The 45,551-nt window shown below is 34.0% G+C and carries 54 protein-coding genes, 3 riboswitches and 1 other annotated feature; of the genes, 22 read left to right on the top strand and 32 right to left on the bottom strand.

The annotated features are described in order from the left end of the window. Positions 1-527: 527 nt before the first annotated feature. Positions 528-809 carry a hypothetical protein gene (locus ACTJJ9_RS21100; RefSeq protein WP_440768858.1) on the bottom strand — a complete coding sequence of 94 codons (282 nt, stop codon included), beginning with the start codon at positions 807-809 and terminating at the stop codon, positions 528-530. Positions 810-1,392: 583 nt separating this feature from the next. Next, positions 1,393-1,489: riboswitch (cyclic di-GMP riboswitch) on the top strand. Between the two features lie 73 nt (positions 1,490-1,562). Here ACTJJ9_RS21100 and ACTJJ9_RS21095 point away from each other — a divergent pair. The 5 genes from ACTJJ9_RS21095 to arsC all read left to right on the top strand — a co-directional run bounded on the left by ACTJJ9_RS21095 (position 1,563) and on the right by arsC (position 6,809). Then, positions 1,563-2,339, top strand: coding sequence for a hypothetical protein (locus ACTJJ9_RS21095; RefSeq protein WP_145581137.1), 777 nt, complete (start codon positions 1,563-1,565; stop codon positions 2,337-2,339). Between the two features lie 699 nt (positions 2,340-3,038). Beyond that, the gene (locus ACTJJ9_RS21090; RefSeq protein WP_145581227.1) at positions 3,039-4,271 is read left to right on the top strand and encodes a cytochrome P450; all 1,233 of its coding nucleotides are present in this window, start codon (positions 3,039-3,041) and stop codon (positions 4,269-4,271) included. Between the two features lie 434 nt (positions 4,272-4,705). Then, complete coding sequence (locus ACTJJ9_RS21085) at positions 4,706-5,050, top strand: ArsR/SmtB family transcription factor (protein ID WP_145581138.1); 345 nt, start codon at positions 4,706-4,708, stop codon at positions 5,048-5,050. A 15-nt stretch (positions 5,051-5,065) separates the two neighbouring features. Further along, the gene (locus ACTJJ9_RS21080) at positions 5,066-6,364 is read left to right on the top strand and encodes an arsenic transporter (RefSeq protein WP_145581139.1); all 1,299 of its coding nucleotides are present in this window, start codon (positions 5,066-5,068) and stop codon (positions 6,362-6,364) included. 25 nt (positions 6,365-6,389) lie between these two features. Further along, entirely contained in the window at positions 6,390-6,809 is a 420-nt protein-coding gene (arsC, locus tag ACTJJ9_RS21075) for an arsenate reductase (thioredoxin) (protein ID WP_145581140.1), read from the top strand. A gap of 58 nt (positions 6,810-6,867) precedes the next feature. On the opposite strand, the gene ACTJJ9_RS21070 is transcribed toward arsC, so the two are convergent. From ACTJJ9_RS21070 to ACTJJ9_RS21055, 4 genes are all read right to left on the bottom strand, one after another. Beyond that, entirely contained in the window at positions 6,868-6,999 is a 132-nt protein-coding gene (locus ACTJJ9_RS21070; RefSeq protein ID WP_255451821.1) for a hypothetical protein, read from the bottom strand. Positions 7,000-7,018: 19 nt separating this feature from the next. Continuing rightward, positions 7,019-7,885 carry a permease gene (locus ACTJJ9_RS21065; RefSeq protein WP_145581141.1) on the bottom strand — a complete coding sequence of 289 codons (867 nt, stop codon included), beginning with the start codon at positions 7,883-7,885 and terminating at the stop codon, positions 7,019-7,021. Positions 7,886-7,902: 17 nt separating this feature from the next. Beyond that, complete coding sequence (locus ACTJJ9_RS21060; protein WP_186324138.1) at positions 7,903-8,079, bottom strand: hypothetical protein; 177 nt, start codon at positions 8,077-8,079, stop codon at positions 7,903-7,905. Between the two features lie 260 nt (positions 8,080-8,339). Continuing rightward, entirely contained in the window at positions 8,340-8,717 is a 378-nt protein-coding gene (locus ACTJJ9_RS21055) for an SLAP domain-containing protein (RefSeq protein WP_145581142.1), read from the bottom strand. 190 nt (positions 8,718-8,907) lie between these two features. On the opposite strand from ACTJJ9_RS21055, the gene ACTJJ9_RS21050 reads away from it, so the two are divergent. Then, positions 8,908-9,471: a YkoP family protein gene (locus ACTJJ9_RS21050; protein ID WP_145581143.1), complete on the top strand. Its 564-nt coding sequence runs from the start codon at positions 8,908-8,910 to the stop codon at positions 9,469-9,471. A 201-nt stretch (positions 9,472-9,672) separates the two neighbouring features. Here ACTJJ9_RS21050 and ACTJJ9_RS21045 read toward each other — a convergent pair whose 3' ends face one another. Next, positions 9,673-10,524 carry a metallophosphoesterase gene (locus tag ACTJJ9_RS21045; RefSeq protein ID WP_145581144.1) on the bottom strand — a complete coding sequence of 284 codons (852 nt, stop codon included), beginning with the start codon at positions 10,522-10,524 and terminating at the stop codon, positions 9,673-9,675. Between the two features lie 104 nt (positions 10,525-10,628). On the opposite strand from ACTJJ9_RS21045, the gene ACTJJ9_RS21040 reads away from it, so the two are divergent. Continuing rightward, the gene (locus ACTJJ9_RS21040; RefSeq protein ID WP_145581145.1) at positions 10,629-11,747 is read left to right on the top strand and encodes an MGDG synthase family glycosyltransferase; all 1,119 of its coding nucleotides are present in this window, start codon (positions 10,629-10,631) and stop codon (positions 11,745-11,747) included. Between the two features lie 80 nt (positions 11,748-11,827). Here the strand turns inward: ACTJJ9_RS21040 and ACTJJ9_RS21035 are convergent, their stop codons facing one another. Together ACTJJ9_RS21035 and ACTJJ9_RS21030 are read right to left on the bottom strand one after the other, a co-directional pair. Next, complete coding sequence (locus ACTJJ9_RS21035) at positions 11,828-12,274, bottom strand: CBO0543 family protein (RefSeq protein WP_440768859.1); 447 nt, start codon at positions 12,272-12,274, stop codon at positions 11,828-11,830. Between the two features lie 217 nt (positions 12,275-12,491). Beyond that, on the bottom strand, positions 12,492-12,737 hold the full coding sequence (locus ACTJJ9_RS21030; protein ID WP_145581147.1) for a hypothetical protein: 246 nt from the start codon (positions 12,735-12,737) through the stop codon (positions 12,492-12,494). Positions 12,738-13,011: 274 nt separating this feature from the next. Between ACTJJ9_RS21030 and ACTJJ9_RS21025 the strand changes: the two genes are divergently transcribed. Then, on the top strand, positions 13,012-13,926 hold the full coding sequence (locus tag ACTJJ9_RS21025) for a class I SAM-dependent methyltransferase (protein ID WP_145581148.1): 915 nt from the start codon (positions 13,012-13,014) through the stop codon (positions 13,924-13,926). Positions 13,927-14,108: 182 nt separating this feature from the next. Here ACTJJ9_RS21025 and ACTJJ9_RS21020 read toward each other — a convergent pair whose 3' ends face one another. After that, positions 14,109-14,648, bottom strand: a complete 540-nt coding sequence (locus ACTJJ9_RS21020) for a GNAT family N-acetyltransferase (protein ID WP_095299607.1) — start codon at positions 14,646-14,648, stop codon at positions 14,109-14,111. A gap of 350 nt (positions 14,649-14,998) precedes the next feature. On the opposite strand from ACTJJ9_RS21020, the gene ACTJJ9_RS21015 reads away from it, so the two are divergent. The 3 genes from ACTJJ9_RS21015 to ACTJJ9_RS21005 all read left to right on the top strand — a co-directional run bounded on the left by ACTJJ9_RS21015 (position 14,999) and on the right by ACTJJ9_RS21005 (position 17,498). Continuing rightward, the gene (locus ACTJJ9_RS21015) at positions 14,999-15,604 is read left to right on the top strand and encodes a TetR family transcriptional regulator (protein WP_145581149.1); all 606 of its coding nucleotides are present in this window, start codon (positions 14,999-15,001) and stop codon (positions 15,602-15,604) included. A gap of 34 nt (positions 15,605-15,638) precedes the next feature. Then, complete coding sequence (locus tag ACTJJ9_RS21010; protein WP_145581150.1) at positions 15,639-16,382, top strand: SDR family oxidoreductase; 744 nt, start codon at positions 15,639-15,641, stop codon at positions 16,380-16,382. Between the two features lie 366 nt (positions 16,383-16,748). Beyond that, positions 16,749-17,498 carry a glucose 1-dehydrogenase gene (locus tag ACTJJ9_RS21005; protein ID WP_145581151.1) on the top strand — a complete coding sequence of 250 codons (750 nt, stop codon included), beginning with the start codon at positions 16,749-16,751 and terminating at the stop codon, positions 17,496-17,498. A 96-nt stretch (positions 17,499-17,594) separates the two neighbouring features. Here the strand turns inward: ACTJJ9_RS21005 and ACTJJ9_RS21000 are convergent, their stop codons facing one another. Further along, positions 17,595-18,803 carry an MFS transporter gene (locus tag ACTJJ9_RS21000; RefSeq protein ID WP_145581152.1) on the bottom strand — a complete coding sequence of 403 codons (1,209 nt, stop codon included), beginning with the start codon at positions 18,801-18,803 and terminating at the stop codon, positions 17,595-17,597. Between the two features lie 37 nt (positions 18,804-18,840). Next, on the bottom strand, positions 18,841-19,818 hold the full coding sequence (locus tag ACTJJ9_RS20995; protein ID WP_145581153.1) for an arginine deiminase family protein: 978 nt from the start codon (positions 19,816-19,818) through the stop codon (positions 18,841-18,843). 108 nt (positions 19,819-19,926) lie between these two features. On the opposite strand from ACTJJ9_RS20995, the gene ACTJJ9_RS20990 reads away from it, so the two are divergent. Then, on the top strand, positions 19,927-20,754 hold the full coding sequence (locus ACTJJ9_RS20990; protein WP_145581154.1) for a MerR family transcriptional regulator: 828 nt from the start codon (positions 19,927-19,929) through the stop codon (positions 20,752-20,754). Between the two features lie 52 nt (positions 20,755-20,806). Here the strand turns inward: ACTJJ9_RS20990 and ACTJJ9_RS20985 are convergent, their stop codons facing one another. Beyond that, a complete protein-coding gene (locus ACTJJ9_RS20985; protein ID WP_145581155.1) occupies positions 20,807-21,379 on the bottom strand; it encodes a hypothetical protein in 573 nt (190 codons plus the stop codon). 101 nt (positions 21,380-21,480) lie between these two features. Beyond that, the gene (locus ACTJJ9_RS20980; protein WP_145581156.1) at positions 21,481-22,020 is read right to left on the bottom strand and encodes a cysteine hydrolase family protein; all 540 of its coding nucleotides are present in this window, start codon (positions 22,018-22,020) and stop codon (positions 21,481-21,483) included. A gap of 444 nt (positions 22,021-22,464) precedes the next feature. Between ACTJJ9_RS20980 and ACTJJ9_RS20975 the strand changes: the two genes are divergently transcribed. Further along, positions 22,465-23,379 (top strand): helix-turn-helix transcriptional regulator, encoded by a 915-nt coding sequence (locus ACTJJ9_RS20975; protein WP_174880483.1) that lies wholly within the window; start codon positions 22,465-22,467, stop codon positions 23,377-23,379. Between the two features lie 77 nt (positions 23,380-23,456). Beyond that, positions 23,457-23,957: a DinB family protein gene (locus ACTJJ9_RS20970; protein ID WP_145581158.1), complete on the top strand. Its 501-nt coding sequence runs from the start codon at positions 23,457-23,459 to the stop codon at positions 23,955-23,957. A gap of 104 nt (positions 23,958-24,061) precedes the next feature. Here ACTJJ9_RS20970 and ACTJJ9_RS20965 read toward each other — a convergent pair whose 3' ends face one another. Next, positions 24,062-24,667, bottom strand: coding sequence for a TetR/AcrR family transcriptional regulator (locus tag ACTJJ9_RS20965; protein ID WP_145581159.1), 606 nt, complete (start codon positions 24,665-24,667; stop codon positions 24,062-24,064). A gap of 33 nt (positions 24,668-24,700) precedes the next feature. Then, on the bottom strand, positions 24,701-25,321 hold the full coding sequence (locus tag ACTJJ9_RS20960; RefSeq protein WP_145581160.1) for a GNAT family N-acetyltransferase: 621 nt from the start codon (positions 25,319-25,321) through the stop codon (positions 24,701-24,703). 371 nt (positions 25,322-25,692) lie between these two features. On the opposite strand from ACTJJ9_RS20960, the gene ACTJJ9_RS20955 reads away from it, so the two are divergent. Further along, the gene (locus tag ACTJJ9_RS20955) at positions 25,693-26,871 is read left to right on the top strand and encodes a YeeE/YedE family protein (RefSeq protein ID WP_145581228.1); all 1,179 of its coding nucleotides are present in this window, start codon (positions 25,693-25,695) and stop codon (positions 26,869-26,871) included. A 790-nt stretch (positions 26,872-27,661) separates the two neighbouring features. Here ACTJJ9_RS20955 and ACTJJ9_RS20950 read toward each other — a convergent pair. After that, positions 27,662-27,898, bottom strand: a complete 237-nt coding sequence (locus ACTJJ9_RS20950) for a hypothetical protein (RefSeq protein WP_095299595.1) — start codon at positions 27,896-27,898, stop codon at positions 27,662-27,664. Between the two features lie 121 nt (positions 27,899-28,019). Then, positions 28,020-28,406 (bottom strand): hypothetical protein, encoded by a 387-nt coding sequence (locus ACTJJ9_RS20945; RefSeq protein WP_145581161.1) that lies wholly within the window; start codon positions 28,404-28,406, stop codon positions 28,020-28,022. A gap of 323 nt (positions 28,407-28,729) precedes the next feature. Next, positions 28,730-28,892, top strand: a riboswitch (M-box (ykoK) riboswitch). Between the two features lie 259 nt (positions 28,893-29,151). On the opposite strand from ACTJJ9_RS20945, the gene ACTJJ9_RS20940 reads away from it, so the two are divergent. The 3 genes from ACTJJ9_RS20940 to ACTJJ9_RS20930 all read left to right on the top strand — a co-directional run bounded on the left by ACTJJ9_RS20940 (position 29,152) and on the right by ACTJJ9_RS20930 (position 31,085). Then, positions 29,152-30,090, top strand: coding sequence for a magnesium transporter CorA family protein (locus ACTJJ9_RS20940; protein WP_095299593.1), 939 nt, complete (start codon positions 29,152-29,154; stop codon positions 30,088-30,090). 176 nt (positions 30,091-30,266) lie between these two features. After that, positions 30,267-30,364: riboswitch (guanidine-I (ykkC/yxkD leader) on the top strand. A gap of 65 nt (positions 30,365-30,429) precedes the next feature. Beyond that, the gene (locus ACTJJ9_RS20935; RefSeq protein WP_145581162.1) at positions 30,430-30,771 is read left to right on the top strand and encodes a DMT family transporter; all 342 of its coding nucleotides are present in this window, start codon (positions 30,430-30,432) and stop codon (positions 30,769-30,771) included. Continuing rightward, on the top strand, positions 30,771-31,085 hold the full coding sequence (locus tag ACTJJ9_RS20930) for a DMT family transporter (RefSeq protein ID WP_145581163.1): 315 nt from the start codon (positions 30,771-30,773) through the stop codon (positions 31,083-31,085). The genes ACTJJ9_RS20935 and ACTJJ9_RS20930 overlap by 1 nt, the downstream gene beginning before the upstream one ends. A 379-nt stretch (positions 31,086-31,464) precedes the next feature. Here ACTJJ9_RS20930 and ACTJJ9_RS20925 read toward each other — a convergent pair whose 3' ends face one another. Together ACTJJ9_RS20925 and ACTJJ9_RS20920 are read right to left on the bottom strand one after the other, a co-directional pair. Beyond that, positions 31,465-32,532, bottom strand: coding sequence for a serine hydrolase domain-containing protein (locus ACTJJ9_RS20925; RefSeq protein ID WP_145581164.1), 1,068 nt, complete (start codon positions 32,530-32,532; stop codon positions 31,465-31,467). Positions 32,533-32,748: 216 nt separating this feature from the next. Continuing rightward, a complete protein-coding gene (locus tag ACTJJ9_RS20920) occupies positions 32,749-33,996 on the bottom strand; it encodes an MFS transporter (protein ID WP_095299625.1) in 1,248 nt (415 codons plus the stop codon). Between the two features lie 104 nt (positions 33,997-34,100). Further along, positions 34,101-34,347: a binding site (T-box leader), on the bottom strand. 749 nt (positions 34,348-35,096) lie between these two features. Here ACTJJ9_RS20920 and ACTJJ9_RS20915 point away from each other — a divergent pair. Next, positions 35,097-36,038, top strand: a complete 942-nt coding sequence (locus ACTJJ9_RS20915) for a DMT family transporter (RefSeq protein WP_440768857.1) — start codon at positions 35,097-35,099, stop codon at positions 36,036-36,038. 202 nt (positions 36,039-36,240) lie between these two features. On the opposite strand, the gene ACTJJ9_RS20910 is transcribed toward ACTJJ9_RS20915, so the two are convergent. From ACTJJ9_RS20910 to ACTJJ9_RS20900, 3 genes are all read right to left on the bottom strand, one after another. After that, on the bottom strand, positions 36,241-36,783 hold the full coding sequence (locus tag ACTJJ9_RS20910; protein WP_145581166.1) for a GNAT family N-acetyltransferase: 543 nt from the start codon (positions 36,781-36,783) through the stop codon (positions 36,241-36,243). Between the two features lie 147 nt (positions 36,784-36,930). Further along, positions 36,931-37,662, bottom strand: a complete 732-nt coding sequence (locus tag ACTJJ9_RS20905; protein WP_145581167.1) for a class I SAM-dependent methyltransferase — start codon at positions 37,660-37,662, stop codon at positions 36,931-36,933. Between the two features lie 164 nt (positions 37,663-37,826). Then, positions 37,827-38,000: a hypothetical protein gene (locus ACTJJ9_RS20900; RefSeq protein ID WP_170944291.1), complete on the bottom strand. Its 174-nt coding sequence runs from the start codon at positions 37,998-38,000 to the stop codon at positions 37,827-37,829. A 292-nt stretch (positions 38,001-38,292) separates the two neighbouring features. Here ACTJJ9_RS20900 and ACTJJ9_RS20895 point away from each other — a divergent pair, with 292 nt between their 5' ends. Then, positions 38,293-38,763 carry a DinB family protein gene (locus tag ACTJJ9_RS20895; RefSeq protein ID WP_145581168.1) on the top strand — a complete coding sequence of 157 codons (471 nt, stop codon included), beginning with the start codon at positions 38,293-38,295 and terminating at the stop codon, positions 38,761-38,763. A 120-nt stretch (positions 38,764-38,883) separates the two neighbouring features. Here the strand turns inward: ACTJJ9_RS20895 and ACTJJ9_RS20890 are convergent, their stop codons facing one another. From ACTJJ9_RS20890 to ACTJJ9_RS20850, 9 genes are all read right to left on the bottom strand, one after another. Beyond that, on the bottom strand, positions 38,884-39,426 hold the full coding sequence (locus tag ACTJJ9_RS20890; RefSeq protein WP_145581169.1) for a hypothetical protein: 543 nt from the start codon (positions 39,424-39,426) through the stop codon (positions 38,884-38,886). Between the two features lie 108 nt (positions 39,427-39,534). Continuing rightward, on the bottom strand, positions 39,535-40,218 hold the full coding sequence (locus ACTJJ9_RS20885; RefSeq protein WP_145581170.1) for an MBL fold metallo-hydrolase: 684 nt from the start codon (positions 40,216-40,218) through the stop codon (positions 39,535-39,537). Between the two features lie 38 nt (positions 40,219-40,256). Then, on the bottom strand, positions 40,257-40,721 hold the full coding sequence (locus ACTJJ9_RS20880; protein WP_186324139.1) for a hypothetical protein: 465 nt from the start codon (positions 40,719-40,721) through the stop codon (positions 40,257-40,259). Then, the gene (locus ACTJJ9_RS20875; RefSeq protein WP_186324140.1) at positions 40,657-40,878 is read right to left on the bottom strand and encodes a hypothetical protein; all 222 of its coding nucleotides are present in this window, start codon (positions 40,876-40,878) and stop codon (positions 40,657-40,659) included. The genes ACTJJ9_RS20880 and ACTJJ9_RS20875 overlap by 65 nt, the downstream gene beginning before the upstream one ends. After that, on the bottom strand, positions 40,878-41,636 hold the full coding sequence (locus ACTJJ9_RS20870) for a GNAT family N-acetyltransferase (RefSeq protein ID WP_145581171.1): 759 nt from the start codon (positions 41,634-41,636) through the stop codon (positions 40,878-40,880). Before ACTJJ9_RS20870 ends, ACTJJ9_RS20875 begins: the two co-directional genes overlap by 1 nt. 21 nt (positions 41,637-41,657) lie before the next feature. After that, complete coding sequence (locus ACTJJ9_RS20865; RefSeq protein ID WP_145581172.1) at positions 41,658-42,059, bottom strand: YvaD family protein; 402 nt, start codon at positions 42,057-42,059, stop codon at positions 41,658-41,660. A gap of 220 nt (positions 42,060-42,279) precedes the next feature. After that, complete coding sequence (locus ACTJJ9_RS20860) at positions 42,280-42,834, bottom strand: histidine phosphatase family protein (protein WP_145581173.1); 555 nt, start codon at positions 42,832-42,834, stop codon at positions 42,280-42,282. Between the two features lie 349 nt (positions 42,835-43,183). After that, positions 43,184-43,627 carry a nucleotidyltransferase gene (locus ACTJJ9_RS20855; protein ID WP_440768856.1) on the bottom strand — a complete coding sequence of 148 codons (444 nt, stop codon included), beginning with the start codon at positions 43,625-43,627 and terminating at the stop codon, positions 43,184-43,186. Between the two features lie 344 nt (positions 43,628-43,971). After that, the gene (locus ACTJJ9_RS20850; RefSeq protein ID WP_145581230.1) at positions 43,972-44,355 is read right to left on the bottom strand and encodes a nuclear transport factor 2 family protein; all 384 of its coding nucleotides are present in this window, start codon (positions 44,353-44,355) and stop codon (positions 43,972-43,974) included. A gap of 421 nt (positions 44,356-44,776) precedes the next feature. Between ACTJJ9_RS20850 and ACTJJ9_RS20845 the strand changes: the two genes are divergently transcribed. Next, positions 44,777-45,073 carry a hypothetical protein gene (locus ACTJJ9_RS20845; RefSeq protein WP_095299567.1) on the top strand — a complete coding sequence of 99 codons (297 nt, stop codon included), beginning with the start codon at positions 44,777-44,779 and terminating at the stop codon, positions 45,071-45,073. Positions 45,074-45,098: 25 nt separating this feature from the next. Beyond that, positions 45,099-45,413: an MGMT family protein gene (locus ACTJJ9_RS20840; RefSeq protein WP_440768855.1), complete on the top strand. Its 315-nt coding sequence runs from the start codon at positions 45,099-45,101 to the stop codon at positions 45,411-45,413. 49 nt (positions 45,414-45,462) lie between these two features. On the opposite strand, the gene ACTJJ9_RS20835 is transcribed toward ACTJJ9_RS20840, so the two are convergent. Further along, a partial coding sequence (locus ACTJJ9_RS20835; protein WP_440768581.1) for an IS3 family transposase occupies positions 45,463-45,551 on the bottom strand: 89 nt, incomplete at its 5' end.

Raw genomic sequence — 45,551 nt, 5'->3', positions numbered from 1 at the left:
CCAAGATTTCCATTCAAATATTCGGTAACAATCTTTATTTTAAATTCCTCACTATATTTGGCCATAATAATACCCCCAGAAGTTAGATTTATTACTCTAACTTCTGGGGGTCGGTACCTCTTTACAAAAGAGAAAGGGCTTCTTATATTTATTCTGCCATATATACTATTACTTTTGATAAAATTCTTCAGATGAAAACCTTTCAATAAAGTGCTGATACGGATAGTATGTCTTTCCTTTCAGCTTTTGGGGCATCAGGATGCTTGCTTAACAAGTCCTTTACTTCCTCTTTGCTTAACCCTAAATAAATATACAAATCCTTTTCTTCTATTAATGTCGGATATCCAGATAGACTCCCTTTTGGATTTTTAAAATTCTTTAGTCCATCCCCTATAAAATAACCTAAAGCTGCTAACCCTAATCCTATCCAGAAAATCGATATCCATGTTGTACTCTCCTTTGAATCAAATCTATAACTTGAATATAAGTAACAAATAAGCCCATCAATCTCCTAAGCAATTCACATTCTATCCAGCATTACGTAACTTATTTTCTAAAACCCTATGTAATTTCATTTGACATTTCACATGATAAGAGCTGCTAGCAAGCTTATTAGGATTAAACTTTCCAATCAATTGCCGAACATCTTTATCATGAACAATTAGTTTTCGATATCGTTCATCTATTAAATATTCCCGGAACCATTCGTGCTTTTTTAATTGCTTTAACACACTCTCTATGTCTTCTTCATCAGCCTTTAAAAAAGGGAGATAAACAAGAATATTTAACATATCAACTAATATTGCCAATGCCTTTCCCTCCAAATTAAATCTCTTATTAAACTTTACGGTCATTCAGATAAAAGGTTTCATGTTTTTTCCATTCATTCACTTCATTAAGGTAATAAAAAAAGGGAGATATCGATTTGAAAGGACAGATGAAGGCATGTATCCAAACAATTATGGAGTACTTCCAAAATATACACACTTTTTGCAAGCATACCTTTGATTTATAAGCTAAATAACTACGGACTATGTTATCAGTAGCTTTTGCCTTTCTAAATAAAATCCTTTTTTAATAGTTCTAAAGTACAAGTAAACAGTTATAAATCTATCATATTTCTAATAAATAAAAAGCCTTATAGCTATTTACGAAAAACACGTTAACTCTTATGCTTCATTACAAACATCTTGATAAAAATCATTTGTTTTCACACTCAAAAAATGCATGATAAACTCACGATAATCAATGATTATATATTCCTATTTTTAGCGAAAATTGGCAAAATTTGTTGACGTTCAACTATTGTGTATACTACATTTGAATTATCATAGTTCTAAAATTCTTGATTCTGTGATAATAGTAGGAACGCTTTTTTCATAGTTTTTTAACGTACGATAATGGCAAACTCATTGAAAAATGGGGACGCAAAGCTAGAGGGGCTAAAGTGTAGATTTTTCATTATACACCATGCCAGCCAGTTACCGAATACGACGGAAACTCCGTCTTATTCAAGGTGGAGTTTTTTTGTTGCTTAAAAATTTTGAAGGGGGAATCGAAGCTTGACTATGCCAATGAAAGGTATCTCAGAAGATCAGACAAACACAAACATCGATATTGAAGGTGCAATAATAGCTAAAAAGCATTACGTGTATGAGGTTTTACCTGTATCAGACGAAGAGCTATTAATTGAAGTAGCTGAATGCTTAGCCAAAACATTCTCAGGTGTTAAATCTGGAAATGCCTTCATTGTAGAACCAGTCGTTTTATTATTGAAAATATCATATGAAACGATGAAAGAGTTTATTTTTGATTTCCTTAAACAAACAGTTAATCAAGGTTTAACCATCATCGCTAGAGAGAAATGTACTGGGAAAGTGATTGGAGCCGTTGCTGCCGAGTCCTTTCAGACAATAGAATTAGATCCTCCCCTACTAAAAGGTGATTTTGCTCCTTTTAATAAAATAAATCAGATTACCCGCTATTTAGTAAAAAAGTATGAGCAATATATTTACAATAAATTAGGAAGAAAAATCGTAAAGGAAAAACATATCCGTATTTTTCTAACCGGAGTGATGCTGGAAAAAAACAAAATGTACATAGCAGCCGAAATGAGGCATCTCTTAGAGGAAATTTGTAAAAATCGAGGTTATCAATATATTTTCTCAACAGCTCCAAATCACCGTTCACAGAAAATGAACGTACGATTAAATTACCACATGCCATTGGATTGTAAAGGGGTTCCGATTGCTTACTCATATGCAAAGGATCCGGTTTTAAAATACTTACCAAATGAATTAGGTGAAGATTGTAAGCTATTTTATAAACAGCTAACGTAGCCCTATATTTACTTTATAGAAAAAGAAGTCCTCAATCATTACTTTAGAGGAGGACTTCTCTCGGTATAGAAACATTTTTAAGAAACTGTACTTAGTTGGATAGGAGTTCAAGAAGAAACAACTAATCTAATTGAAGAAAATCTTCACGGTGAAAGAGAACGACGAGCAATACTGAAGCTTTCAGGTATTAAAGAAGGTATTGAAAAGTTAGCAAGAAAATTTTATGACTATGTCCTCTACTTTCAACAAGGATTCTATGATTTCGCATGATTCCATCGATGTTTTTATTATTTACTAAACTATTCATTTATCTAATATAATCCTCCATTCTCTTTCCCTTGTCTATCCCTCTCTATTATTAAACGATAGATTTCTTTTAGCATATATTATACAAGTGAAATTACACCTACAAAAGCTTAGAAATACTAGATTTTCAGGCTTCTTGTCCTATACATATTTAGAAATCCCCTTCATACTATGTACTCTTTAAGAATTTTCTTGATTAAAGTAAGGTGAAAATAGGTCACATCGAATTAAGTAGAGAATGTTTAGGATAAATCATACTATGTGACCATACTGTAACGAACGGAGGATGTAGATTCACTACAAATCAGTGTAAGATGATGCAAACTAAATTCTTGGTGCCTTCGCTACACTGATTGTCAAACTACTGTAACTTGAGGGAGGAATAAAAACATGATCACGAAAGAAGTTATTCCTGTAAATGAAATCACAAATTTCAAATCACGTGCAGAAGAGTTTTTTCCTATCAAATGGTATAAAGAGATGCTTCTCAATCACCCTGTGTATTTCCACGAAGGTACAAATACGTGGAATGTGTTTAAATATGAACACGTGAAACAGGTATTAAGCAATTATGAAGTTTTCTCAAGTGAAGGAACAAGAACAACTATTTTCGTAGGCTCAAATCACAAACAACAAAATCCTTCATCCATCACAAACCTTACAAATGTTGATCCACCCATGCATCGAAAAAGTCGTTCTTTGTTAGCAGCAGCCTTCACCCCTCGCAGTTTAAAAAACTGGGAACCTCGTATTCAACAAATTGCAAAAGAGCTTGTTGAAGAAATTCAAGAAAATTCAGTTGTAAATATTGTTGATGCCCTTGCTTCTCCATTACCTAGTCTAGTCATCGCTGACTTATTTGGCGTTCCGCTCGAAAACAGATATCAGTTTAAGAAATGGGTTGATATTCTTTTCCAGCCTTACGATAGAGAAAGACTGGAAGATATTGAATTAGAAAAGCAAAAGGCAGCGAAGGAATATTTTGAGTTTCTTTACCCAATTGTCGTACAAAAACGGGGAAATCTAACTGATGATATTATTTCTGATTTAATTCGAGCTGAAGTTGATGACGAAAGATTTACGGATGAAGAAATCGTTCAGGCAACAATGTTGCTTTTAGGTGCTGGTGTCGAAACGACAAGCCACGCGATAGCCAATACGTTCTATTCATTGCTATACGATGATCCATCGATTTATGAAGAGCTAAGAAACAAGATTGAACTTGTTCCAAATGCTGTTGAAGAAATGCTTCGTTTCCGATTCCACATGTCACGTAGAGATCGCACCGTTAAACAAGACAATAATCTATTAGGTGTTGATTTAAAAAAAGGTGATGTCGTCATTGCTTGGATGAGTGCATGTAATATGGATCCTGATATGTTTGAAGATCCATTCACGATGAATATTCATCGTGCAAACAATAAAAAGCACCTAACATTCGGTAATGGACCACACTTCTGTTTAGGCGCACCACTGGCACGATTAGAAATGAAGCTTGCACTAGAGGCATTTATTCAAAGGTTCTCTCGGATTGAAGCAGTTTCTGGGTTTGAATTAGAGAACAATTTGACAGTTTCAGCTACGGGTCAATCTCTAACAAATTTGCCAATGAAAGTTTATGAATAGAATCAATCAATAGCTAGTGCATAACTCATTTTTATTCCCCCAGTCCTCTGCGCTGCTGGGGGAGACTGTTTTTGTTATAAAAGGACATAGTCGTTTATTTATAAATATTCTTTTCCCTTTTCCAGTAATGATCGTTCACCTTTTCTCTCATTTGTTTCTTCTAATAAATTCATCAATTTTATTTGGTCCTCGATACCTTCCTGTATACTAGGCCATTTATCTACACCATTCATTTAATTTTGTAAAATTATCTTCACAAACTCCATTACTGGTAATTCTAGTAGTAGAAGTCTACACCAGCCATATTTCAACACTTCATCATCACACTTCACTTCGTTTGAACGAAGGAACAATAGGAAAAAATATATTAAGTCATTGAACATATAAGTAAATTATTATATATTAATATGCGGATGAATTCGGGAGGTGTAATAATGAAAGAAGCGACAATTGATATAGAAAAAACAGCATCAGTTTTAAAGCTTTTAGGTGACAAAACTAGATTAACAATGGTGAAAATGCTGGATTCAAATGATTGCTGTGTATGTGAATTTGTTGAGGTTTTTAAGGCAAGTCAGCCTGCCATTAGTCAACATCTTCGCAAATTAAAGGATGCTGGAATTGTCAAAGAAACGAGAAGAGGGCAATGGATTATCTATTCATTAAATAAAGATAGTGATCATTATTCTTTAGTCGAAAATATCCTTCAATACCTGCCGAATCAAGATTATCGTATCAAAGAACTAGAGGAACAAGGATTACGAATTTCATGTGAGTAATGGAGGATTAAATTCATGACATCAGTTATTTTAGCATCAGTGATTTTTATACTCACACTTACACTTGTCATATGGCAGCCAAAAGGGTTATCTATCGGTTGGTCTGCATGTGGCGGAGCGATTCTTGCTCTACTTGTAGGTGTTGTAGATTTTAAAGATGTCATTGATGTGACATCGATTGTATGGAATGCAACACTAGCTTTCGTTGCAATTATTATTATTTCACTAATCTTAGATGAGATTGGATTTTTTGAATGGTCAGCCTTACACATGGCAAGAGCCGCAAAAGGTAACGGGATTAGAATGTTTGTTTATGTTAGTATTCTCGGAGCTATTGTTGCTGCCTTTTTCGCAAACGATGGGGCTGCATTAATTCTTACACCCATTGTGTTAGCGATGGTAAGAAATTTAAACTTTAGTGAAAAAATGGTGTTCCCATTTATTATCGCAAGCGGCTTTATTGCTGATACTACTTCACTTCCATTAGTGGTAAGTAACCTTGTTAACATTGTATCAGCTGACTTTTTCAATATTGGTTTTGTTGAATTTGCATCAAGAATGATCATTCCGAACTTTTTCTCATTGGGTGCTAGTATCTTGGTTTTATATCTCTTTTTCCGTAAAAGCATCCCAAAAGAATATGACTTAACGCAATTAAAAAAACCAGTAGAAGCGATTCGCGATAAAAAGATGTTTAAATTGTCATGGATTGTTTTGGGAATCTTGCTTATTGGTTATTTTGTAAGTGAGTCATTCGGAATTCCAGTTTCTTTCATTGCTGGAATCGTTGCGATTTTCTTTCTAATGATGGCAAAAAGAAGTTCAGCCGTTAACACAAAAACCGTTATTAAAGGAGCACCTTGGGCAATCGTATTTTTTTCCATCGGAATGTACGTTGTTGTTTATAGCTTAAGAAATGTCGGTTTAACAGATGTTTTAGCTGACATGATTCAGGCTGTTGCAGACCAAGGATTATTTACAGCTACTGTTGGTATGGGTTTTATTGCAGCTATTTTATCTTCAATTATGAATAACATGCCAACCGTTATGATCGATGCGCTCGCTATTTCCGATACTAGCTCAACAGGTGTTATAAGAGAAGCGCTTATTTATGCAAATGTCATAGGTTCTGATTTAGGACCAAAGATTACACCGATAGGTTCACTGGCTACATTACTATGGCTTCATGTTTTATCATTAAAAAATGTAAAAATCTCTTGGGGAACATACTTTAAAACTGGAATTATTTTAACAATTCCAACCTTGTTCATTACCCTAGTTGGTTTATATATTTGGTTACTTATCATCCATTAAATTTACTTAAAAAGGAGCAAACAACATGGCGAAAAAAACAATTTACTTCTTATGTACTGGAAACTCTTGCAGAAGCCAAATGGCAGAAGGCTGGGCAAAAAAATATTTAGCTGAGGGGTGGAATGTATATAGTGCTGGAATTGAGGCTCATGGCTTAAATCCAAATGCTGTGAAAGCAATGAAAGAAGTGGGAATTGATATCTCAAATCAAACGTCTGATATCATTGATCCGGAAATATTAAATAATGCTGATTTAGTTGTTACTTTATGTGGAGATGCTGCAGATAAATGCCCAATGACACCACCACATGTAAAACGCGAGCATTGGGGATTTGATGACCCTGCTAAGGCTGAAGGAACAGATGAAGAAAAATGGGCTTTCTTCCAACGTGTTCGTGACGAAATTGGAGAAAGAATTGAGCGTTTTGCTAAAACTGGTGAATAACAACAAGCTAAGGTCTCCAAATCAAGGAGACCTTTCGCTTTGAATGTTCTAATGTTATCTACAATTTTTCTTTTTCCGTTTCAGCTGAACAGCAATTTTTGCTTTCTTCCTTGTTTTCTTCTACCTCTTTAATCACTACATTACAACAATTTGCATCTTTCATAGAATCCTTTTTGAATAAATTAAACATATATATTTCCCCCATTTCTTTAAATGAAATAAAAGATAAAACCTGATAATGTTGACATTGTTACCACCGATAATACAAAAGTGAAAACTAATTCCCGTTTAAAGATTGACTTTAATAAAATGACCTCAGGCAAGCTTGCACCCGCTGAGCTAATCATCATAGCCATAACAGGACCTAATGCCATCCCTTTCATAATAAGAATCTGTGAGATCGGGATCATACTTGATAATCGTATATATAATGGGATCCCTATAATTGCGGCAATTGGAATCAACCACCAATGATCATCACCAAAAGCTGTTGAAATCCATTCAGTTGGTACTAATCCATGAATGATTGCTCCTATTGCTGCACCGATAATGAGATATGGATAAACACTTTTCATTAGAGCTATTGTTTCTTCGAATGCTAATTTCATATTAAATTTTTTATTGCCTTCCTCATAACCAGACATCACAACATTTTTTACATACTTTTCAAATCCCAATGCTTCAAGAACAAAACCAATAACAATTGAGAAAATACTTGTCACTACCGTATAAACAATCGTTACCTTCCACCCAAGAACAACTCCCATGATCGTAATAATTGTTGGGTCTAGTACTGATGAAGCAAAAAGAAAAATCATGACGATTCCAAAAGGCATTTTCTTTTTCAACATATTTACTACTACTGGGATTGTAGAGCATGAGCAAAATGGTGTTATAAAAGCAAATGCGATCGCTACGAATGCAGCTAAAACTTTATTTTTACCCGACAATTTTTTCTCGATTTTTTTATAAGGGATATATCCTTGTAAAAGACTAATGAGAAAGGAAATGACGATAAATAAAACCGTTAATTCTAACGCAATAAATATAAAATTTTTAAAAGTCTCAATCCACATCCTTTATCCCCCTCTTGTTAACAGCAAGCTGTTTTACAACAAAAGATCGAATCTATAGGCTTTGTTTTTTCTTTAGCAGAAACAATTGTTTTAGAATTTAGATATGTAGCAATTGAACTACATATGGTCGAAAGCTTACCCATTTCTTCCCTTTTTAATTTTGATAATAAATGAACTTCATACTCATTAAACATCATGTCACCTCTTAAAACAAATTATTTTGATATATTAATCAAAAAAAATTGATATTTTACTCAAAAATTTTTTAATCTACAAATAGTGTTTCACAAACAATAACTGGTTCACATCATCAATTAATTCCACATACAAACTTTTCTTAAATCAATTTTTTTTGATATTTCAACTATATATCCAAAATTTTCTGATGTCAATCTATTTAATCAAAAAAATTTGATTAAATTATCATTCACACCTATAGAGCATTCAGCCTAAATTAAACAATTTCTAATCGCCCATTCTCAAAAGCAGTCTGTTGTTTATAACTTCCCTTTGGAAAAATAAATGTCCAGGGCATACTAACCTTTGCTGGGATTACAAGTGTAGGGATAGTGAAGTTCTTATCTGCCATGACCTCACTATGCACACGGTAAAGCAATCTTACGTTATGAAAGGTATGCGGATTATCAGTAAAATTGTGAACCAATACCGTTACGAGCAGCGCCTCTTTATGGTTAATCGCTTCTCGAATCGGAGTGCAAATAATATCGGAATCGGGAGCATGTTTTGTTTCATTAAAAATTGTTTCTATATGTTGTCGGTCCTGTTCAGCTATTGCTTTTTCCCAAGACGCTTCAAATTGTAATTGCTGCATGACGAAAACCACCTCTTGAAGATTAAGTTTATCATACTTCTACGGTTTTCCTTCAATAATAAAAATAACAGTTACATGCATTTCGTCATCATTCTGCCACACAGTTCAATATTACACAAATTACCATACATCAAATAATACGCTTATACAAAAAAATAGATAGTAGGAAAGGTAAAGGAGAAGGAGAAAGATGAGAGAGTATATCATCTCTATTTGGAATCTAATAGACCCTCTATATTATCAGTTTACACGGCTCACATACCTTCCATCTAAAGAAGGGAATATCTTTCGGGTTCGATTAACGAAATATAAAGGCAAGAATATCGTTCTAGCAGATGGCACAGAAATAAACAAAAATGATACGTTAGTTAAGATTCACCTTCATAACGTCAGATTATTAAAGGAATTTAAAACGACAAAAAGTGAGCTTAAGAAAGCCAAAACCATTTATCGATATGTTCAAAAGTCATTACCTGAAATTAACCTTTATATTCAAAATCATCCACAATCGAGTCAAATTAAAGGGATTATCGGAATTACTACATTAAACAAAGGCTGTAAACGGCTTGGCTTTGAAGTCTTTTCCATATCACATCCTGTCTACCAGTGGTTCAAACGGCTTGCATTTTTACCGATTGAGCTAATATCTAGTAACAATTCATTGTGGCATGTGTTAAAGAACCATAAACCAAGTTACTTAATTATGTCTATAGACAAATTATCAACGATGTACAGAATGAATAACAGCGAATAGTCAATAAGAAAAGCGCAAGCGCCTTGATCAGCCCCGACAAGCATAAGGCGATTTGGAATAGAAGGCGTTCTTTGCCTTCAATTCCAAATTGCCTAGACCCTAGAGGGGCTAGGCGCTGGAGCTAGACACTAAAACTAAGTTCAAAATGTTATACTTTCTTACCTTGTAAAAAAGGAAAAAGCGATCCATATCGCTTTTTCCCTAAATCGCTTTTACTGCTTCACTTGAAACTCTTCCTAATGATAGCTTATGAAGAGTGATTTCAGGTCTGCTTCCTACGCGGATGTTTACACCTGTCTGACCAAGTCCTTCATTGATATAAAACGGTTTTCCATCATGATTATGAAGTCCTTTTATCATATTCATACGGGCAAGTTTGCCCATTTTTGCTAGATGATATGCCTTTGGATAGCAAATTTGTCCACCGTGAAAATGGCCTGCAAGCAAATAATCAAAATGATAGTTTTTCATTTGCAACACGATATTAGGGTCATGAGTAATGACTAGATTGATACCTGATTGAATTCCTTTATAGGAAGCTTCAATATTGCTTCGTTTTGTACTAAAGTCATCAATCCCAATAATATTGACGAAAGTACCTTTAGCAGAAATGATATCATGTTGATTTTTTAATACTTTGCAATTATATTTCACAAGGGTATCAATTAACGTTTGCAGGTCTGGTTGCTTTAAAACATAATCATGGTTACCCAATACGGCATAGATACCATAGGTTGACTTTAATTGATTGAGTTTCTCTAAATATGGGATAAGCTTCGGAATCGTACGTTTCCGATCTAAAAAATCTCCCGTAAGGACGATTAAATCAAGTTGTTCATCTTTTAGCATCTCGTAAATCCCATCAGGAGAAATCGATATATTTTCTAAATGTAAATCCGAAAGCTGCAAAATCGATAATGTTGAATCATCTTCGTTCGATCCTTCGTTACTGATTTCGATTCGATTAACGACAACATCTTTCGTATTATTATTCGCTTTTTTAATTAGGGCATAAAGAAAAATTACTACAACAGTAATGAAAAATATACTCAAGATAATGCCTCCTTCCTATTCATTATATAGGAAAAAGACTACTAATTTTACAAGAAATAGATGGTAAATACTTTATCCCTTCTCTACTAGGCTTATGGAGGTGTATGATGAAAAAAGTTTTATTTCTCCCTTTTTTACAAATTCCATCTGGTCACCATCAGGCGGCAAATTCTTTAATTGACGGGATTAGACAAATCGATCCAGCTATTCAGTGTGATAAAGTTGATATACTCAGCTATAGCTACGGTAAGATGGAAAAAATCATTTCGAGCATATACTTAAAATGGATCCATTCATTTCCCCAAATATACAATTCCATCTATAAGACGGCTGTCTACAAAAATATTGAGGTCAATAAACGATATCGTTTGTATGAACTGCTTTTTCTCACGTTTATGAAAAAGCTTTTGGCAGAAAAGCAGCCAGATTTGATCATATGTACACATGCATTACCATCCTATATGCTCAATTATTTAAAACAAAGACATGACTTACAAATTCCTATCATTAATGTGTACACAGATTATTTTATCCACAGCTTTTGGGGAATCGAGCAAATCGACTTCCATTTCGTTCCAACTCAGCAAATGAAAGAATATTTAATACAACGAAAGATCAATGAAGACAATATTTTCATTACCGGAATACCGACACATCCAAAAATAAAAAAACAGCTAGAGCCACCTGAATATAAAAGGAATTCGCTATCAACGGTGCTCATTTCAGGTGGGAATCTTGGAGTTGGCGGTTTAGAAAACTTGTTACATCATCTACAGGAGATTCATTCTAAGCCACGAATCCAATTTTTTGTGTTATGTGGGAAAAATAGAGCGTTATATGAAAAAATAAAAGGGCTGGGAACTAATTATATCATCCCATATCCATATATTAGCTGCAGGGAGAAAATGAATGAGCTTTATAATCAAATCGATGCCATTTTAACAAAACCCGGAGGCATGACAATAAGTGAAAGCCTATTTAAAAGAAGACCAATCTTTATTTACGATGCTCTACCAGGACAGGAGCAAATCAATCTCTCTCAACTAAAAGAGGATGGTCTAGTCTTTCATCTAGACAAGGAAAATATATATGAGCAAATCCTTTCAATCCTTCAGAATGAGGAGAGCTTGCATCAGTATCAAAATCGGATAGACAATTTTCATACACATATCCACGAAAAAGAGCCTTCGGAGATTATTGCAGAGATTTTACAGCGACATTAACGTGAAATCGAGATTAATTTATAGTGTGGTGGTCACCGTGAAAGGTGATCATCATACTTTTTTCAATCCGAAATCCCTTTCTAGAGTATAATTCTTTTTAAATAGACATGGTAAAGATAAATCAAAACATATGGTACTAAATAGGAAAAGAACGTATAAAAGGAATTCCATCCGTTCCCATAATTCACCATCCCATAGTAAACATAAATCGATTCGAGCAAAGTTGTAACTATAGTCATAAAAAAAATAAATAAATAAGGATGCTTATACTTTTTAATAAAATAAATCAAGTAACTTGCTAAAACTGGATAAACCCCAAAATTAAAAAGTAATGCTGATAAGGTTTTTTGTTCAGGAAAAGGGAAAACCTCCCAAAAACCGAAATAAAACCCGAATTCGTTTATCGTAAAAGCAAGAATACTGAAGGCCGGACCAATTAAAGGGATTACCTGTTTATCCTTTTTATAAAGATGATAAATACCAACAATCCATGGGAGTAAAAACACTAGAACGAAATGTAAAAAGATCATTTATCCATTCCTTTGTATCATAAGCTTCATAACATTATGCCAAACAGCAGTCCAGTAAGTTGCAAATATGTATTTCCTTACCAATGTAATATCTTCATTATTATTGTATAAAGTCGCTTTAATTATCCTTTTATCATGTCAGCCAGTTAACAAAAAAATACCAGCATCTCATTTGATGCTGGAAAGGTTAAGAAATAAAAAAAACGGATCAAAACTACGTCACATTACTTGGTACAAATTTGGTTTGAGGCTTTTGTTCACCTTCGATAATCGTATTTTTGTGTTTTTCAATATCTTCACTTTTTAATAATTGTACTTGCTGATATTGTCTACTTTGTTCATTTACTGAATGAATCCATCTAAAGAAATTTGTTCTTCTTATGAAACGAGCATGTGGATCAAAAAAAGTTCCGGAACAACCATAAGGTACTATAATCGGTAATAACAATGTAACAAACATAACAATCTCCTCTCTTTTTTCTATAATAATGTATGTTTATCGGATGAGAATTGATTTATCAAAAGATTAGAAAAAATTGATTTGTTTTTCGAAATAACTTTACTTCAATGGTATTTAAAAAACTTTGGATTCGTTTTATCTTTACAAAGCAAATAAAGAGCAAAATAATTGACAAAAAAATCTATTTATGCTATAATTTACAATTAATATTTTAATGTTTATAATAAGATTCTCCTGGCCAGGGGAATCTTATTTTTTTATTGGAGGAAATGGAATGAAGCAAAATGAATCCAGTTTAACTTCCTTAGTATCGGCATTCGGGCGAGCATATCACAGTAAATGTGACACACCGAAAATTTTTGATGATTACATCGCAAAGGATTTAATTTCTCAAGAAGAGTTTTCAGCTATTAGTAATAACATGATTGAAGGAATTCAGTTTTTTAACAGTGAGATCGGGCAAAGGTTTAAAGATAATCGAGAAGAAATCTTAAAATGGGTAACACAAGTCCAGCTATCCCCAACACCGTTAGCACGTGCAGCATTTTGCGAAAATGTATTATTTAATGAAGTGAACTTAGGATTAAAGCAGTATGTCATACTTGGAGCTGGATTAGATACATTTGCTTTTCGACATCCAGAATTGGAAAACAGCCTAGAAATATTTGAAATTGACTATCCAGCAACACAACAAGTTAAAAAGAAAAGGCTGGATAATGCTCAATTTAATATCCCAAAAAATCTCCATTTTGTTTCAATGGATTTTACTGCTGCATTTTCTCATCAAGAGTTAATCAAACAAGGGTTTGCTAACAAAAAAACGTTCTTTAGTCTTTTAGGTGTTTCCTATTATTTAACGAAAGAGGAAAATGAGCGTTTGCTGAATGATTTATTTGCTCTCGTCCCATCAGGCAGCTCAATCGTATTTGATTATGCAGACGAAAAGCTCTTCGAAGAAAAAGGCCTGTCAAATAGAGTTGCAAACATGGTGAAAATGGCTGCAGCAGGTGGTGAACCAATGAAGTCGAGCTTCACTTATAATGAAATTGAGAGAATACTAGAAAAATCTGGTCTATTAATTTATGAGCATTTGTCACCAGCTTCAATAAATGATCGTTACTTTCAAAATAGGACTGATTATTTAACTGCATTCGAGACGATTCATTATATCCATGCTGTAAAGAAATAAATTTTCCTTTTAAAAAGCCTCTCAATAATGAAGTTGAGAGGCTTTGTTTAATACTATTAGACTACCGTTCACGTTTGCTTTATTCATAATTAAAATCAAGTCGCCTATGCTATTTAAATTAACAGTATATTCCCTTCTACTATTTTTCCTTCATTCATTTGCTTATTGTTAGGCAATTATTTTCAATGTTTCAATGAATGATAAATGGAATAGTCCACTTCACCCGAGATGTTTGCCAGCCCATTTTCACATAACTCCAATGCCATTAAATTTTCAGCAGTAGGTGGTAAGTTTTTCTTTGAGGCAAATATGCCAAACTCAGTTGATGTTTTAAACCCAAACCGTCGATAATAGTTAAAATCCCCTTCAACTATTATTCCTTTAAAACCCATATTAGAAGCTAATTTAATTCCTTCCTGTAGCATAAACTTCCCAACACCTTGTCGTTGTTTATGAATAGCGACAGAAACTGGAGATAACATCAACATTTCATTTTCATCCTCATTACTTAGCGGAAATTTTGAAAGCATAAAATGTCCGATAATCTCTCCCCTCTCCTCAGCAACTAAGTCTAACTGAGGGATATAATATTGTTTTTCTCGAATTTCTCTTACAAGAGATTTTTCAACAGCACCATCTGAATAATTGGTATTTTTGAAGATTTCATAAACAAAGTCCTCAATAAGCCGATATTCTTCCTTTTTCACAGCTCTTATAATCATTATTGAACCTCCATTCCCTAATATGGGATTTATAAAATTAATTCCTTTATTCAATTTTTCTACTCCCTTTATTTAATCAATACAGATAGCAGAATATTCTCCTCCGTTTTTAGGTTCGAGAAACGAGTTACTATTTCCTTTTAAAGCAAGATGTCAAGGAGAGAAACCGTAAAAGAATACGTTTAAATGTTTCCTTAATAACAAATGACAAAAAATAATATTTGTCATTTGTTACGCGTTGTGTCATTCTCAAAACAACTAGAAAACCACTGTTATTACAATTTAATGCTTATAGTTTCAATGAATATTCAACGTGCAAACAAACTACGAGAGAGGGTAATTAAGAAATTATGGATAAGAAAAGCGGCATATTGAGTAGGAAAGACATCTTAGACGCAGCCGAGAAAACTCTTCGTCGTTACGGCCCAAAAAAAACATCGGTAACAGATGTAGCAAAAGAACTAAATATGAGCCATGGCTCGATTTACAGGCATTTTCCGAATAAGTCAGCTTTAAAAGAAGCAGTTACAGAAAGATGGCTTGAAGAGGAAATTATGATACCTTTGCGCAAGCTTTTAAAATCTGAAGAAACATCCCCGAATCATTTGCTAAAGGATTTTTTTCTCAAGCTTATTTCTCTAAAGCAAAACCATGCAAAAAATGATGAAGAGATGTTTGAAATGTATGCGGAAGTGACAGGTGAAGCAACCGAACTTATCACGAACCATGTTAACTGCATCATTGAAATGTTAAATCAAATCATTGAGAAGGGGATAAATTTAAACGTCTTCAAACCTGTAGCAGATAAAGAGGTTATATCCCGTTCTATTTTTTATGCGACAGCAAGATTTCATCACCCTTCCCATGCCTATGAATGGAAAAATAGTAAAAGGATCCGAGAGGAATTTGAACAGGTTTGGGATCTGATACAAGATGGCTTCACTATCTCAAACTAGTTACATTGAAATATTAAATGAAAGAGGGTAAAACATGTCAACTAATTTAAGCGGAAAAACGGCAATTGTAACTGGTGCTTCTCGTGGAATTGGAAATGCTGTAGCTAAACACTTGGCAGATTTAGGTGCTAAGGTTGTTATTAATTATTCAAGTAGTTCCGAAAAAGCTAACGAAACAGTAAAGCAGATTAAAGAAAAAGGCGGTGAAGCAATTGCATTGCGAGCCGATGTCAGCAAAACAAGCGAGCTTGAAAAGTTATTCACAGAAACAATCCATGCCTTCGGGAAACTAGACATTCTTGTTAATAACGCCGGATTAATGGTAACGAAGCCCCTGCTGGAAATAACCGAGGAGGATTTTGATCGGCATTTTGCACTTAATGCAAAGGGAACCTTTTTTGCTTGTCAATTGGCGATGAAGCATATGGAAATGGGTGGACGTATCGTGAATCTATCTACTTCTGTGAACGGACAAATGTTTCCAGGCTACAGCCTTTATGCAGGAACAAAAGGAGCAGTCGAACAATTCACACGACAATTGGCTAAGGAATTCGGCCCTAAACAAATTACAATCAATGCCGTGGCACCTGGACCGGTGAACACCGAGCTCTTTACAGTCGGAAAAACAGAACAGCAAATCGATGCTTTAAAACAGATGAATGCATTTAACAGACATGGAGAACCAGAGGATATTGCTCGTGCCATCGAATTATTAGTAAACCCAGAGTCGCAATGGATTACTGGACAGACAATTCGCGTAAACGGCGGATTTATTTAAAGAGTATATTTAGCTGCCAGGGTATCGGCAGCTTTTTACTTTTTACAAACTGTTTTTGCTTCCTTTCACGGTATTTTTACGTTCCTTCTTAGTCTTCATACTATACTTGCATGAACAAATCCCCCTGTAGTATCTAATAGGTTACCAAAACAAACGGTAACCAAATGATGAAAGCACCTTTAAAAATCCTTACTTGATTCCTCAAATGAAATAAGCGTAAGGCGTGAAATGACCACATCTTTTATTTTTGTGATATAGTTAAATTGTACTAAAGGAGAACGTTACGGGAGAAATCATATTAAGTAATAAGTAGGTTATTATAATGATAACTAACCATTTAAGGGGCAATTTCAGGAGGTTTTATTTATGAGTAAAGTCGCGATTATTACAGGTGCTGGTAGTGGACTAGGACAAGCTACAGCAGTTCGCTTAGCTGAAGAAGGCGTGAACATTGTTGCTGTAGATGTGAGCGAAAAGGGCGGAAATGAAACAGTTGAATTAGTGAAAAAGCTTGGTGTAGAGTCGATCTTTATTAAAGCAGATGTCTCTAAAGCAGCGGAAGTAAAAAAATATGTTGATGAAACAGTTGAACGTTTCGGAAAAATCGATTACTTCTTCAATAATGCTGGTATCTCTGGTAGTGGTAAATTCTATTTAGATACAACGATCGATGAAATCGAGCAAATTGTTGGGATAAACTTAATGGGAGCTCTTTACGGAGTACGTTATGTTGCAGAAGTTATGCTAAAAAACGGCGGAGGGTCAATTGTTAACACTGCATCAAGTGCTGGTGTTATCGGTCAAGACTCAGTTGTAACTTATTCTGCTACTAAACACGCAATTGTTGGGATTACAAAAAGTATGGTTGCTGAATATGCGAAAGATGGACTTCGCGTTAATGCGATTGCCCCAGGACCAACTGAAACACCAATGGTTAAAGCGTTCTATGAAGCAAATCCAGAAATGAAGGCTAACGCAACAGGCGGTATTCCACAAAAACGTTTAGGTACTCCAGAAGAAGTTGCTGAGCTGGTTACGTTCTTATTAACATCAAAAGCTCAATACATTAACGGTGAAGTTATTCGTATTGACGGTGGATTCACCAACACAAAATAATATTAGACGAAAAAAACTCGCCACTAAAAAAATGGCGAGTTTTTTGTATTATGGCTTTTATGTCTTGATTTAATCCATTATTTATTGATATTTAGCCTATGAACTTGCATTTGAAAATTCACTTAAAGACTTCTCTTTCCATGCAATCGTAAGACCTAATCCAATCATCAGAACGATTCCTGCAAAGATGTAAGGATAATGAATGTTAACATCAAATAAAATGCCACCTAGAGCTGGTCCAAAAATATTCCCTAAGCTAGTATAAGTGGAGTTCATCCCCGTAACAAAACCTTGTTGATTCCCCGCCGCTTTAGATAAAAACGTAGTTAAGGCTGGACGTAACAAATCAAATGCAAGGAAGATTATACAAGTTACAATTAAAACAGCTAAAAATCCAGATATAACTGTAGAAACGAACGATAAGAGACCACCTATAATTAAACAAAACTGAATCAGCCTTTTTTCTCCAATTTTGTTGACTAATTTTCCAAATAATAAGATTTGAATGATTACGGCAACAATGGAACTAAACGTTATAATCGTTGCAATATTTTTAGGTGTAAATCCAAATTTATGATCTGAAAATAAGCTAAAAACAGTTTCGTAGGCAGATAGCCCAAATGCTAATACAAAGACGATTATAAATGCAACTATATATGTGGGATTCATTGACTTTTTAAAGTCTTTAAAGAAAGTTGACTCCTGACCATTTGAAGTATTCATCCCACGCTCTTCTTTTGACAAAGGTTCTTTTAAAATAAAAATCGAGGTTATTGCAGCTAAACATGCAATAGCAGCAGCAAAGAAAAATGGCATCCGTATGCCAAAGTCAGCAATAAATCCTCCAACTCCAGGTCCAATAATAAAGCCAGTGCTGATCGCTGCAGATACATAGCCCATCGCTTTTGATCGTTCCTGGATTGTCGTAATATCCGCTACATATGCTGTAACTGCAGGCATAATAAACGCTGCACTAATTCCACCTAAAATCCGTGATAAATAAAATATCGATACATGAGTTCCTAATCCGAAAATCAGCTCTGACAGACTAAAAATAAATAATCCCGAGACGATCATTATTTTTCTTCCAACTCTATCTACCCATCTTCCCGCAAAAGGAGAAATAATCAGCTGTGATACTGCAAATACAGCAACAAGATACCCCATTGAACTACCGGATAAATTCATAACACTCAAAAATGAAGGCATTATTGGGATGATTAGACCCATCCCAAGAAATGCAATGAAAACATTACTTAACAATATAACTAAAATCATTTTTTGTTCTTTAATTGGCTTTTTCATATTATATTTCCCTCATTCATTTCTTTCTCTTATATACTTAGTCATTACTTCTGAAAAGAGGTTGTGTACTACATCTAAAAGCTCCTCCGAAACTTCTAGATATTTTATAATCTACATATTCGACAGTCATCCCTCTTTTTTCTAATTCCTCACCTATAAATTTAAATTCTCGGTCTGTTATATATACATTTTCATTTATCGGAAGACCGTTTGTAGCTAGCTTTGATGCATCTTCTAGTGTTACATTTATTTTATCCCAATCTTTAAGCTGCTTCGGTATACCTTCTAATAATGCGTCTTCACAAACGATCATTAACCCTTCTCTAACTAAACTTAATGCACAGTCAAGATGAAGGATTGTCGGATGAAGAGGAACCTCAACTACTTCATATCCATAATGGCCAACTAAACGTTCAAGCCATTTAATCCCATTCTCATTTGATGCAAGCCCTGACCTACCTACAAAAATCGTTTTGTTTAAGACGAGAATATCTCCACCTTCTAGAAATGGACCGTCCTCTGATTTTGGACCTTTAGATATATCTGGTTTTGGAATCGATAAATATAAACACTCATTTTTATTGGATTCGGTCACTAAAATATCTCTAACAGGTAAGACCTCATTTCTTCGATGCGGAAACCTTAAAGAACCTTCTATTAAAAAATGGCCAATTGTAAAAAACGGATCTCGTACAAAGAAGTTACTGTAGCCATCTTCTTTCCCTAATTCTTTTTCATAATCTGTTAACAGTCTAGGAACCGTTACTTCTACATGATATTTCTCTAAAACTTTTTTAAAATTTTCCCTTTCCTCTTCCCACATTTTTTGTTTGTCAGGAAATACATCTTTATAGTTTTTTCCTGATATATCTTTCCCGCTATATAGATCACTTTCCTCTTCAGCCAAGAATTTTACTTCTTCAGGATCTATTTTTACAGGAAACGCTACTTCCGACTGAGCCATTACAACTCTTTTCAAAGGAGCAAACTCACTTTCAACAAAAATGTTATTCATAAATAAACCCCCACAATTTGTCAACGATTGGTAGTTGATCCTAGTATTTATTATCCTTACCTTTTTAATACTAAGGTGTAGTGTTACACTATAGTCAAGGAGGAGCTTATGAATAATTTAACTAGTAAAGGATATTTTTCAACAGCTGAGTTCGCAAAGCTAATTGGCGTAACAAAGCATACGTTATTTCATTACGATAAAATGGGAGTCTTTTCTCCAGAAGTTAAATTGGATAATGATTATAGACTCTATTCCTATACTCAAATAGATGCCTTTTTAGTCATCTCCACTTTAAAAGAGTTGGGCATGAGTCTTAAAGAAATAAAAAATTATTTGGATAAGAGAAATCCCGAGGATTTTATCTTGCTCCTAGAAGAAAAAGAAAAAGAAATGGAAGAAAAAATCAAGAAATTAATGCAAATGAAGAAACATATTTCTAATAAGGCTAGTCTAACGAGGGAGTCTCTCTCAATTCGCGAAAATCATATTTTTATAACAACAGAAGAAGAGGAATGGATGCTTGTAACGAATATACTTGAAGCAGAAGATACGAGGGATATGGGGATTCTCATAAGCAATCATATTTCAAATTGTAAAAATCAAGGATTATTTACCCCAAGTTCAATTGGCCATATCATTCATATTCATGATGTGAAAGCAAAGGATTATCTTAAATACTCATACTTATTCACTAAGATTAGCCATAATAAGGACGAAAAGAAAATTCATCTTAAAAGTGCGGGAAGATATTTAAATATATTCCATAAAAACGGATTTTTCTCTACTAGTAAGGCATATGAAAACTTACTTGAGTATGCTCAAAAAAATAATCTAACACTGGACAGCTATTTTTATGAAGATATAATATTAGACGAATTATCTGTGAATAGCTATGATGACTATACATTAAAAATTTGTATAAGAATTTTATCCTAAACATGCAATTTAGAAATACGATACCTCATATTGATGTATCGTACCCGATTGCTCATGAGGGATTTTTGATTTCCTGAAGCAATAATTCCAAATCATCTTTCAGATTACTTCTTGCCTGTAAATCAAATTCTCCCTGCACTTCTTGTATAGGATATTTTTGTTTATGGATTATATAATGTTTTAGTTTTAAAAAAGTCGTTAAAGGAAAATCAGCATTATACCATGCTTCTCTATAACCGATAATTCCGTGTCTTTTTATTAATGCATCTAGTTCTTTGAGTACACTCAGTAAAAAGTCATCATAGGGGTATTCCGTTTTTATTAATGTTTTAGTGTTATCTTTGCATAATTCATCTTCATAATAATCGGCTTTTATCATCAGTTTATTATGTTCTTTTAATTCAAAAGTCCAAACAATTCCCTCTGGCTCTCCCTCCCATTCACACTCAGTTTTTTTTCTTACTTCATCTTTTGGAACACAAAAAGTGTTTAAATCCATCAGTGCTCTAAGAAAATCACTTAAACAATCCGTTAAATAACTTGCTGTAAATACTAATTTCTGCCCATTAATTTCAACGATACAAGTAGCCCATCCAATTCCACTAAGATAATATTTGAACTCCACTTCTCTCACCTATTTCGATATTTATAACTAGCTTTTAACCTTATTCTTAAAGAAAATCGTCTTAATGCTAAAGACTTGTTCAATAAATTAATATAGAAGCATTATTTTAATAATAAGGATGAGCTTACTATAGTTGCTCCTAACCTCTCAATTTTACGAAGAGCATTATTCTTTTTTTTATCATTCGCACCTGCTATGCCATCTTCAATTAGAGTAACTGTCAAATCATTTTGTAGAGCACCTTTCACAGTCGCTAAAACACACCCTTCAGCAAATAAACCGACAACGTATACATCCTTTATATGATTATCCGCGATGTATCGAACTAAACTAGAATTGCTAAAAGCGTTCCCTTGTTTTTTTGAGAAATATAGATTACCTACAATTTTAAGCTGTTCATTTAGCTTTGCCCCTTCACTACCTTTTAAAGAAGCATTTTTGCGAAACCAGTTTGATATATATTGATTTTTTTCAAACTCATTTCCTATATAGATAATATGTATCTTTTCTTTCAAAGCCTTTTCGATAACATTATTAATACACGTTATCATCGGCATTACTTGATTTTTTGCTACTGGCATCCGGGCATTGTCATTAGTAAAATCGTTTTGAACATCTAACACCAATAATGCTGCTTCCATATACTCACCCTTTACCTATATCTATGTGTTATTTAAAAGCTTAAAAAATCTAAAAATCCTTTCTTCCATAACCAAAAGCAGATCCCTCAACATCTAAATACTAAACAACAAAATGATTGAAGCTGTTACCAGCAAACCATAAAAAGCTTTTAAATCTAGTATAATAGTAAAGAATAACCAAGTGAAAAAAGGAAAAGAAATAAATTCCTTAAAAAAATTCAAGACTTTTTCATCTGTGTTTTCTATTATCCAGATTAATTTTACAATCGTTTTTAATTACGTTCATTTAACGAAAAAGTTTCATATGCCCATTCAATCCTTCTCTTCTGCCAATATTGTTTAAGTACAAAGTGTACAACCTGACTATTATCCAATTAAAACGTCTTGTTCCGTAAGAAACAAAGGCAAGAGAATCGTTTAATGAATGAAGAAAGGAAATGAAAATTGAAATTAGAACGTTTAATATCCATCATATTCAAGCTCTTAAACAATGAAATCTTGTCGGCTTCTAGTTTAGCTGATGAGTTTCAAGTATCAACACGGACTATTTATAGAGACATTGAAGCTATTTGTGCGGCCGGAATACCTGTCGTTTCTTACCATGGAACGAACGGCGGGTTCGGTATTATAGAAGGTTATAAATTTGATAAAAGCTTAATTGGTTCTTATGACATAGTGAATCTAATTACAGTATTAAGTAGTTTATCGAGTATTTTTGAAGATAAGGAAGTTGAGCATACGATAGAAAGATTAAAATTGCTTGATACAAGTGGAAACAATAAAACTTTATCTGTTGACTTAGAAAGCTATAGAACAGAATCGAATTCGTTAATGGAATTGCGAAAGGCAATTCATGAAAAAAGGGTAATCCGCTTTGATTATGTTAGTTATAAAAACGAATTTACATCACGTGAATTAGAACCTATTCATCTTCATTATAAGTTTAATAACTGGTATTTATATGGTTATTGCAGGGAACGTCAGAATTATAGAGAATTTAGAGTGTCGCGTATGATGAGGATTACCCTGACAGAAGAAAGGTTTCTACAGAATCACGAAATGAAAGGTGATTCATCTTATTCAAACGGCAATCTTCAAGGATTTGAGGATGTAGTCATCTGGGTGAATCCTAACTCCTTAGCTAATGTATTAGACCAATTCCAAAATTCTTCAAAAGTCATGAATAGTGATGGAAGTATGATATTTACTATTTCTGTTTATCAACCACTGAATGCTGGTTGGCTTATATCGATTCTTTTAAGCTTCGGTAGTGGAATTAAAATTATACAACCAGTGGAACTGCAATCCATTTTAATAGATGAAGCAAGAAAAATAATAAAAGTTTATGAAGATATATGACAGGCTGCTGTCATATATCTTTTTTTATAATACAAACATCAAGTTTAAAACAAATAAGGTTAAGGAGTAGATGTTAAATGAACCATGCAAAACATATGTATGAATACCATGTTTGGGCCAATAAGGTGTTACTAGAAAGAATAAAAGAATTACCAAGCAATGTTCTATATGAAGAGGTTAGTAGTTCATATCCAAATATTGCTCAGACGTTTAGTCACATTTATGTAGTAGATGTTATGTGGTTACAAGCACTTAAAGGAATTGAGATGCAAGAAGCATTGGAAGGTTCTATGGCTTTATTAGAAAGGACTAACTCATATTCTGTAGATGAATTTATTAAGTCTTTTGAAGAAGTAGCTTCACAGTACGAAGAATGGATGAATAGCCAAAAAGATTTAGAACAAAAAATGAATTTGAATAATCCTTGGTCAGGTGCTAGAGATACTGCTTACTCAGAAATTTTATTTCATGTTGCTAATCATGGTACTTATCATCGAGGGAATGTCACAACGATGTTAAGACAACAAGGGTATGCTTCGACAATGACTGACTTCGCTTTATATTGGTATCAGAGTTAAGTCAAATAAAGCATGTTTTGAAGTTATTTCAAAACATGCTTTTAAAAATAGAACGCAGGCTAACCTTTAGTGAAAGTATCTTTATAGCCTTACCTTTTTCAAGCTTAATAGTCTTCCTTCAATAAAGCAGATGTTACTATATTTAAACTTGGTGTAATAAATTGTTCACCTAACAATAGTTTCATCATTGATAACCCTTGTATTGAGGCGAAAAAGTAATATGCCATTTCTGTAGCATCTCCATTTTTAAACTGACCAAGCTTCTGTCCCTTTTTGATAAGAATGACAGTTTGTTTCATCATGGCTTCACTTTGCTTTTTTAGTTGTTGAACTTGATGAGATGGATTATCTGCTGAAATAGCCTGGTTCATAATCATAAGAAAATTTGCGAATTCATCATCTTTTTTAAAGTCATTTAATATCTCTAATGAAAATTCTTTGAAAACTTCATTTGGCGGCAAGTCATCTTCAAACCGTTTAACAATATGCTCTAAACCTAAAGTTGCATAGGATATTAGCTCATTAAATAAATCATCTTTCGTTTTGTAATGACGATACAGTAGTCCAGTGCTGATGCCAGCACTTTCTGCAATATCTTGTACTCCAGTTGCCGCGAATCCTTTCTTAGCAAATAGTTTAATCGCAGAGGAATGTATTTTGTTTTTAGTTGCCAATCTCATTGCCTCAAATTGTTCTTTTGTTCTAGGCAAAAGCTCTCCCTCCTTTAACAGGAAAACATATCTTTATTTTTCCTCGTATCTTAATGACAATAAATTATTAATCCCATTTTTCTTTGCTATCTTTTCCGGTATAGGTTTTCGTTTATATTCTTTAAACCCTAATTTCTCATACAAACGCATTGCCGGAATATTCGTGTCGGCAACCTCTTCAATTAGATAATGATGATAAGGGGTATTTTGAATAATATGCTGAATCATTTGTGAGGCAACACCCTTCCCTCTGAATTCAGAAGCTGTTCCAACAAACTCAATTGATCCTGTTTTGGTTGGAAAATCTTTATAAGGAGCTTCAAATTCCTTTTTAAGAAAGATACCGGCCATACTCCCCTTGATAAAACCTAGATACTTTCTTAATTCATTTTTATTTAATCGTACAGATAAGGTGTTACCATCTGTACATGCTGTCATTCCTGCGACCTTATTATCTACCATAGCTACATAGAATTGGTCTAAAACAAACATGTGTGCAAAAGCCTTTGCTAGTATGTTTTTGTCCTTTGAAAAATAAACAAGCCATTGAGCAAAGCCTTCAGCAAAAATTTCAGCCATTTGATTTCTTACATCAATATCTTTATCAATTCTATCCGCTTTAATAATTTTTACCTTATCATCATCTTTTTTCATAAGGATTCTCCTTTTTTAATGAATGAATATATTTTCATTATAAAATCCTACTATAACAGCGTCAAATACTAATGTAGCTCACTGGAGTTGAAAGAAATCGCATTTTTAAAAGGAAGGAAAAACTAATAAAAAAAGCGATGCTTCTTAAATAAAGTTTTGCATCACGTTATTAGAGTCATTTTTAATAAAAACTGGAAAACCTTTATTTCTTTACATTTGATTTATATTGTATTAGTATAGGAAAGTATTTTAAATCATACTTATCCTATAGGTTATTGAGGTGAATGAAATTGTCACAAACAGCAGTAAATACTACTAAACAGTTGAATGTTAAATCCGCTTCAACGACTTATGTAACAAACCTTAGCCCAATGCAAAAGGGATTCGTTGCAGTCGGGGTTATTATATCTCTTATTCTATTATTTGCGATTGTTCATGCAACTAATTGGATACAAGGCAGCCTATTCATTATAGGTTTAGTATTAGGAGCAACATTGCTTTATGCCCGCTTCGGATTCACTTCAGCTTTTCGAAGACTTGTTTCAGTAGGAAATGTTCAAGGACTTCAGGCACATATGTTAATGTTTGCCGTCTCAACTACATTATTTGCTATTATTCTAAGTACTGGCTTTAGCTTTACAGGTATTACACCACAGGGGTATGTCTCTCCTGTTGGGGTTAGCGTTATTTTTGGGGCTTTTCTTTTTGGAATAGGCATGCAGCTCGGAAATGGATGTGCCTCAGGAACGTTATATAATTTAGGTGGAGGCTCATCTTCAATGATCCTCACTTTAATCGCCTTTATTTCAGGTTCAACTCTTGGAGCTTATCATCTGCCATTTTGGAATAGCACACCTGCCCTACCGCCGATTTCTTTAGCAGAAACTACTAGTCTTGGATATTTTGGCGCTTGGCTTATTCAAATGGTCGCATTTATTGTGATCTACTTGATTACTATTCAGATTGCGAAAAAGAAAAACCCTCCAATGATGAAGCCACTTCCGACAACAACTGGTTGGAAAAAGGTTTTACGTGGGTCATGGCCATTATTTACGGCAGCGATTGTTTTAGCAGTACTAAATGCATTAGTCCTTACAATTCGCGGAAATCCATGGGGAATCACTTCTGCCTTTGCTTTATGGGGTGGAAAATTCCTTGATATAGTGGGAATGGATGTTTCCAGCTGGGGTTATTTTGCCGGTGCAAACGGAGAAGCACTTAAAAACACAGTCCTAGCGGATTCAACGAGTGTGATGAACTTTGGAATCATTTTGGGTGCGTTTATTTCCGCTTCCTTCCAAGGTACCTTTAAGCCTAAAAAAATAAAATTAGGTGTAGCTGGAGCTGCTATTCTTGGAGGCTTATTAATGGGATATGGTTCCCGTCTTGCATTCGGATGTAACATTGGTGCCTATTTTGGCGGTATCTCTTCCTTTAGCATTCACGGATGGGTTTGGGCCGTCATGGCGATGCTCGGAACATTCGTTGCATTATTTATCCGTCCATTATTTGGGCTACGGGTTCCATCATCAAAAGACACATTTTGTTAGTCAGCTTTTAAGCTTGCAGAGTTAATTTTCTGCAGGCTTTTTTATATATTTTTATGAATTTGTTCAAATATTTCTCCTCGAAACAGTTTCTTTCCAATTCATTATGCTTGCTGAAATCACATTGGGATGAAGAGGTCTTTTACTACTCAATCTAGTTAGTAAATTGTCATACTTAAACGAGCTACACAATCAATATAAGCTACTGTGTTTTTCCATAAATAGCTAAGCTGATAAATACAATCCTGCTTATTATTATCGTAGAAAAACTACGTTAATAGATATATTATATCTATTAACGGAAAAAACCTTATAGAACAAGAGCTTTATTTAATAAAACCAGCGTATAACTGGAGGTGTACCTGCTTCTGGTAAAAGATATACAAAAACAAAATAGAAAGAAATTAAGAATCCCAATATTAGTACAAAGATGGAAAGTACTATATTCTCCTTTTTTATAAGTCCAAGTAGTCCGCAAACTAAACTTGCCACTCCAAGAAATAATTCAAAAAAAGCAATTGGATATACCGAAAAATGTTCGATAATATACACTCTTGCGGAATTAAAGACGGAAATAAATAGAAAAAATATGATTTGCAATATCAGACCTATAAAAGAAAAATTCAATTATAAAACTCCTTACTCATAAAGTGAACTTGGTTGTTTAATTATACATAGGTATTCTATGTATGTAAATGAAAATTGTTAACTAATTGAAACTCCGACTTCACGATGCTCCATCTTTATTTGAAGAAAAAAAGCGATGCTCCTTAATTGAAGTATCGCTATATTACTATTCGTTAAGTTTTTTCACTTTCAGCTTAGACTTTAAATTTAAAATAAACTCGTACCCAAAGGCTGCTAACAATCCCGACCAAAAAATCACATTAGTAGGAATAGGCTCAGTTCCACTTAGTGAAGAGTAAGTATAGTTTATAAATAATAGAAACATATAGGTGTAAAACCCAAAGATTGCACCTTTTCTCCAATGAATTTGCTCGATTTTAGACATATTTCTAAAGAATTTCACTTTAAACCTCCATACCAAAATCTTACTCTTACAAATCCTTTAAACCACCTAGTCAACTAACTATATCCATATATAGAACAACCATTTCACAACTTTTCTTTTTAATAATGACAAAATTGCTTTACCCTTCAACAATGGCTAGGTATTTTAATACTGAATCTCCTGATTCAACAATTAAAATGTCCCCTCTTTCCTTCGCTGAAAAAATCTTTGTACCAACTGGAAGTTTATTCGACATCCCATCATAAAAATCTGTATTCGTATCATTTTTCGTTTTAATTTCACCGATTTGAACATCCTTTGATAAAGACAATTTATCTACCCAATCAACATTAGATTTGTAGATGACTCCATCATACTGAAAAATATCGGCATTAGAGTCTAATCTTAACACCTCATCGGCATCAATAGTGTCAATTGATACTTTCGTTGTGTCCCCTTCATTAGAGCATCCAGTAAACGTAAATAAAGTTAATGCAACCACGGTATAGAATAACTTCTGAAACAATCGGTTTCCCTCCTTTTACATAATAGACGAAAATTACCATATAAAGTTACTTATTCACATTAGTCGAGTAGAAAGGAACCTCTCTATCTCAAGTGGGATTATTCATCATTAACATCAAACTATTTCATACTGATTGAGGAAGGAGTTTAATAATCAGATAATTGATAAGGCTTTACAGACCTTTCATATCAGCCGTCCATTTAGTATGAAACTACACTGCTAAATGTTTTAATAAGACCAGACACAAAATTCACCTATATCGGGATATCATAATATTTTGTTGACACAATCGTAAAAATTAAGTAAGGTGATTTATAGTTAAATAAGTCTTCTGTTAGGTGAGGCTCCTGTATAGAGATACGCTGCTGCCCAAAAATGTCGAAAGACGCCAATGGGTCAACAGGAAAAATCGGATTAAGGTTTTTCTTAACGTAGCTGGTATTAACCTATGCTATACAGTGCTAAAACTCAACGTGGGGGGACCATTCTAAATGTACGATTCATTTTACTTTTTGAACCCCTTTCTATATAAGAAAGGGGATTTTTTTTGGAGGTGAGGATGAAATGGACGCTGAGGATCCCTGTAGTATATGGTTTAAAAGGTTATATTTGAGGTGTTTAATTTCTCCTCATATTTCCAAAGAGAATGTAACAACAACTTACTAATATTTATGTAGAACTCAATACGACTTAATTTGTCGGTATCATAACATTTCCTTTTATAGAGTAAAAAGAGGTGGAAAAAATGCTTAATATATACAAAACATCGCATGAAGGTAAAATCGTTGAAATAAACAATATTGAAGAAAACTGCTGGATAAATATTTCTAATCCAACATTCGAAGAACTCAATCTCGTTTCTAGACAATGCAAAATTCCCTTTGAATTTTTGGAAAGTCCGTTAGATTTAGAAGAAAGTGCTCGAGTTGAATATGATAAAGAAACGAATTGCACGTTAATAATCAATGATTTTCCGATCATTGATAGCAGCAATCAGCATTTTCATTCTTATATTACAATCCCTATTGGAATAACGTTAAGTTCTAATTACTTTATCACTGTTTGTAATCAGCCAAGCAGCTTAATCGAAAATTTAATCAAGAAAAATGTCAACACAACGATGAAGAGCCGGTTCGCATTAGAGATTTTATTGGCGATTTCAACACTATATATAGAGAACTTAAAACAGCTTAACAAACAACGCCTTAAAATTGAGAAGACTTTGCGCGATTCTTTAACAAACAAGCAACTTTATGACCTTATGGAGATTGAAAAAAGTCTTGTTTATTTCCTCACTTCTTTAAAGGCTAATGGCGACGTTCTAAGAAAAATGTTTTTGACTACGTCTGTAAAATTATATGATGCAGATAAAGAGCTTTTAGAGGAAGTAAGAATTGAAAATACACAAGGAATTGAAACGACAGAATTATATACAAGAATTTTGAGCAGTATAACCGGCTCTTATTCATCGCTAATATCCAATGAATTAAATAATACAATGAAAACTCTAACGTTATTTACAGTATTTTTAACTCTTCCTACGCTTGTATTTAGCTTTTTTGGGATGAATGTCAATTTACCAATTGTTGCGGAAAATCCTTTTTCTTGGGTCATTACGTTGATAATAGCCCTGCTCTTAATTATGTGGATAGGTTTAGTACTATGGAGAAGAAGGATAGTTTAAATTTAAGTGCTTTTCTAAAAAAAATATACTGAACTGACAGTCGTTATGACATTGTAAATAGCTTCTTTATTATTTCATTCCGATTCAAGTAGGGACAGAAAACGGATTTTATTATTTGTCATAATTTCCCATTGAATTCGTATAATATTTGTGTAAAATATAAATCAATTGCATAGTTAAAGGTTTTCTAGGGTTCCGCAATTTACGATTGGTCTGGTCCGAGAGAAAACTCACAGCACCTGCTGTGTCACGGAAGGATAAAAGCCTGGGAGATAACTGTTTATCAGTTTCTCTCAGGCTTTTTTGTTTTTTGTCAATAAAATTGGAGGTGTCATGTAAATGAACACAAACTGGATGAAAGTAATTGTTGCTGCTTTTTTTGAAGTGTTTTGGGTTATTGGATTGAAACACGCTGATGACTTTTGGACTTGGGCTGGAACCGTTATATCAATCATTATCAGTTTCTATGTAATGATTATGGCGGGACGAAAGCTTCCCGTAGGGACTGTATATGCAGTTTTTGTAGGATTAGGTACAGCAGGAACCGTTATTGCTGATATCCTTATCTTTGGAGAACCATTCAAAATAAGTAAAATACTAATGATTTTACTGTTATTAGCGGGTGTAATTGGATTGAAATTAGTTACTACCGATAAAGGTAAGGAAGGGGCTGATTCTTAATGGCTTGGATTTCTTTAATTTTAGCTGGTTTATGTGAAATGTTTGGGGTTGTGATGATAAATAAACTTCATAAGGACCGTAATTGGAAATCCCTTGTTCTATTAGTTGTTGGATTTGGAGCAAGTTTCCTATTTCTTTCTTATGCTATGGAAACACTCCCTATGGGTACAGCTTATGCAATTTGGACAGGGATCGGCGCTTCTGGTGGAGCAATCCTTGGAATGCTGCTATACGGGGAATCAAAAGATTGGAAAAGGTTAGTCTTCATCTTTATGGTTTTAGGTGCAGCAATAGGGCTAAAGCTTGTTTCATAATTTAATTGAGGTTGTATAGAAGAAGCCTACTATGCTATCAATTTTAGGCTTTTTCTTCTTAAACTCCCTCAGTTTGATACGTATATCTCTCGAATGCTCACTTATTCGCAGAATTTCATAAGTTTCTAGTACTTTATATGAACAGTAAGGCTCCTTTCGTCAAGGTGTGCATCGAGTTTCTTTATTCGTTGTTTGTCTTGACTTGGATATTAAAGTTCTCCTTTAAACTTGAGATAATTTGAACTCTATATACGTATCTTCCTGAGGATCTTTATTTTTTTCATCAGTTCAGATGTTAAGTTTCAAAATAGTGCAATAAAAAATACGATTCTTCTTTATTGACGGATCACTACCCTTTATTTGAGAAAACACATATCTTTTATATAATTTTATTTAATTTATTTATTACCTTCATTAACATAAATTTGACCCCTTTTCTTTCATAGGAAAAATCATTAAACGTCCCAATTAAATAGGTATCCATCTTTGGGTGATAAAACATATAGGACCCTGTAGCACCTGCATGTCCCCAGACATTAAATATTTTCGGCATTAGAAGTGGAACTGTTTTGAACTGCATAATCCCATATCCATAATCAATTCCTACACCATATTTCGCTTTATCGTTCATCATCATCTCAAGTGTTTCCTTTTTTACCAACTGATAGGATACTAACGCTTTCATAAATTTCAACAGATCTTCTCCAGTAGATACTACTCCACCACCAGCATAGTCGAGGCCTGCATATCCTTTGTGATTAGTTAATTTGTTTTTGTTAATATAAAAGTCTGATAAATGTTGGGTATTTTTGTCTAGTGGATCGGAATAGTGTAGCATAGATGAGTTCATCATACCGAGGGGTTGATAAATAAATTGCTTCAAAGCTTCATGAAAAGGTATACCAGTTAGGTTTTCGATTATTAATCCTAATAGATGATAGTTTGTATCGGTATATTTAAAGCCATTACCTGGAGGAAAATGAGGTTTTTGATGTGTTTTTGCCCAAATGATTGCCTCTTGTGGACTTATCGTAAAGTTTGGATCATCAAGAACCTTATTTAGTAATGGACGGAAATTATCATACAAACCAGATGTTTGATTTAGAAGATGTTTAATTTTAATGTCATTTGTATAATCTTTCCCTTCATAAACATTAAGGTGTTTAACTATTTCTGGATTTAAATAGTTGGTCATCCTATCTTCGAATGATATTTTCCCATTTTCATATAACATACTAATCAATACCGACGTGAATATTTTCCCAACACTTGCCATATAAGCTGGCTGTTTTGGATTCATTGCTCCTTCTGCAATATGTAAATGGATACTATTTCTTTCTGAATGAACTAGTAAAAATGCACTCTCTAAATTTTTGTCCTTTTGTACTTGTTTGATAAATGACTTTTCTATTGAATTGATTACTTTTTCCCTTTGATTTGTTTGCACAAATATCCCCCCAATTACTTGATACCTAAGTTTCTCCCATTAATTCCACATGAATTTAATTTATCCTTCCTCCACCTAACTGACGATTTACATTAATTACAAGATTTCATAATCCTTTAATTAAGCAAAATTCAAGTATTCTAAAAAGAAGGCTCTGTCTTATTTAATTCTGTTCCATCGTTCGAGAGCTGGTGATACTAATTCTGACAAACTATGTTACACCCCCTTAGTTTCAACAGATGCTGACTGGTATAATAGCCTTTTTGATGGTAAAAAACAGAGGGTACATAATGTTATCGATAAAATCATCATCAATAAAACTCCTATTATAACAACAGTTTGAATAGAACCATTTTGAGCTATAATCCCCATAATGCTTGTTACGATAATCACTAAAATTGCTTGTATTAGACTATATACACTCCCGATCCGTCCCATCACATCAACAGAGATATTGTTCTGATAGAATGTAAGAAAGCCAGTATTCGCATAAGCGATAAAAAAGGCAAGGAGAAAGAAACCAATTGCCGCAACGAAAAACGAGCTTGAAAAGGCATAAATGAGATACCCAGCTGAGACTAGAACAGAACCTAGACCAATCAATAATGAGGTTTCAATCTTTTTCACGAGAAAGGCGTTAATAAACGCTCCAACCGCAATACCTGCTCCAGCTATCGTGACGAGAAAGCCATATTCACTGTCAGATAATAAAAGGACCTCTTTCGCAAAAGTAGCTTCGAGTGAATCAACAGCACTCGCCATAATAACCATTACGCCATTAAACAAAAAGTAAATCATCATGACATAACGATTTCGGGAACTGTATTGGGCAACAACAGACCAATCCTTTTTTATTATCTCCAATGATAATCTGTTACTCGCCGAAGGAACAAAAGCTCCCTTCTCCACATCAGGCATTCCTAACGTAATCATTCCTGATATAAATAAAGCAACTGCATTTATATAGATTGCAAATATTGGAGTACCCATTAAAAACAATAATCCTGCGACTGCTGGACCTAATAAAAATGCACCTGATGTAACTAGACTATGAAGAGAATTAAATTGCTTTCTTTGTTCTTGCGGAATTAGCTTTGTTATATAAGTCATTGATGTTGGCCCAAATATTGAACTGGCCATATTGATAATCAATACAATCATATAAATTAGCGCAATAGATGAAAAGAAAGGTAATATCGCTATAAACGTAGCTCTGAATAAATCAAGAAAAACCATTAATTTTCGTTTGTTTAAGCGGTCAATCATACTACCTGCCCAAAAGTTAGAAAATAAAGTAGCCAAAGACTTTATAATATAAAGGCCTGATACCGCAAGTGGTGAACCAGTCATATCCAAAACGATTAAATTAAGAGATAAGAAATAAATCCAATCACCGATATTTGAGATTCCAATTCCCAGCAACAAAATTGCCGGATATTTCCAGGTCACTAGTTTTTTCTTTATGTTCATCAATAAATCCCCCTAGTACAATAAAAAAACTAAAATGCTTAAATTATTTATTAGAATACGCAAAAAAATCCCGTTCCCAAGACTATATAAGCTAAAGTCTTGGGGACGAGATTTTTTAAATCGTGGTGCCACCCCAGTTTATTAATATGTCACCATATTAATCTTTTCAGGTACAATCATCCTATACCTTAGCTCTATAACGGGAGCTCCCGTCATACCATCCCCCAAAAGGTTCCGATATCATACTCAGAGGCTTGTTTCAATAAATCATCCTTACTCCTTTTCACCATACGGAGCTCTCTGGAAAGAAATGATTTTATCTACTTTTCTCTTCAACGCATTTAAATATTATTTCTATAATACTGAAGTTAACATTTTATGTAAATATAAATTTATCAATAACAATAAAGTTAGAAAATATAAGAAAACTATCTATAAGTTATACACTTCTTACAAGATTTTGATTGTGCTCTATATCCTTCGTAAAACCAGCTCTTTCGCTGTAGGATCACTATCTTTATAAACTATTTAACTAGTATTCAGCGTATGCTGAAGTAGTTTGCTCCATTAAATATATCAAAAATGTGTGAGAGTTCGAAAGATTAATACCGCAGCTAAGAATAGCAGGAATTAGCATATCTAACGGAACTACATTACAATAATTAAACCTCGATTTACATAGGTATCTAATTGTCCTTTTTCTTATCATCAAGTTTTCTTGAACAGTAGAAGCATAATAAACCGATAACGAAAGAAATAAGAAGGGAATTGCTCCAAGCACAGGCATAATAATTGCCCAATAAAGTAGATACACACTTATAGCAAAAATAAACCAACTGATTATTAGTAAAAAGCTTAATACGAACTCTTTTGATGCGTTCAAGAACATCCCTCCCAATTATTTCTGTTTTTTTCATATAAAAATATTTCTAGATGTCTTTAGACATATGTATTTCCTTTTCCACCATCCTTTGGAAAAGCCATTCTACTTGAATAATAGGATTAGGCAAAAATTCGATACAAATAAGTTTAAAGTCTACTTATTTTTGTGACATAATAAGATTCGTGGGTTTTTATAGAAATGAGGTGGAAGAATGTTCGCGGCTCTTTTAGGCATCGGAATTGGATTCAGCTTGGCTATACAAACAGCCATTAATTCTCAATTGAGGAAATTTGTTATTTCTCCTTTTTTAGCTTCAATGGTCTCATTTTTAATTGGTACAGTTTTTTTAGCTATTATTACCATAATAAGTGGATCACCATTAGGAATTCCTTTAAGTCTGATCTCAAGCCAACCAATTTGGATTTGGTTTGGAGGTTTTTGTGGTGTGATTGCACTAACGACAAATATTCTTCTCTTCCCTAAACTTGGGAGTGTGGAGACATCTGTTATGCCTATTATAGGCATGATTATGATGGGAATGTTAATTGATAATTTCGGATGGTTTAACTCAATAGAACAGTCCTTTGGGATAAGCCGAATACTCGGTGTTTTCTTACTCTTATTAGGTGTAGTTTTAGCTGTAGTTGTACCAGAAGTTAAAGCAAACCGTCATGCCTCCGAAAAAACAAAGCAAAATCAGGTAAACCGCTGGACATGGCGTATGATTGGAATCGGGGCAGGAATGTTTATGTCTATTCAGGCAGCTATCAATGGAAAGCTAGGAGTCGTTCTCGATTCTCCGTTCCATGCTGCATTTGTTTCCTTCTTTATTGGTTCCGTAACGTTAATGATTCTTGTAGGCATAAAAGAGCGGAGTTTCACTAATATCAAGGAGCCTATCAAACAATCTGCCCCTTGGTGGGTTTGGCTTGGTGGTATTATAGGTGGAATTTATGTACTAATTAACGTTTATCTTGTTGGGCAAATTGGTACGGGACAAACCGTAATTCTTGTCTTATTTGGTCAGATTACTGGTAGCCTTCTAGTCGAACAATTCGGACTATTAAAATCTGTTAAGAATCGAATAGTCCCAATTCAAATATTAGGTCTAGTTATCATGCTCAGTGGTGTATTTTTAATAAAAATGATTTAACTGCTATGCAAAATTGACCGAGTTGATAAAACTAGATATGAATCAACTGCTGACGCTGAGCAATTAGTTGGGAGCCAGTCACATCTAGCAGGGCATAATTAGCTTATTATATTTATTAAATAAGAAATTTATCGGATGATCTTCCAACCGAGGAAGATCTTTTTTTGCGAATTTTTGTACGTAAACTCCTTCTGTTTGTTAACTATGGCTTGCAACGTTTATACTCGTTTTGCAGAAGACCATACACATCAACATCCTCGTACGTATTTTGCAAACGTTTATTTTGCCTTAATGTTCCTTCCTTTTTTAAGCCTGCCTTCTCTAGTACTTTTTTCGATGCGATGTTTCTTGTTATCGCTGATGCGCAAATTTTGTTTAAGCTCAAGTTAAATCCAAATTCGATTATCTTCTTTACCGCTTCCGTCGCAAACCCTTTTCCCCAATAATCTTTCCCAATCCAATACCCGAGCTCACCTTTATTATGATGTTTATCAACCCTTAACGTAATCGTGCCGATTATTTCATTTAATTGCTTGCAAACGATTTTTAAAGGGTATTCATCCCCTTCGTTCATTTGCTTTGGTTGAATTGATATCCATTCCTTAGCATGTTTTAATTCGTAAGGATGTGGAAGACCGATGATATCCGCCAATACTTTGTCGTTTGCTAAATCTCGAATTCTAATTGCATCTTCTTCCTTAAAAGGCTGTAAAATTAAACGTTCAGTTTCTAATATCAAATCCATCCTTCATCCCCATTCTTATTAATTGTTTTATATCTTTATCCTCAGCAAGTCTTATATTTATCTATTTCTCTCATTAGTAAGAAAAGGCAACGGATTCTCCGCTGCCATTATCGTTCTTTTCTAAGAAAAACAATCTAGCTTAGCATTTTACTTTTTTGCCGAAATAATTAAAAACATAGGTCTACGAAGTTCATCTTTCATGTCAGGTATCGTGTTTAGCATTTCCACAGAAGGGATCGGTTCTTCAACAGCACTAATTGTAAAACCTGCCTTCATTACGTCATTTAAATAAGTTGAAATCGTCCGGTGATATTTTATGACGTTATTCGTTAGAAATGTTGTTTCACGAATTCCTTCTGATTGATAATGGTCAACCGCCCAATGCAATCTGTTCCCTTTGTCATCATAATACCAATCTTGCTCATCTCGTGACGTGAAAATTGGATGCTCTACTGAAAAAACAAAAGAACCTTCAGGCTTTAAACTATCATATACCTTTTTGCAGACTTCCCTAAAAGACTGAATGTAATGGAAAGCTAACGAACTGAGCACGACATCAAATTGACCATTTGAAAAATCTATTTCCTCTATCGGCATTTGAATATATGAAATCGCTGGATCATCCGTTTTCTCACGTGCCTTTTGTAGCATCTTTTCAGAAATATCAACTCCGATAACAGAGCTTGCTTGTTGCTCCCTTGCGTACCTACAATGCCAGCCGAAGCCACAGCCTAAATCAAGTACGCTTTTATTTTTCAGCTCAGGCAGCAGCGTTTTTAGAACGTGCCATTCACCAGCAGCCTCAAGTCCCTTAACTGAACGGGGCATTTTTTCATATTCTGAAAAAAACTGAATATCATCATATTTATTTTGCTTCATCTTCATCCATCTCCTATAAGTAAAATAGCCTCCTAAAAACAATCCGATATTCTATTTAGGAGGCTATCTATCTTCTTCTAACCACTACCTACACCCCAATCAAATTATTTATGCACTTTTTCCGTTCTCAACATGTCACTAGTCGTGGATTAAATAAGCTAAAATCATTTATCAGATTTTCCCGTTGGCAAATACTTTGTAAAATACGCAGCAGCAAGGATACAAATGACCGATAATGACCAAATAATGATTCCTTCCCATGGAAAATCAATAGCTAAGCCAACCGTTTGGATGACAACGCTTAGTAAAAGAAAAAGCATCGTTAATCTTTTTTTCAACGTTTTTTCTCCTTTTTTACTATATTAATTCAACGATTTTTCTGTACATTCCTGCTTTAAATGGAACATTACGGAAAGATGTAAGCAGATTATTAGCTTTTTCAATGGCTTTTGTTGATTGAAGACCGCTGCTTAGAGAAGTGTGTCAACGGGAGCCCCACAGACGTTCACGAAATCAACACCCAAATTTAATAGAGCGCTCTCAAAAAAGTATGAAAATTTCTTCAACAGCACATTGAAACGAACATATATTCGTGTATAATATTCATAAGCGAGTAAAGGAGGGAGTTCTTTGAATTCCATTGATTTAATTATTTTAAATTTTAATGAAGTTAGAAGAAGAAGCATAAAGGTTTGGACATCTATCCATGAGGATAAGCTCCATTGGAAGCCTGATGCTGAAGCCATGAGCTGTATTGAAATGATTCGACATGTACTTGAAAGTGAACATTATTACCATCTTGCCCTTTTAAATAGAGGAAGTTTATCTGCCTTCAATTCCCCTTTTGAAAACAGACCATTTACTACAGTTCATGCTGAATTGGAGTTTGCAGAGCCTTATCGAGCTAAGTTCATCGACACAGTTCAGTCATACTCTGAAGAAGATTTACAAACGATAAAAATTGACCGCTCTGACTCAGGATACATAAGAGATTTAGGTGACATGCTCCTACGTATTGCCTATCATGAATCAGTCCATACAGGTCAGTTACTCGATTACTTAAGAACAGCAGGAGTTCCAAGAATTCGCATCTGGGACTAATTCTATTTATAGGTACTTTCACAATGGTATACACCTTTTTCTAATCGAATGCCAAGGTTATAAGTCAAGCAATCGTAAAAGGGTGAAGTTATTTATCTTCACCCCTCAATTAAATATTATCTAATTGTTTATTTCAACAAATTGTTGAAGGTTATTTGCAATATACTTATTTATATTGCAAATAGTCATCGGGGCAATTTTTATGAACTCGTCATATAACGAATTGATTGATTCCTGGAGCTCTTTATTAAAATTCAGATGCTCACGGGTAATCGCAAAGTCTTCTAATGTAGCTGGGTGATCATGTCGTTTTAGTACTAATTCAATTTTATCAAGCAATGAAACGAACGAATCATCATCAAAATACTTTATACTAGTATTAAGTGCTGACCAACTTTTCGGCTGAGCCATAAAATATGCGCTCCACCAATAAAACTCAGGAATTGATTTACTGACATGATGATAATACACATAAAACATAAATAATGCTTGCTGCCCTTCGGTTAGTTGCTTGTAAAACTGTTCTTTCATTTCGGAAATAGGAATACTGGTTTCCTCTTTCATTCTAGCTTTATACACATTAATAAGAGGTTCAAAGCATCCTTTGCTAAGGTCAATACGTGTTAATAATTCATAATCTTGACGATTCATCTTTACTAGCATATAATCACTCCCTATGCGAATTATACAGCATTTGGAAATGAACGTATATTTTATTACGACAAAGTATGATTAAACTTCTTTCCACTTTTTCATCTTGCTCTTATTTTATTAAGGAAATTTCCCACCATGATAACAATAGTAGGTATCTGCTTTAAGATTTTTAATTTTATCCAAAGACTTTTCTGCAGTCTCAATATCTAAACAAAAATGTGGGTTAGCAATGATTAATTTTTGATTTTCATTCACAGCGGCATCACCTGTTATAACACTATGTAAGCTTGGGAAATATAATGAAATATGCCCAGATGTATGCCCTGGGGTAGCGATTACTTTACATTTGTTATCTAAAATCATATCACCGTCACGTACTTTTACATCGATCGGAACATGCTTCAAGTTTTTTAACTGTTGGATAAAAAACTTGCCGAACTCGATTTCTTCATCAGGCATTTTTTCAAGCATTTCTTCAGCTTGAACGAGTCTCTCTGACTTTATTTCTCCACTAATGTATTTGGCTTCCACCTCACTAGCTATAATGGTTATCCAAGGATATTTCTCTTTAAAATCATACAAAGAACCTATATGATCATCATCATAGTGTGTAATAATGATATTTTTTAAATCCTTCATTTCATAACGATTTTTTCTGATTTCATTTTCTATTAGCGATAGAAAATTTGAATATCCTGTATCTACAAGGGTTAATTCATTTTTGTCGATAATTAGACTAGGATAAAGATAATTTTTTTGGCTATTAAACTCAAATTTAATAGGTAGCTCTATTATTTTCATTTCCCTCGCTCCTCACTCACGAGATTTGTTTAATCTCCCTACTTAACCTCTATAACAAATGCATACACAGCACTTCCATTTGATACGTTTTCCTGCTTTTCATCCATCCACCAAGTCCCATATGAATAATAATATATACCTTTTTCCATAGGTGCAGAAAAACGGTTATTTTCAACCGGAACCTCAGATTCTTTATTATTGTATATTTCGGAAACATGGATTTCATTTGGCTTTGGCTCATAATCCATTTCAAACGTGATCTGTTCCCCTGCTTTTACTTCAATCGGCTTTTTCCCTTCTAATAATTCGACTGGTCCAGCTGTATCGGCACATATTCCTTCCCCTTTTGAATGCCAACAATAGGATCCAAGTGTTGTAGGATAGCTTTTATTCGCAATTTGTATCGTTGCTTTCGGCGGTTTCTCCCCTGATAAGCCATTATTTGAACATCCCATTATCAACGTTCCAAGCAAAACGAAGATACTTAATAAATTCCATTTCATCCATATTCCTCCTTTTCAATATAGACGAATTACTTTCACTTGCGTTACCTATTTTTCTCATTTTTTTTGCTTCATCATATTGAAGTAGTGAACCGCTATTTTTCACATAAAAAAACGTACCCGCTTTACATTGAGATACGTTTAAATGAAGTTCCATTAGACTAGCTCCTTTAATCGTTTCATTGCAGAGTGAACGGTCAGTCTATGAAAGGAAATTAACTTATTCTTGTAAATAACTCCGTAAACACCATATGGAGTAGGGGAAAGGTGCAGTAATTCTTCTCTCGTTTTAAAATCAATGATTTCTAAAAATATTCCTAAATGATTTGCTGCTTTCACAATATTGTCTGTGGAAATATCGATAAATGGGCATTGCGGTGTACGCACGATTGTTAAATCGTTAAATGATTCAAGTCGCTCATCCCAATTATTCGGGAAATATGGCGAAACTGCATGTTTTAGCTTATAAACTAGTAATTCAAATCCATATGGTGCCTCATCAACCTTAATAAAGTTATTTTTCATAAAAATTTCCTTACTAGGTGTCCACGAGGTGTCAGGATTCGTAACGACGATTACACCAGCTTTATTTTGTTCCTTTGCCTCTTGTATACTTTGTTCAATCAGCTTTGTAGCATAGCCTTTTCCCGTAATATTTACCCATAAGCAGTGAATAACGAGATAATTTTCCCCATAGACTGCACGTGAACAATTTTCAATTGGCGCATATTCAATAAACCCTGCTGGCTTGTTATTCTCCATGATTTTTACATACTTTAAGCCTTCGTTAAATCGCTCAACAAGCCATTTGTTCTTATTTATGTAACCTGTTGAATTTGGCTTACTCCGCAGACAATAGCATCCTGACTCAGCCATATTCTCTTCAACAATTTGGACCATTTCAATTGTTCTCACTTTTTTCTCTCCTCCATCTATTCAGGAACCTAATGAACGATCGTCAAGCTTAAAAAATTTCGGAATAAAAAACAATGGATAGATTAGCAAATAAAGATTTGGTATCCACCATGAAGGATCAAAATCACTTCTTATTGCCCAAAACGATATCGCCTGTAACCCGGAGCAGGAAGTCAGAATCAAGGAAATCAGTGCCATCTTACTCCAATTTGGATTTCCTTTTTTATAGAAATAGAGACTAGTAAGTCCAGTTATTGAAATGAGGATATCTAATGGCAGGAATGACCAATTCCAAGCACTTAATATCGGATTGTTATAATCTTTGAATAGATAGGAGTCAGGAATAATATGTAATAAAGTAATGAACCAATATAGGATAAAACCTACATCTGTTATCCAGAAAAATACCTTTAATGTTTTCAAAAAATCCACCTCTTCTAAATAAATGTCATTACTAGATTACGTTAATAAAAGGAAAAAGTTTCAAATTAATAGATTTAGAGGAGCTGACATTTGAAAAAAATTACTATACCTGTATTTACCTGTTACTATAATCTAGCAACACTTCTTTGTTTCGTTCGATAATTTCATCTATTGTTAAACCAAACATGATTCAATCTAAATATTTTCCTTTAATATATACTTAAGCCTCCCATATCCTCTCAACATGAACTGAATGCCCTAAAACTGTTAATTTATATACATCGGGATTTGTCAGCTGACGCCACTCATTAAATCCAAATCGTTGATCAAAGGAGTGTAAGATTAACGACATTAAATTGCCATGAGTAACAATCGCTATATGTTCTGCATCCTTTTGTAAATACTCCTTAATAACATGACTACCTCGATTCATCGCATCCTTACTTGATTCTCCACCTTCATACGTAAGCTCCAAATCCGCAAATGTTGCCTTTAGCATTTCCAACCAGTTTTCATTTGGTGCCTTACATAGAATCCTTTCAGATAGCCGGTCGTCTACTTGAATCGTACGTCCTAGCTGTTCTGCTAATGGTTTTATCGAGTTTAATGCTCTTGTATATGGACTTGATATGATACAATTGATCGGTTTATCTAAGAAAAATTGTGCAAGCTCCTTCGCTTGCATTAAACCATTATTTGTTAAAGCCGCATCAGGCTCTTGCCCCTTAGCCTCACAATGACGGATCAAATATATGACTTTTTCTTGTCTATTCATTTTTCCACTCCAATACGCAATAATTATTTGTTCTCGTTATCCTATCTATCAACATAGCTACCCAAGAAAATTTACAAAAAAAGCAACTCTATTTTTGCTAGATTTAATCGAAAGAAAAGCTATATACAAAAAAGGGACTAATCAAAGCGATTAGTCCTCATCTTGATGCTTTATAGGCGTCATATTTTTCCCGAAAAAAATGACTAACTGAAAGTGCCAATGTCGATAAGAAGTCACTTATAACAGATAAAACACCGACAATAAGTTCCATAATTACCAGCTCCTTCAAGTTGATTATCTCATTTTCAACTTGAATATTCCATACATTTCTATTTCAAACATATCACTTTTACTCCAAATTGCTTTTCCCTAAAGAAAAACCATCAAATAACCGTCCGCCATAGGGCTGTAAAATATGATCTACTAATTGAATTACTGCCGTTTTGCTGCCAGTTCGGTAAAAACGATCAAAGGCCTCGATCAATTGTTTTGTGAATTCTTCATCATATTTTCTTAATGAGCGAACCGTCCATTTCGATGCACCCATCCATTTACGATTTGTTCTAAGCACGAATTCACTTGCTAGCTCTGCAAGTGTATTGGCAATAAATATTTCCTCTCCACGATTAGAACAACCGATAAAATCTTCAAGTGCATCAGTTATAAAATATCGCTTTGTATTGATCGTTTCAAGAGACCATTCTTCTGGACCTTTGACTAAAAGCTTTTTCGCTTCCTTTTTAATGCATTCAACTACACCATCATCCTTTAGAATTATTCCTTCTGATACCATAGTTGGTAAGGATGATCTTCGAAAAATTGTTGGTATGAGGTAAGATTATGCACAAAGACTTCAATAGCCCAGCCGAAATCTAGTAACGACTCTCGATAAGATGAACGAACGCTTTGATCGAAAATAACAAGGTCAAGATCAGATGTTTCTGTTCCTTCACCACGAATAACACTCCCGGCTAATAAAGCTCCTTGACATTTTGGAAAATACTTATCGATAAATTGATGTGCTGCTTCAAGAGGACTTATTTTATGTAACTCCCCAATTCATTCACCTCTATCTCCTAATGATTGTAACCAAATAAAAATGCTTTTTTTCTATCATAACGAACATTTTTCAACAGTTCAGCTAAAATCTTCAATCAATAAGAGCTTCCCATCATGAAAACGAAAGATTGATGTTCCTTTTAATTGTAGCTTATCACCACGGTTTAATCCGTTTGGCAAATCCATTGCAAGGGTTGCCTCATACTCAATTTGTATCTTTACTCTGTCATCGATTTCCTGATAATCGCTCATTGTCTGATGCCGATTAGAAAAAACCTTCGCAGCCTTTTCAGCTAACGTTCTAAATTCATCTATACCTTTTGTTTCTGCAGTCAATTCACCATTGGAATAATTTCTAAATACAATCTCTTTATCTAGAAGCTTTATCATTTGCTCGATATGAAACGAATTGTAAGACTCAAGATACTTTTCAATGATTTTTTTACGCTGTTCACTATCCATAAAATCATCACCCCAAAATAGATTATGAAATATATATTCCACAGAACAGATAAATCCCCTTTATATGTAAGAACTGATAATACGATCAAATAATTTAAGAACAATACCCCAGTAAAAAAATAAGACTGTTATATTAAACGTATTTCCTCCAACTATGCAACTAGGTAATTTAAACTATTTATGACCAATCGAAAAACACCATTATTTTCCACTCAGGCGTTCTAGCTTTTTCTATGCTATAATAGAATAGAATGTTGTAAGAAAAACACCACATTTTAAAGATCTTCTCTATTTTATAGGATGAAAGTAATAAGGCTCTTCATTTCCACATCTTCATGAATAATCCCCATAGTATTTAGAAAAACCGAATGAAAGCAACTAATTTCATTCGATTAAATAGGAAAAGGAAAGGGTGTTAAGGATGAATTTAGATGCTGATACGATTTACTGTTTGGAAAACCCTGAAGCAGGGATAAAAAGAATCGCTACTGGTAAAGAGTTAAAATATGAGGATGTCGTTAAAGAGGTTTTTGGTGTTGCGGATATTAATGATCTTATGATGATGATTGAATATAACAAACAGTTTCAATTAAGTGTTTGTAATGCACGCGGTATTCAAGAGGACGAAATTAAATTAGAAATGATTTTCCGCGTTGCTACTGCGCAGGATAAGAAACAAGCAATTGCCATGAATACTGAAGGTAATGTATCATCTTAATCGCTTTAATGAAAGAGGTTTCGAAATGCTTCCCTTTACAGAACGCGTAGTACGAATTATCAAACATATTCCTCCTGGAACAGTCATGACGTACGGACAAATTGCAAGGCTAGCAGGAAGTCCTAGAGGCGCCCGACAGGTTGTAAGAATCCTTCATTCAATGAGTGAAAAACACCAATTGCCTTGGCATAGAGTTGTGAATTCAAAGGGGGAAATTGCGCTGAAGGATCCTGAGGCGTTCCATGCCCAATATACCTTTCTGACCGATGAAGGAATTATTATTGGTTTAAATAACCGAATTGATTTGAAATTATACCAATTTATTCCTGACGAATTCTAATTAAGAAAAAGCCCTCTTTGGAGCTTACCCCTAAAAGTTAGAGTTTTTATTATGCAGCTGATTGGCTGGATTGAATTCGGTATTCAACCGGACTTAGTCCAGTCAATTTTTCTTTTGATCGTATATTGTTATACCAGT

The organism is Metabacillus sp. 22489 (assembly GCF_052044855.1).
GTDB lineage: Bacteria > Bacillota > Bacilli > Bacillales > Bacillaceae > Metabacillus > Metabacillus niabensis.
Note: the sequence above shows the minus strand (reverse complement) of the source record. Positions and strands in the feature narration are given on the sequence as shown.

Bases quoted from the DNA above. Each gene is read 5' to 3' on its own strand.
- ACTJJ9_RS21020 (WP_095299607.1), bottom strand. From the start codon at position 14,648: ATGATTATAAGAGCTGTGAAAAAGGAAGAATATCGGCTTATTGAGGAC.
- ACTJJ9_RS20855 (WP_440768856.1), bottom strand. From the start codon at position 43,627: ATGGTATCAGAAGGAATAATTCTAAAGGATGATGGTGTAGTTGAATGC.
- ACTJJ9_RS20980 (WP_145581156.1), bottom strand. From the start codon at position 22,020: ATGGAAGCAGCATTATTGGTGTTAGATGTTCAAAACGATTTTACTAAT.
- ACTJJ9_RS21025 (WP_145581148.1), top strand. From the start codon at position 13,012: ATGAAGCAAAATGAATCCAGTTTAACTTCCTTAGTATCGGCATTCGGG.
- ACTJJ9_RS20845 (WP_095299567.1), top strand. From the start codon at position 44,777: ATGAATTTAGATGCTGATACGATTTACTGTTTGGAAAACCCTGAAGCA.
- ACTJJ9_RS21040 (WP_145581145.1), top strand. From the start codon at position 10,629: ATGATGAAAAAAGTTTTATTTCTCCCTTTTTTACAAATTCCATCTGGT.
- ACTJJ9_RS20910 (WP_145581166.1), bottom strand. From the start codon at position 36,783: ATGGATTTGATATTAGAAACTGAACGTTTAATTTTACAGCCTTTTAAG.
- ACTJJ9_RS20840 (WP_440768855.1), top strand. From the start codon at position 45,099: ATGCTTCCCTTTACAGAACGCGTAGTACGAATTATCAAACATATTCCT.
- arsC (WP_145581140.1), top strand. From the start codon at position 6,390: ATGGCGAAAAAAACAATTTACTTCTTATGTACTGGAAACTCTTGCAGA.
- ACTJJ9_RS21010 (WP_145581150.1), top strand. From the start codon at position 15,639: ATGTCAACTAATTTAAGCGGAAAAACGGCAATTGTAACTGGTGCTTCT.
- ACTJJ9_RS21085 (WP_145581138.1), top strand. From the start codon at position 4,706: ATGAAAGAAGCGACAATTGATATAGAAAAAACAGCATCAGTTTTAAAG.
- ACTJJ9_RS21065 (WP_145581141.1), bottom strand. From the start codon at position 7,885: ATGTGGATTGAGACTTTTAAAAATTTTATATTTATTGCGTTAGAATTA.
- ACTJJ9_RS21000 (WP_145581152.1), bottom strand. From the start codon at position 18,803: ATGAAAAAGCCAATTAAAGAACAAAAAATGATTTTAGTTATATTGTTA.
- ACTJJ9_RS21030 (WP_145581147.1), bottom strand. From the start codon at position 12,737: ATGTTTGTTACATTGTTATTACCGATTATAGTACCTTATGGTTGTTCC.
- ACTJJ9_RS20890 (WP_145581169.1), bottom strand. From the start codon at position 39,426: ATGCTAGTAAAGATGAATCGTCAAGATTATGAATTATTAACACGTATT.
- ACTJJ9_RS21060 (WP_186324138.1), bottom strand. From the start codon at position 8,079: ATGTTTAATGAGTATGAAGTTCATTTATTATCAAAATTAAAAAGGGAA.
- ACTJJ9_RS21055 (WP_145581142.1), bottom strand. From the start codon at position 8,717: ATGCAGCAATTACAATTTGAAGCGTCTTGGGAAAAAGCAATAGCTGAA.
- ACTJJ9_RS20915 (WP_440768857.1), top strand. From the start codon at position 35,097: ATGTTCGCGGCTCTTTTAGGCATCGGAATTGGATTCAGCTTGGCTATA.
- ACTJJ9_RS20935 (WP_145581162.1), top strand. From the start codon at position 30,430: ATGAACACAAACTGGATGAAAGTAATTGTTGCTGCTTTTTTTGAAGTG.
- ACTJJ9_RS20860 (WP_145581173.1), bottom strand. From the start codon at position 42,834: ATGAATAGACAAGAAAAAGTCATATATTTGATCCGTCATTGTGAGGCT.
- ACTJJ9_RS20850 (WP_145581230.1), bottom strand. From the start codon at position 44,355: ATGGATAGTGAACAGCGTAAAAAAATCATTGAAAAGTATCTTGAGTCT.
- ACTJJ9_RS20875 (WP_186324140.1), bottom strand. From the start codon at position 40,878: ATGGAACTTCATTTAAACGTATCTCAATGTAAAGCGGGTACGTTTTTT.
- ACTJJ9_RS20905 (WP_145581167.1), bottom strand. From the start codon at position 37,662: ATGAAGCAAAATAAATATGATGATATTCAGTTTTTTTCAGAATATGAA.
- ACTJJ9_RS20995 (WP_145581153.1), bottom strand. From the start codon at position 19,818: ATGAATAACATTTTTGTTGAAAGTGAGTTTGCTCCTTTGAAAAGAGTT.
- ACTJJ9_RS20960 (WP_145581160.1), bottom strand. From the start codon at position 25,321: ATGAAAAAAGATGATGATAAGGTAAAAATTATTAAAGCGGATAGAATT.
- ACTJJ9_RS20930 (WP_145581163.1), top strand. From the start codon at position 30,771: ATGGCTTGGATTTCTTTAATTTTAGCTGGTTTATGTGAAATGTTTGGG.
- ACTJJ9_RS20885 (WP_145581170.1), bottom strand. From the start codon at position 40,218: ATGAAAATAATAGAGCTACCTATTAAATTTGAGTTTAATAGCCAAAAA.
- ACTJJ9_RS21080 (WP_145581139.1), top strand. From the start codon at position 5,066: ATGACATCAGTTATTTTAGCATCAGTGATTTTTATACTCACACTTACA.
- ACTJJ9_RS21070 (WP_255451821.1), bottom strand. From the start codon at position 6,999: ATGTTTAATTTATTCAAAAAGGATTCTATGAAAGATGCAAATTGTTGT.
- ACTJJ9_RS20955 (WP_145581228.1), top strand. From the start codon at position 25,693: ATGCAAAAGGGATTCGTTGCAGTCGGGGTTATTATATCTCTTATTCTA.
- ACTJJ9_RS20940 (WP_095299593.1), top strand. From the start codon at position 29,152: ATGCTTAATATATACAAAACATCGCATGAAGGTAAAATCGTTGAAATA.
- ACTJJ9_RS20880 (WP_186324139.1), bottom strand. From the start codon at position 40,721: ATGAAATGGAATTTATTAAGTATCTTCGTTTTGCTTGGAACGTTGATA.
- ACTJJ9_RS20990 (WP_145581154.1), top strand. From the start codon at position 19,927: ATGAATAATTTAACTAGTAAAGGATATTTTTCAACAGCTGAGTTCGCA.
- ACTJJ9_RS21005 (WP_145581151.1), top strand. From the start codon at position 16,749: ATGAGTAAAGTCGCGATTATTACAGGTGCTGGTAGTGGACTAGGACAA.
- ACTJJ9_RS21050 (WP_145581143.1), top strand. From the start codon at position 8,908: ATGAGAGAGTATATCATCTCTATTTGGAATCTAATAGACCCTCTATAT.
- ACTJJ9_RS20970 (WP_145581158.1), top strand. From the start codon at position 23,457: ATGAACCATGCAAAACATATGTATGAATACCATGTTTGGGCCAATAAG.
- ACTJJ9_RS21015 (WP_145581149.1), top strand. From the start codon at position 14,999: ATGGATAAGAAAAGCGGCATATTGAGTAGGAAAGACATCTTAGACGCA.